The organism is Massilibacteroides sp. (assembly GCF_028705895.1).
GTDB lineage: Bacteria > Bacteroidota > Bacteroidia > Bacteroidales > Tannerellaceae > Massilibacteroides.
Genome location: NZ_JAQWCQ010000032.1, coordinates 1 through 42,888 on the forward strand (window position 1 = coordinate 1; position 42,888 = coordinate 42,888).

General features: G+C 39.0%; 30 protein-coding genes. 17 read left to right on the top strand and 13 right to left on the bottom strand.

Annotation, left to right across the window (positions count from 1 at the left end; genetic code table 11):
- Nucleotides 1-388: 388 nt before the first annotated feature.
- Entirely contained in the window at nt 389-3,880 is a 3,492-nt protein-coding gene (locus PHT93_RS09370; RefSeq protein ID WP_300242137.1) for a family 78 glycoside hydrolase catalytic domain, read from the bottom strand.
- 345 nt (nt 3,881-4,225) lie between these two features.
- Here PHT93_RS09370 and PHT93_RS09375 point away from each other — a divergent pair, with 345 nt between their 5' ends.
- From PHT93_RS09375 to PHT93_RS09390, 4 genes are all read left to right on the top strand, one after another.
- Nucleotides 4,226-6,751, top strand: coding sequence for a DUF5127 domain-containing protein (locus PHT93_RS09375; RefSeq protein ID WP_300242138.1), 2,526 nt, complete (start codon nt 4,226-4,228; stop codon nt 6,749-6,751).
- A 5-nt stretch (nt 6,752-6,756) separates the two neighbouring features.
- Entirely contained in the window at nt 6,757-7,866 is a 1,110-nt protein-coding gene (locus PHT93_RS09380; protein WP_300242139.1) for a glycoside hydrolase family 43 protein, read from the top strand.
- A 61-nt stretch (nt 7,867-7,927) separates the two neighbouring features.
- Nucleotides 7,928-9,739: a sugar-binding domain-containing protein gene (locus PHT93_RS09385; protein WP_300242140.1), complete on the top strand. Its 1,812-nt coding sequence runs from the start codon at nt 7,928-7,930 to the stop codon at nt 9,737-9,739.
- Nucleotides 9,740-9,935: 196 nt separating this feature from the next.
- Nucleotides 9,936-10,829 (top strand): 1,4-dihydroxy-2-naphthoate polyprenyltransferase, encoded by an 894-nt coding sequence (locus PHT93_RS09390; protein ID WP_300242141.1) that lies wholly within the window; start codon nt 9,936-9,938, stop codon nt 10,827-10,829.
- A gap of 66 nt (nt 10,830-10,895) precedes the next feature.
- On the opposite strand, the gene PHT93_RS09395 is transcribed toward PHT93_RS09390, so the two are convergent.
- The 3 genes from PHT93_RS09395 to PHT93_RS09405 form a co-directional block, all read right to left on the bottom strand.
- Nucleotides 10,896-12,407: an NAD(P)H-hydrate dehydratase gene (locus PHT93_RS09395; RefSeq protein ID WP_300242142.1), complete on the bottom strand. Its 1,512-nt coding sequence runs from the start codon at nt 12,405-12,407 to the stop codon at nt 10,896-10,898.
- Between the two features lie 312 nt (nt 12,408-12,719).
- The gene (locus tag PHT93_RS09400; RefSeq protein WP_300242143.1) at nt 12,720-14,183 is read right to left on the bottom strand and encodes a hypothetical protein; all 1,464 of its coding nucleotides are present in this window, start codon (nt 14,181-14,183) and stop codon (nt 12,720-12,722) included.
- Between the two features lie 5 nt (nt 14,184-14,188).
- Nucleotides 14,189-15,970 carry a DUF6057 family protein gene (locus tag PHT93_RS09405; RefSeq protein WP_300242144.1) on the bottom strand — a complete coding sequence of 594 codons (1,782 nt, stop codon included), beginning with the start codon at nt 15,968-15,970 and terminating at the stop codon, nt 14,189-14,191.
- 204 nt (nt 15,971-16,174) lie between these two features.
- On the opposite strand from PHT93_RS09405, the gene PHT93_RS09410 reads away from it, so the two are divergent.
- The 13 genes from PHT93_RS09410 to PHT93_RS09470 all read left to right on the top strand — a co-directional run bounded on the left by PHT93_RS09410 (nt 16,175) and on the right by PHT93_RS09470 (nt 31,236).
- Nucleotides 16,175-16,726: an RNA polymerase sigma-70 factor gene (locus tag PHT93_RS09410; protein WP_300242145.1), complete on the top strand. Its 552-nt coding sequence runs from the start codon at nt 16,175-16,177 to the stop codon at nt 16,724-16,726.
- Nucleotides 16,727-16,815: 89 nt separating this feature from the next.
- The gene (locus PHT93_RS09415) at nt 16,816-17,799 is read left to right on the top strand and encodes a FecR family protein (RefSeq protein WP_300242146.1); all 984 of its coding nucleotides are present in this window, start codon (nt 16,816-16,818) and stop codon (nt 17,797-17,799) included.
- 96 nt (nt 17,800-17,895) lie between these two features.
- A complete protein-coding gene (locus tag PHT93_RS09420) occupies nt 17,896-21,336 on the top strand; it encodes a TonB-dependent receptor (protein ID WP_300242147.1) in 3,441 nt (1,146 codons plus the stop codon).
- 5 nt (nt 21,337-21,341) lie between these two features.
- Nucleotides 21,342-23,174: a RagB/SusD family nutrient uptake outer membrane protein gene (locus PHT93_RS09425; RefSeq protein WP_300242148.1), complete on the top strand. Its 1,833-nt coding sequence runs from the start codon at nt 21,342-21,344 to the stop codon at nt 23,172-23,174.
- 10 nt (nt 23,175-23,184) lie between these two features.
- Nucleotides 23,185-23,865, top strand: coding sequence for a DUF3823 domain-containing protein (locus PHT93_RS09430; RefSeq protein ID WP_300242149.1), 681 nt, complete (start codon nt 23,185-23,187; stop codon nt 23,863-23,865).
- A 147-nt stretch (nt 23,866-24,012) separates the two neighbouring features.
- Nucleotides 24,013-24,603, top strand: a complete 591-nt coding sequence (gene hisH / locus PHT93_RS09435; protein WP_300242150.1) for an imidazole glycerol phosphate synthase subunit HisH — start codon at nt 24,013-24,015, stop codon at nt 24,601-24,603.
- Nucleotides 24,603-25,334 (top strand): 1-(5-phosphoribosyl)-5-[(5-phosphoribosylamino)methylideneamino]imidazole-4-carboxamide isomerase, encoded by a 732-nt coding sequence (gene hisA, locus PHT93_RS09440; protein WP_300242178.1) that lies wholly within the window; start codon nt 24,603-24,605, stop codon nt 25,332-25,334. The genes hisH and hisA overlap by 1 nt, the downstream gene beginning before the upstream one ends.
- 19 nt (nt 25,335-25,353) lie before the next feature.
- Complete coding sequence (gene hisF, locus PHT93_RS09445; protein ID WP_300242152.1) at nt 25,354-26,109, top strand: imidazole glycerol phosphate synthase subunit HisF; 756 nt, start codon at nt 25,354-25,356, stop codon at nt 26,107-26,109.
- A gap of 18 nt (nt 26,110-26,127) precedes the next feature.
- Nucleotides 26,128-26,721 carry a bifunctional phosphoribosyl-AMP cyclohydrolase/phosphoribosyl-ATP diphosphatase HisIE gene (hisIE, locus tag PHT93_RS09450; protein ID WP_300242153.1) on the top strand — a complete coding sequence of 198 codons (594 nt, stop codon included), beginning with the start codon at nt 26,128-26,130 and terminating at the stop codon, nt 26,719-26,721.
- Between the two features lie 28 nt (nt 26,722-26,749).
- A complete protein-coding gene (locus PHT93_RS09455; RefSeq protein ID WP_300242154.1) occupies nt 26,750-27,424 on the top strand; it encodes an ATP-binding cassette domain-containing protein in 675 nt (224 codons plus the stop codon).
- A 66-nt stretch (nt 27,425-27,490) separates the two neighbouring features.
- Nucleotides 27,491-28,807: an aspartate kinase gene (locus PHT93_RS09460; RefSeq protein WP_300242155.1), complete on the top strand. Its 1,317-nt coding sequence runs from the start codon at nt 27,491-27,493 to the stop codon at nt 28,805-28,807.
- Nucleotides 28,808-28,863: 56 nt separating this feature from the next.
- The gene (gene lysA, locus PHT93_RS09465; RefSeq protein ID WP_300242156.1) at nt 28,864-30,021 is read left to right on the top strand and encodes a diaminopimelate decarboxylase; all 1,158 of its coding nucleotides are present in this window, start codon (nt 28,864-28,866) and stop codon (nt 30,019-30,021) included.
- A 39-nt stretch (nt 30,022-30,060) separates the two neighbouring features.
- Nucleotides 30,061-31,236 carry a glycosyltransferase gene (locus PHT93_RS09470; protein ID WP_300242158.1) on the top strand — a complete coding sequence of 392 codons (1,176 nt, stop codon included), beginning with the start codon at nt 30,061-30,063 and terminating at the stop codon, nt 31,234-31,236.
- 15 nt (nt 31,237-31,251) lie between these two features.
- Here PHT93_RS09470 and PHT93_RS09475 read toward each other — a convergent pair whose 3' ends face one another.
- From PHT93_RS09475 to PHT93_RS09515, 9 genes are all read right to left on the bottom strand, one after another.
- Nucleotides 31,252-32,496 carry an ABC transporter permease gene (locus PHT93_RS09475; RefSeq protein WP_300242160.1) on the bottom strand — a complete coding sequence of 415 codons (1,245 nt, stop codon included), beginning with the start codon at nt 32,494-32,496 and terminating at the stop codon, nt 31,252-31,254.
- 11 nt (nt 32,497-32,507) lie between these two features.
- Nucleotides 32,508-33,707 carry a pyridoxal phosphate-dependent aminotransferase gene (locus PHT93_RS09480; protein ID WP_300242163.1) on the bottom strand — a complete coding sequence of 400 codons (1,200 nt, stop codon included), beginning with the start codon at nt 33,705-33,707 and terminating at the stop codon, nt 32,508-32,510.
- Between the two features lie 92 nt (nt 33,708-33,799).
- Nucleotides 33,800-34,681, bottom strand: a complete 882-nt coding sequence (locus PHT93_RS09485) for a YitT family protein (RefSeq protein ID WP_300242165.1) — start codon at nt 34,679-34,681, stop codon at nt 33,800-33,802.
- A 119-nt stretch (nt 34,682-34,800) separates the two neighbouring features.
- On the bottom strand, nt 34,801-35,193 hold the full coding sequence (locus tag PHT93_RS09490; protein WP_300242168.1) for a hypothetical protein: 393 nt from the start codon (nt 35,191-35,193) through the stop codon (nt 34,801-34,803).
- Between the two features lie 244 nt (nt 35,194-35,437).
- Entirely contained in the window at nt 35,438-36,616 is a 1,179-nt protein-coding gene (locus PHT93_RS09495) for an MFS transporter (RefSeq protein WP_300242170.1), read from the bottom strand.
- Nucleotides 36,617-36,638: 22 nt separating this feature from the next.
- Nucleotides 36,639-38,519, bottom strand: coding sequence for an ABC-F family ATP-binding cassette domain-containing protein (locus tag PHT93_RS09500; RefSeq protein WP_300242172.1), 1,881 nt, complete (start codon nt 38,517-38,519; stop codon nt 36,639-36,641).
- A gap of 581 nt (nt 38,520-39,100) precedes the next feature.
- Nucleotides 39,101-40,105, bottom strand: a complete 1,005-nt coding sequence (locus PHT93_RS09505) for a Gfo/Idh/MocA family oxidoreductase (protein ID WP_300242174.1) — start codon at nt 40,103-40,105, stop codon at nt 39,101-39,103.
- Between the two features lie 51 nt (nt 40,106-40,156).
- Nucleotides 40,157-41,233 carry a prolyl oligopeptidase family serine peptidase gene (locus PHT93_RS09510; RefSeq protein WP_300242180.1) on the bottom strand — a complete coding sequence of 359 codons (1,077 nt, stop codon included), beginning with the start codon at nt 41,231-41,233 and terminating at the stop codon, nt 40,157-40,159.
- Nucleotides 41,234-41,378: 145 nt separating this feature from the next.
- The coding region (locus PHT93_RS09515; protein WP_300242176.1) for a RagB/SusD family nutrient uptake outer membrane protein at nt 41,379-42,888 on the bottom strand (1,510 nt) is incomplete at its 5' end.

Consider the following 42,888-nt stretch of genomic DNA (forward strand, 5'->3'; position numbering starts at 1 on the left):
AGATCCTGAACACTTTATCTCCATAGACACTACAAAACGATTTCTGATAAAATCAAACATGAACCATTGCTATTCAACGGGTATTTTATATGTAAAATCAATACGACCGTCAAAGTCGGGAAAAAGACCTCCTATCCTTTTGAGCAAAGATAGGAGGCCGGTATCCTTCAAAGATGTCACATTTGGTACACTTTGGTTTTTTTCTGGAATATATATTTAAAGAGGTCATATTGTAAAATTCAATCCTTACAACATCAACGTTATTACTACCAGCTACGGTGTGTTGAAAAGCCATTTTATTAGTCCAGTAGGCTAATTTAGCACATCCGTTCATGTCGATTATCGGTTTGTTATAATAGATTAGTGTAAGAGCTTTTGAATAAATTGTTTATCTATTGGCTCTGAATTGATATTCTCCGGATTTCAGTTTAAGAATTACTTTTTTGTCTGTCTTTCCGATGACCTCAATAGCAGAGTTGTTCGTAATAGGGGCATTGTTTTCTGATACCTGATCGATCGAACCTGCCGGTAGATAGAGAGTTGCTGTTGTGTTGGCGGGAACTACAAAATGGTAATCATATGTTTCATTTTTTATCGTCCAACTGCTCTCTATCCGTCCATAGGGTGAGTCGTAATAGCCTTTTGCCCAACTCATTTGTTTGCTTAGGTCAGGTTCGGGTTGCAGTATGAAATGTTTGAAGCCCGGATGTTTTTCATCCCGTTCTATTCCGAGCGAATGGTTATACATCCACGAACCAATTGCACCGAATGAATAATGATTGAATGAATTCATAGAATTGTTGCCGCTAAACCCTTGTTCTTTTGTGTAGGAATTAAGACGTTCCCAAATGGTTGTCGCTCCCTGTTCAACGGAATACAGCCAGGAGGGATAGGTCTTTTGTTGTAGGATACGGTAGGCTCTTTCTGAATAACCTAAATCGGTCAGTACCCGGTTAATCCAGGCTGTTCCGATAAATCCCGTCATTAACGAGTAGGGGGGATAGATCTTTTCGCCCACTTTCGTTTCATGGTCAATACAGTAAGTCAGATTTTTGACGGCTTTTTCTTTTGTTTGTTCATCACAGATACCAAATGCCAGAGGGAGCACATATGAAGTTTGTGTTCCGATAATTTCTCCTTTCTTTTCCGGTTGGCGGAATCCGGAATGGATCGTTTGTCCCGTTTCCGGATGGAAATAAGTCCTATTAAAAAAAGCCTTCCGTTCTACGTACAGTCCGGCAAACCGTTTCGCGTCTTCTTCCTTATTCAAAGCTGAGGCAACACGCTGCATAATTTCCAGATCAAAAATAAAATAAGCTTCCCAAAGCAGTGTGTTGTCGTTTTTATCCTGTTCAGGACCAAGCCAATCGCCCAGATTACCTTCGGTAAGCAGACCCGTTTGCGGATCGATATAAGTTAATAAATAATCAATATAAGCTTCCATGGCATCGTAATGTTCAGACAACATCCGGATATCGTTGTATTGCAGGTAACTTTCCCAAGCTACCGTTATGCCGGCACTCCCCCAGAGTATGCCTCCAAAACCACCTCCTACAGGTGCTACATCTGCGAACCGCCCGTCTTCCCGTTGTGTGTCGCGCATAGCTTGCATATGGCGACGAAGGAACTGTGGTATATCGCTTAGATAATTTGCCGTACGGGAGAAGACAGAGATATCGCCGCTCCATCCCATTCGTTCGTTACGTTGAGGACAATCCGTCGGAATGGATAGGAAGTTACCCCGTGTTGACCAGATGATATTGTCCCACAACTTGTTGACTTCTTTATTAGATGTTTGATAGCTCGATGCAAGCCCGTGGATTGAACTCAGTACATCTCCTTTCACAGCTTCCAAAGGTAAGGCATTGCTTATTCCGGTTATTTCGACAAACCTGTAACCGTGAAATGTGAAATGGGGATGGATAATTTCATTGCCACCTTTTGTAATATAGATGTCTTGCGCAAGTGCGCCACGGATATTTTCGAGCATGATCATACCTACATTGTCTGCGAATTCAGGCAGGTCAGGGTATTTCACTTCAGCAAATCGTAGTATGATCTCCTTTCCCGGTTGCTCCCCTGATAAGGCAATACGTGGAATACCAGCCATATTCTGTCCCATATCATAAACGTAAACGCCTGGCCTGACTTCTTCCATCGAGATTGCGGTAAGTTCTTTTACTTTCTTTACTGTTTGCCCGTATTGCCCGACTAACTGCATGTTTGAAAAATCATTCACAGCAGGCATTCGTCCGGCTTCGATGTCTTTGTCGTGTACGATCGCATTTTCCTGATTAACCTCTGTCGCCCGTTTCCAATTAGAGGCATCATACGAAGCTTCTGTCCAGCCTGCTATCTGGTCTTCTTTTTGGGCATCATAGACTTCACCCTGAAAGAAACTGCTGTAAACCACCGGCCCGTCATCAAAATAAGACCAAGTATCTGGTTGGCTGACGATCATTTCTTCTGTTCCGTCTGCATACGTGATCACTAATTTAGCCAGAATAGATTGTCTGTCACCGAACAGATTCCATAGATAGCCCATATACGTAATCGCTCCGCTCCACCAGCCTTCTCCCATTGTTATGCCTATCGCATTCTCTCCGGGATGAACATATTCTGTCACGTCATAGGTCTGATACAGATGATGTTTGTTGTATTGCGTCAATCCGGGATTGAAATAGTCATCACCTATTCTCTTTCCGTTCAGGTATGCCTCATAGATCCCTCGCGCTGTAATATACAGACGAGCCTTAGCAACCTTCGTCTTCTTTGAAGAGAAAACCGAACGAAGCATCGGCATAGATTTTTTCCGGATATCGCTAACGATAAATGAACCGTCGTCTGCTCCATTTACCGGATAAGATTTGTCAGGCATCGTATAGAGGATATTATTCGGTACACGATAATTATGTACGTTAACTGTTGAAAAAGTCGCTTTTTGATTCGGTTTCATAGAAAAACCGATCTCGCAAAGTAGCGGAAAGCAGATATAATCCCAGCTATTCCCAATCGGGTTGATTACAACTTTCCCAATCTTGTTCGCTTCATCTTCTCCTCCGATATAAAATTCCGTAGAGCTATACATCGTTTTGAGATATACCGTATGCGCTTCGTATTTGTTGCTGTTATTAATGATCGAAGCAGGAACAGCCAAACGCTCCAACGGGACATCCTTCTTATCGTTGGGTGCGTAACCTACGCGATAAATACTCAAAAAGGCAGTTTTGCCTGAATTCATCCCCGAAATATCCAGTTCTACTTCGACATACGACTCGTTTTCTTCATTCTGCAAATTGTAAATATTCATATCTCGATCCATCAGACGAGGATCGTTAGCTCCAAAAACAAATCCGGCTTTCGTAGATTCGCTCTCTTTGTCCAACAGAACCGTATAATTGATATTAAAAATAGGCAGATAATCGGGATAGAGAACCAAATCTTCGTCTCCGCCACCGATCCATTTCGCGCCCTCCCAAGCCTCGATCGAAGGATTCATCAGTCCCGTCTCAAACCAGGATTCGGAAGACAGCATCTTGTTATCCTGATTCCAAACCTCCAACTTCCATTGATAACGCGTACAAGGCTGTAGCTTTTCCCCCTCATATTCTATATTCAAAGAGATATCACTGTTGACTTTCCCCGAATCCCAGACCTGCTGTTTTGCTTCGTCAACCACCATAATCCGGTAAGCCGTTTGTGCCTGCCCTCGTTCCGAAGAAACCATCTGCCAACTAAAATGCGGCCTATCTACATCAATACCCAACGGAGCCTCTGCATATTCAACCAATAAAGAAGATAGTTTATTTCCGGAACAAGCGACGAAAAGAAACATGAAAAAAAGTAGCGGTGGTATTCGTTTTAATTTAGTTGCAGACATGGTATCGATAGAATTATAGTTTTTCCAAAATCGGGATAGTATGCAAATTAAAGGAATTTTCTGAATGCTACAAACTCTTATATTTTTTTTGCCTATTGAGGATATGAAAAAACAGACATTGAGAAGTATAACAAAGGACAAAGCCTGCTTTCGAAGGTTTTGAATAGTATCGGATAAACTGTTCTTTAAAATGCCAATTCTTCATTCCTGCAAGAAAGTTTAAACCTTTTGAATGATTATTGAAAGGGAGATTTCCTGAAAAGGGCGTTCTTTGTTTGAGGGTTTGAGCTCTTTTTTGAGTCTAACTTGCATATGACGTGTAACCTTATTATAAATTAATATACCATGAAGAGGATTTTTCAGTTACCTATTATTCTTCTTTTATTACTTGTTACTGCTTGCGGAGCTGATCAAGTGAAATTTCAGTCTGAACGAACCAATTCGTTGCGGGCTCCTGCTTTTCCGTTAGTTACTATTGACCCTTACACTTGTGCCTGGTCGTTTACGGATAAATTGAATGAAGATCCGGTTCGACATTGGACGGGAAAAGAACATCCTTTAATTGGTGCTTTACGGGTGGATGGACAGGTTTTTCGTTTTATGGGCGTTGAAGACTTGCCGATGAAACCGTTGCTGCCGACTGCGGCTATGGAAAAATGGGATGCTGCTTATTCGATGTCTGTTCCTTCTGGAAAATGGACGGACGTTAATTTCAATGATGCTGCTTGGACACAGGGAAAAGCGGCCTTTGGGACGCCTAATATGCCGTATCTGTCAACTTCGTGGGAGACGAAAGATATTTGGGTGCGTCGTTCGTTTGATCTTTCAGAGGATTTAAGTACAAAGGAAATCTGGTTGGAATATTCGCATGATGATATTTTTGAATTATATATAAATGGTATTCAGGTTGTAGCTACTGATTATTCATGGAAAAATCATGTAATGCTTAAATTAAGTGATGAGGTAAAAGCTACCTTGAAGTCCGGAAAGAATGTAATTGCGGCACATTGCTATAATAAGACAGGTGGCGGGTATGTGGATTTTGGATTGTTTGAAAAATTGGCTTTGCCTGATCCATTTGTTCAAAAGGCCGTTCAGAAATCTGTGAATGTATTGCCAACGCAGACATATTATACATTTGAGTGTGGTCCGGTAGAGTTGGATTTGATTTTTACAGCTCCTTTCTTAATGGATGATCTGGAATTAATGAGTACGCCTGTAAACTATATTTCGTATCAGGTACGTTCTACGGATGGTACGGCACATGATGTTCAATTTTATCTTGAGGGAACGCCTCAATGGGCAGTGCATGATGATTCGCAGAAAATAACGGTAGGTAAAGAAGAAAAAAACGGAATAAGTTATCTGAAAGCCGGTACGGAAGAACAACCCGTGTTAGGTCGGAAAGGAGATAATGTACGTATTGACTGGGGATATTTCTATCTGGCGGCTGCGAATAAAGCCAATGAATCAGTTGCCTTTGGTGATTATCATTCTTTGAAAAATGAATTTGCTACGGAAGGTAATCTCAATAAATCAACAACCAATACAAGCTACAGTCATAATATGTATGATAGCATGACGGCTATGGCTTATACACAAGATTTGGGACAGGTGTCGAATGCAGCTTCCGGATTTTTGATGATCGGTTATGATGATCTTTATTCTATTCAATATTTTAAAGATAACCGTCAGGCTTACTGGAAGCGGAATGGGCAGGTCGATATTTATCAGGCTTTTGAAAAGATGAATAAAGAATATCCTGTGATTATGAATAAATGTCGTGCATTGGATAATAAATTGATGGATGATGCCTTAAAAACAGGAAATAAAGAATATGCTGAGCTTTGTGCGCTTGCTTATCGTCAGTCTATCGCTGCACATAAATTGGTTGAGGATAAAGAAGGAAACTTGCTGTTCCTTTCAAAAGAAAACTTTAGCAATGGTTCTATTGGTACGGTAGATGTAACGTATCCTTCTGCCCCTATGTATCTGATTTATAATCCGGACTTATTGAAGGGTATGATGAATCCGATTTTCTATTATAGTGAAAGCGGGCAGTGGAATAAGCCTTTCCCATCGCATGATGTGGGTACTTATCCTTTGGCAAACGGGCAGACTTATCCTGAAGATATGCCGGTGGAGGAAGCTGGAAATATGTTGATCCTGACTACAGCAATTGCTATGCGTGAAGGAAATACAGACTATGCTCGTAAACATTGGGAAGTACTGACTGTCTGGGCTAATTATTTGTTGAAGGAAGGTTTTGATCCGGGTAATCAACTTTGTACGGACGACTTTGCAGGTCATCTTGCTCGTAATGTTAATCTTTCAGTAAAAGCCATTATGGGAATTGCAGGATACGGTAAGCTTGCCGAGATGATGGGAGATAATGAAACTGCATCAAAATATCTTGGCGCTGCAAAAGATATGGCTGCTAAGTGGATTGACATGGCTGCTGATGGAGATCATTTCCGTTTGACGTTTGATCAACCAAACACCTGGAGTCAGAAGTATAATTTAGTTTGGGATAAAGTTTTCGGTACAAATATATTTGCTCCTGAAGTTGCTCAAAAAGAAATTGCGTATTATCTGACGAAGCAAGAAAATTATGGTCTTCCTTTGGATAGCCGTAAAACATATACGAAGTCTGACTGGATTTTGTGGACTGCCTGTCTGACTGATAATACGGAAGAGTTTGCTAACTTAGTTGCTCCTGTATATAAATATGCAAACGAGACAACTACACGAATGCCATTGAGTGATTGGCATGAAACGACGGATGGTAAATCTGTCGGTTTCCGCGCTCGTTCAGTTGTTGGCGGTTACTATATGAAGATGTTGTACGAAATGTCTTTGTTGAAAAAATGATTAATATGAACAATTGTTTTATCCTTGCTCTGATTGCATCTTTGTTTTTCGCCTGTGGAAATAGAAACACAAAGAAAGAAGTTAGCTATACCAATCCGTTGAGTGTTGAGTTTGGTGATCCATATGTCCTGCTTGCTTCTGATGGGCGATATTATATGTATGGAACAGGTGCCGGAGCAGTGGATGGATTTTGTGCCTATTCATCGGATGATCTGGTAAACTGGAAGCCGGAAGGACAGGTCTATCGCGGGAATACTCCGGGCTCTTGGGCTGTGGCTAATTTCTGGGCTCCGGAAGTTTATGAACGAAATGGAAAGTTTTACATGTTTTTCAGTGCCGACTGGAAAAATAATCCAACCAACGAATTAGAGAACTTCAAAATCGGAGTTGCTGTGTCAGACAAGCCAACCGGACCATTCAAAGAGATGAGCGATCGTCCATTGTTCGATCCCGGCTATCCGGCTATCGATGGAAATATTTTTGAGGATGAAGATGGTCGGAATTATTTATATTTCTCTCGTTGCTGCTATAAACATCCTGTAGAAAGTGAGGTGGCTACCTGGGCAAAAGAACAAGGTTTATTTGACGAGATTGAGGAAAGTTGGATTTACGGGGTAGAAATAAAACCTGATTTTACAGAAATAATAGGAGAACCGGTATTAATTCTTCGCCCACCGGTGACGAATGATGATGCGCAAGCAGAGTGGGAGAGTCGCTCCGTAACATCCGGAGAAGTGAACAGACGTTGGACAGAAGGTTCATATACCTTTAAGCAAGACGGTACTTATTATATGATGTATTCCGCGAACTATTTTGGGGGAGAAAACTATGCTGTGGGGTATGCAACAGCGAAAACGCCGTTAGGACCCTATATCAAAAGTGCAGATAACCCTGTGCTTCAGAAAAACACCCCGAAAGGTGGAATTGTAACGGGAACGGGACATAACAGTATCGTAAAATCGCGGGACGGAAATGAAATGTATTGCGTTTATCACGGACGCACCAGCGCAACAGGTAATGAACGAGTTGTCTTTATTGATAAAATGGGCGTTGACAAGCAAGGGAAATTATATGTCGATGGTCCAACAACAACTCCTCAGGTAATCAAACCGTGAGAAGCGAAGGAAATAAGCATTTGTACATAGTTATAATTATACATTACTTAAATTCAAAAACATGAAAAAACAGTTTTTAGTATGTGCTCTTCTTGCGTTAGCAATGACTGCAAGCGCGCAATGGAAACCGGTAGGTGATAAATTGAAAACTCCCTGGACGGAAAAAGTAGATCCGAACAATGTGTTGCCGGAATATCCACGTCCTCAAATGGAACGTACAGCATGGGTCAATCTGAATGGTTTGTGGGATTATGCAATCAAACCTTGCGGAGAAGTTGAACCGGTTGCTTTTGACGGTAATATACTTGTCCCCTTTGCGATAGAATCGTCACTGTCTGGTGTTCAGAAAGAAGTAGGAGAGAAGAATGAGCTCTGGTACAAACGTACGTTTACCGTCCCTTCTGCCTGGAAGAATAAAGATGTGTTATTAAACTTCGGTGCTGTAGATTGGAAGGCTGATGTGTATGTGAATGATATTTTAATAGGTTCTCACAAAGGCGGATTTACTCCTTTTTCTTTCAATATAACTCCGTATCTGGCAGGTAAAAGTACTCATAAGTTGGTGGTACGAGTATGGGATCCAAGCGATAAAGGTTATCAACCGCGCGGAAAACAAACCTCTAAACCGGAAGGTATATGGTACACACCGGTAACTGGTATCTGGCAAACCGTATGGATTGAACCGGTTGCTTCCGTTCATGTTACTTCCATCAAGGCTATACCCAACATCGATAATGGTACATTAGCCGTAACCGTTGGCGCTTCTTGTGCATGTCCTTCTAATATTGTTGAAGTAAAATTATTAGATAAAGGACAAGTCGTAGCTACAGCAAAAGGACTTGCCGGAAAAGAACTTCGTTTAGGTGTGAAGAATCCTACGCTTTGGGATCCAACGAATCCATATTTGTATGATATGAAAGTTTCTATTGCGAAAGACGGTAAGGTACAGGATGAAGTGAAATCTTACACTGCTTTCCGTAAAATATCTAAGAAACGGGATGCAAATGGTATCCTGCGTATGCAATTGAATAATAAAAATCTATTCCATTATGGTCCGTTAGACCAAGGCTGGTGGCCGGATGGATTATATACAGCTCCTACAGATGAAGCTTTGGCTTTTGATGTCGTTAAGACAAAAGAATGGGGATACAATATGATTCGCAAGCACGTAAAAGTAGAACCTGCTCGCTGGTATTATCATTGCGATAAATTAGGTATGTTGGTATGGCAGGATATGCCGAGTGGTGATATGGGTAACCAATGGGCTCCTCATCAATATAATGCCGGTACAGATAAAAAACGTTCCGCTGAATCTATTGCTAACTACGATCAGGAATGGAAAGAGATTATGGATTTATGTGTTTCTAATCCGTCAGTTGTCGTTTGGGTGCCGTTTAACGAAGCTTGGGGGCAGTTTGATACGGAACGTGTAGCAGAATGGACGGCAGCGTATGATCCTTCACGTCTTGTCAACCCTGCCAGTGGAGGAAACCATCGTCCAACAGGCGATATTCTTGACTTGCATAACTATCCTGGTCCTGCCATGTTCTTATTTGATGCAGAACGCGTAAACGTATTAGGCGAATATGGTGGTATCGGACTTGCACTTGAAGATCATCTTTGGTGGAATAAACGTAACTGGGGTTATATACAGTTTAAGAATAGTGATGAAGTAACAGCAGAATACGTGAAGTATGCAAACGAACTGAAATCATTTATTGATCGTGGTTTCTCTGCTGCGGTTTATACGCAGACTACCGATGTAGAAGGAGAAGTAAATGGCGTTATGACATATGACCGTAAAGTTATTAAAATGAACGAAGCTACTCTTCGCAAAACAAATCAGGAAGTGATAAAATCTCTTTCAGAATAAAGAAAAAATATAATAGTGTAAAAAAACCTCGTAGTATGTTGTTAGTAACATGGACTACGAGGTTTTTGCTTTTTTATCTAAGAGCATACTCTTCTCCGGATCAAGCTCTAAAAGTCCTTATCATTATTAAGAGAATATAAAAAAGAATCCTACCTTTTGTATTACTTTTGTGATAATACAATAGAATATCCAGTTAATGAAAAAAAACTCTTTTATGGCTTGGGTGGAGGCCGCGAGGCCGAAAACTTTGCCGGCTTCGATTAGTCCGGTGTTGGTGGCTTGTGCATTGGCGTGGCAGAACGGGATGTTTAAGGCTATTCCTGCTTTTTTATGTTTGATGGTGGCTTTGTTGGCACAGATTGCAAGCAATTTTGCGAATGATTACTTTGATTTTAAGAAAGGTGCAGATACAGAAGAACGCCTTGGCCCGGAACGGGCTGTGGCTTCAGGGTGGATAGAGCCGAAAGCGATGTTGAGGGCTACATTTATTGCTCTTGGGTTGGCTTGCCTCTGTGGGTGTCTATTGTTATTTTTCTCCGGCTGGGAACTGATTCCTGTGGGGATCGCCATTGCTCTTTGTGTGCTTGCTTATTCAGCCGGCCCTTTTCCTTTGGCTTATAATGGACTGGGGGATATATGCGTGCTTTTGTTTTATGGCGTGATTCCGGTTTGTTTTACGTACTATATACAGGCGGGGAACTTTAGTTTGTTGTCATTAATACTTTCACTTGCTATCGGTTTATTGTCCGTTAATATTCTTATTGTCAATAATTACCGTGACTATGAACAAGATAAAAAAGCACGAAAACGAACAACTATTGTTCTGTTTGGTCGTCGTTTCGGGTTGATCAGTTATCTGTTGAATGGCTCTGTTGCTTTTTTCTTAGCCCTGCCTTTAGTTGTTGGAAAAGACAGACTGACATGGCAGATAGCATTACTTGGTTTCTTTTATGTTGTTTTTTATTTTGTCTGGCGGGAAATGACGCGGACAGAAGGGAAAGCATTAAACAATATTCTGGGAAAAACAGGAATGCTTGTTTTCCTCTTTTCCGTCATACTTTCGGCCATTTTAGTTTTTACGCCTCAATAAAAAAAGACTTGAATATTGGCAGAACTGAACTATTTTATCGTAGTTCAATTTTGCCAGTAAATATCACTATTTAATCTGCTTGAAGGCTTTTCCAAGCATATCCGTGATATCGCTTGCGATGAGACTTTCTTCTGTATGAATTACTGCGGCCAGATCTCCGGCTGCGCCATGCAGATAAACGCCAATTGTAGCAGCAACCTCCGGTTCATACCCTTGGGCAAGTAGTCCCAGAATAATTCCAGTCAAGACATCACCACTTCCTGCAGTAGCCATGCCTGGATTGCCTGTACTATTAAAATAGATATGTCGGTTAGGCAGACAAATTGCAGTGTAAGCTCCTTTTAGAACAAGGATGATCTGATATGTGGATGCAAATTCGCGTGCTTTCATTAAGCGTTCGAAAGAAGACGGTGAACTTCCTGCTAAGCGGTCAAATTCTTTCGGATGTGGAGTCAGAATACTTCCCTGAGGTAACTGCTTCAGCATATCCTTATTTGTAGCCAGAGCATTGAGTGCATCAGCATCAATTACAAGCGGTTTTTTCGTTGTTTGAATCAGCCGCTCCAATGCTGTTGCAGTTTCCATATGTTGACCTAATCCGGGCCCGACCCCAATTGCAGAATAAGAAGAACTATCCGGTGTAACGCTGAAATGTTCCGCATGTTGATCTACACTTGCCATAGCTTCTGGAATAGCCGTTTGAAGTGTCTGAAGACCACATTTGGGAATATGTACAGTAACTAATCCGGTCCCACTTCGTAAACACGAACGTGTGCCAAGTACGGCAGCACCCATCTTTCCTTTGCTACCGGCAACTAAGAGCGCATGCCCAAAATCTCCTTTGTGCGCAAATTTTTTCCTCGGATGAAGCACTTCTGTGATGTCTTCTTCATTTACTAAACAGAAAGGCGTTTCCATATCTTCGATAATATCGGGATGTAAGCCAATATCCAAGACCTTCCATTCACCCACATAAGGAAAATTATCGGCTAAAAGAAACGATAACTTAGGAAAGCCAAACGTTAAGGTAAGATCAGCTTTGATTACGGCATTCATATCATTCTGAAGATTATCCTCTCCAAATAATCCCGAAGGAATATCAATTGCAACAATGCTGGCTTCAGATTGATTAATATAATTGACCACAGCAGCAAATCCTCCCGAAAGAGGCCTATTCAGTCCAGATCCGAATAAACCATCAATTACAATATCATTGGCCGAAAGCATAGGGGGCTCAAAGTCCTGAATAACTTCAGTAAATTCAACATGTTCAATTTCGAGCAGTTTCGTTTTATTTATCATACAATCCGGCGATAGATTTGCTGTCGGATTAAAAAGAAAGGTCTCCACGCGGTAAGACTCTTCAACTAAAAGTCTTGCTATAGCCAACGCATCGGCACCATTATTTCCTTGTCCCGCAAAAACGATGATACGATGTTGCTTTGAATAACGACGCGTAAATTCATGAACAAACTGTGTGGAAGCTCTTTCCACCAAATCAATGGAATCGATAGGTTCATTTAATATGGTATAATTGTCAATTTCTTTAACCGTACTGACAGGAAATATTTTTATCATAATAATTATGTTTATGGAGAAACACTACATATCACAAAGATAATCAATACTACTCTAACTTATGCACCTATCCGTATTATGGTTTGCAGGTAAGATAAAAAAATAAATTATTTATATCGATTAAATTATTATATTCCAATTATTTAAATCGGTAGTTATAATATAGTCAAGTTTTGAAGAGCTTCGGCAAACTTTTCAAGGCTCTTCGGCAAACTGAACTAAGAGCTTCGGCAGACTAAACCAAGAGTCTCAGCCGAAAAAATGCTACGGTTTTTTTGCTATGAAATAGTATAGAGTCGGATTTTAAATTAGTTAGTTTACAGAATTTTCTCCAATGAATTTAGTATCTGTTTCTTCTTTTACTTTTTGCATGATATCAACTTGCGAAAAGGTGACTTTATCCGTACAAAATTCGGGGATGTTGAATGATTTCATTAGAAGTGTATAATAAGATGGATCTTTTTGAGGGAGAAGGAATGGCTTTCCTTCCATTCCGTCTTCTGATAAATAAGCAATAAACGGCCTTGTATAAAGTCCATCAATTCTCCTGCTGCTAAAGATAACCCACCGACTGTTTGATGACCATGAATGATAGCTTTCCGTATCATTACTATTAAATGTTTTGAGAAAACGGCCTTGTTTTGTGTTCATGTCAACTAAATATAAATCAGCATCTTTATGCCATATGGGGAACGTACCATATCCTGATACAGTGCATAGTAGATATTTACCGTCAGGAGATACTCTCGGGAAAGAAATGCTTTTATTCTCCTTCTCTGCATTAAATAATGTGTCTATCTGATTTCCGAAAGAACGGCTGTTTATGTCGAAAGAAACACTGCACAGATTGTACTTTAACCGGTTTATTGAGTCGGGAACAGGTTGTGCCTGAGCCGTACAGAAATAAAGTGTTTTACCATCGGGCGAAAATGAAGGGAATGTCTCCATATTATTCTTTGAATCCAAGAAAGGAGTTGATAAACGTTCGTTTCTCTTGATGTCATATACAAAAACATCGGATGAATGATCAAAAACTTCAACTCGTTGAGTCGGATGAAAATCCTGCGTGGTCTTATTCGTCGAAAATGCGATAAACTGACCCGAAGGATGCCAATATGGATAGACAAGAGACGGAATGTTTTTCTTAGCGTCTGGTTGGATAATCTTAATTTCTCCCTCTTGTATCAGTATTGTCCCTGCATGATTTCCACGCATGTGAAAGAGCATTTGGGACGGATCTTGCTGACAAAAAGAATGGCAATTCACACAATTATTTTGTGTCAGTTTATTCTCATATAAAACTGTTTCTTTAAATGAACTCAACTCTCTTTGATAAATACCCATTTCGTTCCAAAGAGAATACCCGGGATCAATTAATCGGTAAGCAATATAAGAATCTATCGGTTCACGGGCAACATTGATTTTGAATGGAGCATATTCCTTTCCTCCTTTATCTGTTTTTACACAAACTGTGACTGAAAACTCATTTCCGGAAGCTACTTGAAGTAACCGTTTCCATTTTTTTAATGGAATATCGAATGTTCCATCGGTAGAATATATCTGAAATGTGAAATCTTTATGTTCAAACTTAACGAGAGCGTCATCATTTTTTTCTTGTAAAGAAAAATTTAATGGAGCAATATTGGGCGGGATAGTCGTGTTAATATAATCAGGGAATAATTCAGGATACGTTTCTGAATGTTCCGTGATGTTAAAATTACCCGAACATGAAAGAAACGAAATGATTAAGAAAAAACAAAAACAGAGATTCTTCATAAGAATTAATTGTCAAAGATTAAATATAACCAATATGTATCACCAAATTGAGCTCTCATCTCTCTCTCAAATGACGGCGTATGTTGTTTTGTTTTGGCCACCTCATTGAATGTCCGGAAATTTTGTTCGACTTTTAAACTGACTCCGTTCTTTACCCAAAATGTAGGATTGTTTCGTTCCAAAGTAACAACAGCCTCTTGATGTAAAGTCGATAATTTAGGCCAAACCGGTGTACCGTAATACAATTCTAATAGATGTCTGAAACTCTTCCTGTCTTTATTTAAAAGACACATAGCTGCAAGATATTGTATAGCAATCTGATTTTCCGGATTATTAATAGCCAATTGCTCCAAGGTATGAACTACTTTGGAAGAGACCGCATAATTCCCGTTTCCTACAAGTGCTTTTCTTTTATTGGCTAAAGTAGTATCTTTTTCCACTTCGTTGTCACTGTATAAGAATCGCTTGAGTTCATTGGCTGAAGATTTATAATAAAAGGTTTTTTCTAAGATTGAAATATATTTTTTAGCTACAGCATAGTTCCCGAAGATAATATTTGTTTCGATTAGTCGTAGAAGCATGTAACCGCTTCCCCCGTTTATTGAAGCCACTGTTGCTTCGAAAGCCATTTTCTGAGAGGAGGCAATATCTCCGATATGATAGTATATTTCGCTTAATAATACAGCATCGTCGATGGTTGAATCCCATTGAGGAAGAAGATCCTGCACACCTTTAGGACGTCTTTCGAAAAGTTTTTCTCCCAATAAACCCTGTTTCGCCAAAGCTAAATTTAGTATGGGGTTTAAGCGGTTTTGCAATGCGAAAGGAGCTGTATAATTAGCTATTACATTTTGCCACTGATGATTCCGTACGAAATAAGATTGTTTCTGAAAATTGTAATATTCTCTGTCTTTAGATAGACGTATAACATAAAAACTCACAAAGAGTAAACAAATCCCCAACGATATAAACCAATAATTCTTTACCGATGACTGTTTTACTTCCCGTTTCCCTTTCAACAAGAACAGACTTGCAACAAAGAGGATAAAAAAAACTATCCAAGGGTAATACATAGATGAGTTGTGAAGCTTGGGATCATAGTAGGTATCCGGTAATAGTAAATTTGTAACACTATCTTTTACTCCTGTTTTTAATAAAAACCAGATAGATATCAACCAGGTTAAAAGAGGAAAGACAATAATCCATGCTTTTTTTTCTCGTTTATGTAACTCATAAGGTATCATCAGGGCGATAAAAAGAGTAACGGTTGCTCCTGCTCCTGCAAAAAGAATAAAGATGAATAGTATTCCGGATAGTATTCGTAAAACAGGTGTTTTGATTCGAGTATAAATAAACAGACATAAAAAGGTTAATAACAAAGCGATTGTTCCTTCTATTTTATAGTTTACATCAAGATGTAATGGAATTAAAAACAAAACAGGAATAAATGAAATGACAAAAAGATTTTTGGAGACGTAGCTTTGTCTCATTGATAAATAGAACAAGACACCGATTGCAGTTAACAATAATGCGGTAAGAGCAGGACCAATAAAAGAGATGATAAAAAACTGAACACAAAACCGGGCAAGATAAGAGGATAAGCCACCATAATCAAATAACAGTTCTTTTACATATTCCTGCGTAAATAAAAATAATTGGTATTGTTCAATATTTAAAAAGTGATATTTCCAGAATAAGTGGAAGAAGAGTAATAGCGATAAGAAGAAGAATACTCCTCCGAAAACTACTATTGAATTGTGGTTGTTTTTGTTATAGGTTTGAGACATGTGTTATGATTTTTGCAAGAATAGAGTTCCGCCAAAGTTATCTTTTTTTCGAAACAGATCTTATGATATCGCGTGATTTTTCTAATTACTCCTTTTTTTTGTCGGGAATTTTCTGAAAAGTTTTTTTGCCTTTGTGAACACAATATCTTATTTTTAACTTTTTTTGTACGAACTTTGTGCTTCTCTCAAAGTCGAATAAAGACTATGGAATATAATTCTGATGACATTCTTTTGTTGAAGTTAATCAAGGAAGGAGACCAAATTGCTTTTAAGCATTTATTCTACCTTTATTCAGATTCCCTTGAGCGTTTTATTCTGTATTATATTAATAATAGAGAGAAAGCTCAAGAGATAGTGCTTGATATATTTACTTACATATGGGAAAATAAAGAACGTTTTGAAATTCGTTTAACATTAAAAGCTTATTTATTTCAATCAGCCAAAAACAAGGCCTTTACCTATATTCGTGATAAGAAACAGCCGGTTTATCTCGACGATGTAGATCTGTCTAATAAAATCCAAGAATATGACACTCAATTAGAGTTAGAAGAATTATCAAACTTAATTCAGGAAGCGATATGTTTGCTTCCCGAGAAATGTCGTACGATTTTTGAAAAAAGCCGGAAGGAACTACTTACAAATAAAGAAATTGCGGCAACGTTAAAAATATCGGAGAAAACTGTGGAGGGACAAATAACTATCGCTTTGAAAAAAATAAGAGCCTTCCTGGGTGATTCTTATTCTTATTTGTGGTGATTTAGATAAGCAAAAACATTTTTTCTTACTTCTGTTTAGGGGATGGTTCTCATTATTGAGTCTTATTTAATATCAATAATAGAACTTAAATGAGAAGAAGAATTCCTTGGGACATCTTATTGCCGGCGTTTAAGCAGGAGATAACGTCTGAACAAGAAGAGCTGTTGAATATTTGGCTTGAGAAAGATGACAACTTTCAAATATACTCTGATCTACACCGACTTTGGTTAAATATAATTCGTGATAATATAGAACATCAATCCGATGTTGAGAAGCAATGGGAAAAATTAGAAAAACGAATAAATAACCAGTCATCTTCACATAAAATATTTATGTGGAAGCGTATAAGCATAGTTTCTGCTGTAGCTTCTTTTCTGATTTTGTGCTTAGGAATATTCGGGTTTTATATAAACGACGAACATTCCCCCAAAGAGCTTGTTATGCACACCTATTCTTCTCTCAATGGCAAATCAAAAGTCTTATTGCCTGACGGTTCGGTTGTTTGGTTGAATACCCAATCTTCTATAACTTATTCAGGTGCATTAAATGATGCAAAAAGACTTGTCTCTTTGCAAGGTGAAGCATACTTTGAAGTTGCGAAAGATAAAACCCGCCCGTTTATAGTTTCTTGTGATGATGCGGAAATAGAGGTGTTCGGAACGTCTTTTAATGTTAATTCCCATGAAAATGTTAAAGTAAGCCTTTTGTCGGGATCTGTGTCTGTCAAATCCGATAGTATAACAAAACAAATACATCCGGGTGAAATTGCTATCTGCGGAACCTCTGTGGATAAGATCATAGTGCAAAATAGTGATGTGACTTTTGATGCAATATGGGCGCGTGAATCAATAAATTTTGAACGAAAATCAATACGCGAACTATCCTCTTACCTTTCTAAATGGTATGGGGTTACTATTCTCTTAGACCCGACTATCCCGGATGATCAGGCTTATACTTTTAAAATAACGATAGAGCCGTTAGAAGAAATACTACGTCTGATGGCTCGAACCAACCCCATAGAATACAGTTTTGACGAAAATAATGTATTGACAATAAGACGAAAAATAACCTAAAATAATTGCCTATGAGAATAAATCTTAAATGAATATTATGAAAAAAAGGTATTAACCTAAACAAAGTTTTTTGAAATTTAATCTTAAAGTAAGTTTATGAAGAAACAAGAAATGTTATTTCTGAACAAAGGGATAGAAAGAATTCTGTTTCTATTTCTTTTCTTATGCTTGCCAATCGGACATTGTTCAAAAGTCCATGCAGAAGAGCAAGTGAAATCAATAACGATGGAATTGAAGGATGTATCGCTTGATTATGCGATAAAGGAGATTGAAAAAACGAGTGGATATTCGTTTTTTTATGATGAGAATACGATTAACCTCTCAGAACGGGTTAGTATTACTGCCCAAAATAAAAGTTTAGAAAAAGTTTTATCGGATGTTCTGAGATCCACAAACATGACGTTTGAGATTTCAAATAATCAGATTGTCTTAATACCGATAGGTAAGGAAAAAGAGACAATGGAAGCTTTTATTATGATTGATAAAGCATCACCTCAACAGCATAAGAAGATTATTAAAGGTGTTGTTCTCGATTCATATAAAGAACCTGTTATTGGTGCCAATATTGTTGAAAAAGGAACAACCAACGGAACGATCACAGACATTAATGGAGCTTTTAGCTTAAGTGTTCCGGATAATGCCTCATTAATGGTCTCTTATATTGGTTATCTGTCTCAGGAGGTTGCGGTAACAGGAGATAATCTTACTATTTCTTTAAAAGAAGATACGCAGACCTTGGAAGAGGTTGTTATAACCGGTTTCGGTCTTTCTCAAAAGAAAGCGACATTAACCGGAGCTATTACTTCGGTGGGTTCAGATGAGATTAGTCGTTCAGTTGCATCAACGGCATCCGGAGCTTTAGTCGGAAAAATTGCGGGTATTAATACACGGCAAACAGATGGTCGCCCGGGAGCATCGACTTCCGTACAAATTCGTAACATGGGTAACCCTCTTTACGTAATCGATGGGGTTCAATCTGATGCAGGTCAATTTAACAATATTGATTTCAACGACATCGAAAGTATCTCTGTCTTGAAAGATGCTTCTGCTTCTATTTACGGGGTACGTGCTGCAAACGGGGTGGTTGTTGTTACTACCAAGAAAGGAAAAAGAAACACAAAAAATACGGTCTCAATTAATAGTTACTACGGTTGGCAGAGTCCGTCAACCTTCCCGAAACCTGCGGATGCAGCGACATATATAACTAATTACATACAGTCAGAAACAGTTCAGGGAAAAACGGATTATACCTATAGTAAAGAAGATTATCAAAAATGGTTGGCAGGGACAGAAAAAGGATATGTTCCGTTTGACTGGTATGATTTTATATGGGAGACCAATCCTCAATATTACCTGAATGCAAATGTATCGGGTGGATCAGATAAGATTAATTATTATTTTTCTGTCGGACACTTGAATCAGCAAGCTATGATTGTTAATTATGGTGGTTTCCAACGTACAAACGTTCAGATGAGTATTGATGCTCAGATCAATGAACGTTTGAAGATCGGTGCTACTATGAACGGTCGAATAGAAGAACGTAAAAATCCGGGTGTTCCTGAAGCGGACGACTATTGGATGCCTCGTTTCGGTACTTATCGAAATCTACCGACTAAACGTCCTTTTGCTAATGACAATCCAAAATATCCGACATTAACGTCTTCTAATGCTGCGACAAATTTTGGTTGGTTAAATTATGAATTGTCCGGAGAATATAAAGAAACATGGCGAGTAGCTCAATTACAGGCTACGGGAGAATATGATATTTTCGATGGATTGAAGGCTAAAGCTTTGGTAGGGTACTATCTGGCTTATCAAAACATGAATAATCAGGAATATACCTACAAGCTTTATGGGTATGACGAAGCTACAGATACTTATCCGGTAATATTCGAAAACACCAATCCCTGGAGGGAAAGAAGAGTTGGTCATAACGAAGAGGTTATGTCGAATATTCAATTGGCATATAATAAAAAGTTCGGAGATCATAATGTATCTGCAATTGCCGGTTTTGAAGCAATAAAACGTGATACTCCTACTTCCTGGCTTCACTCTATTCCAACAGCGAATGCATTGCATCTGATTGATTATGAAACGATGGATACATATACTGACGAAGGTAATGAAACAGAAGCTCGTCTTGGCTGGTTGTTCCGTGGAAATTATGACTATGCGAATAAGTATCTGGTTGAAGTTTCCGGTCGATACGACGGTTCCTGGAAATTTCCACCGAATCAGCGTTGGGGATTCTTCCCTTCTGCTTCTGTTGGTTGGAGAATTTCGGAGGAAGCGTTCTGGAAGGAAGCAAAAATTGCTAACGTATTTAGCGATTTGAAAATACGTGGTTCTTATGGTATGGTAGGAGATGATGATGTTTCAGGATATTCAGCTTTCGACTATATGAGCGGTTATAACTATAAGAATGGTGGTTCTGTAATTGATGGTAAATACACGATCGGTTCCGTACCTCGTGGATTACCAGTGACTACTTTGTCCTGGATTAAAGCTAAGATTTTGGATATTGGTTTTGATGTGGCATTTTTAGATAATCGCCTTTCCGGTCAATTTGACTTTTTCCGTCGTAAACGTACGGGTCTTCCGGCTTCAAGATATGATGTTCTTCTTCCCTCCGAAGTTGGCTTCTCTTTGCCAAAGGAAAACCTGAATTCGGATGTTCATATGGGATATGACGCTGCAGTTCGTTGGAGTGATAAAATTGAAGATTTTACTTACTCAATCGGAGGAAATATTACCTATGCTCGCTTCTATGACTGGGAACAATACAAACCACGTTTCTCAAACTCATGGGATGAATATAGAAATTCAATAAATCATCGTTTTGGATATGTAAACTGGGGATTAGAAGCGATAGGTCAGTTCCAGAGCTGGGAAGAAATTGCCACTTATACAATTGACAATGACCGTCAGGGAAATAAAACATTGCGTCCCGGTGATATCAAATACAAAGACATCAACGGTGATGGCGTGATTAATAGTATGGATGAACGACCAATAGGGTATCGTGAAGGTGCTACGCCTATTCTGAACTTTGGTCTGAACTTTGCTTTTGGATGGAAAGGATTTGATTTGTCATTTGATATTACAGGTGGAGCATTGGCTTCATGGTATCAGGATTGGGAACAACGTAATCCATTCCATGATGGAGGTAACAATCCTCAGTATTATATGGAAGATACTTGGCGTTTGGCAGATATCTGGGATGCAAACAGTGAGTTAATACCGGGGAAATATCCAATGTTGTTAATAGGAAACAGCTCGCATAGTAACTATTGGAATAGTACTTTCTGGAAGAGAAACGTGCGTTATGTCAAGTTACGTAATTTAGAATTAGGTTATACGCTACCTAAGAGTCTCGTAGAAAAAGCCTTGATATCAGAATTACGTTTTTATGTAGCAGGTACTAATTTACTTACATTGACAAATGCGCCAGGTATTGACCCCGAGTCATCGGAGGGAAATGGTCTGGGATATCCGACTACTCGCGTGATAAACATTGGTGTTAATCTTAAATTTTGACAAGTATGAAGATAAAATATATAATTGCAGCAATGGCAACTTGTATGTTGTCTATGACTGCTTGTGATGGTTTTCTGGATCAGGAACCTGATAAGATTATGACAGATGATCAGATTTTTGGAGATGCAGTCATGATTAAGTCTGTTTTAGCTAATTATTATGGTCGTGTAACATGGGGGCAACATGTGGCAGACTGGGGTGCACTGACTGTGTTAGATGAGGCTGCTTATTGTAATGGCGGTCCTGATCATCGATCTACATTCGAAGATGATCGTTGGAGGGTGTATGATTATACATTAATTCGTAATATAAATCAATTTTTATCCGGATTACGTGCTACTACCGTGTTGAAAGACTCAGAAAAAGCTCCATTAGAAGGAGAAGCTCGTTTTTTACGTGCCTGGTGTTATTTCAATATGTGTCGTGGTATGGGAGGAATGCCTATTGTTGGAGATGAAGTCTTCGATTATCAGGCAGGAATGGATATTACGGCTATACAGTATCCTCGTTCGACAGAAGTTGAGCTATATGACTATATCATAAAAGAATGTCAGGAGGTTTATGCTATGTTGCCTGCAGAAAAACAGACAAACTCAGCACGAGTAAATAAATGGGGTGCAAAAATGTTGGAAGCTCGTTCTGCTCTTTATGCGGGTTCGATAGCTAATTACAACAACAAGATGGCAAGCCCTATCAAAACAGATGGTGGTGAAGTAGGCATTCCAGCATCTAAAGCTGAGTCTTATTACAAGATTGCATTAGCTGCTGCTGAAGATGTTATTAAAAACAGTCCTTACTTGTTGCAAGATAAACGGCCGGATGATAAAGGGCTTAACTTTTATGAAGCTGTTTGTGTAAAAGATAATAATACCGAAGTGATCTGGGCACGTGATTATAAATATCCCGGACAGACACATGGTTTTACAACACAAAATGCGCCGAAGTCTCATGCTGAAGATATCGATAATAGCTATTTAGGAGTCGTATTGAATTTAGTAGAAGATTACGAATTGATAAATACTTCTACTCCGGGTCAGAAAAGTCTTATTCAGACTACTGAAAATGGAACGTATAAATTCTATAACTCAGCCGACGAACCATTCAAGGATCGAGATCCGCGTTTGTGGGGAACTGTTATTTATCCGGGTGCTTCTTTCAAAAGTGTTGAGGTTGTTTTACAGGCTGGTCAATTAATCCGTGAAAACGGAAGCTGGGATATTAAAACAGGCGACTTGAATTCTAAAGATGAACAAGGAAACTTGATAACCTCTCAGAATGGTCCTAAAGAATCAAATGAACAATACATTAATAAAACAGGTTTCTACGTTCGTAAATACTTAGATGAAACGCCTTCTTCAGGAACTCGTGGACGTGGTTCTGAAATGTGGATGCCTCGTTTCCGAATGTCAGAAGCTTATATGATTGCTACAGAAGCTGCTTTTGAATTAAATAATGATAAAGCAATTGATTATATAAATGCAGTTCGCGAAAGAGCTGGAGTTCAACCGTTGACTACGCTTGTTTTTGATAATATCGTACATGAAAATAGAGTGGAGTTTGCTTTTGAAGACCACAGGTATTGGGACATGAAGCGCTGGCGTTTAGCAGATAAGATATGGAACGGAAACAACAATGATGAACAAGCCCGTCATAGACGTTTATGGCCGTACAAAGTTGTCGCTCCTGGTGATCCTAATGATGGAAAATGGGTGTTTGTTGAAGATTTCTTGTTTATGTCTCCGAATGCTCGTTATTTTAAGATGCAGAATTATTATAACTTCCTTGATTTGGGATGGATCAACAATAATCCGAAATTAGTTAAGAACCCGTATCAATAATTGAAATGTTATGAAAATTAAAATAATATCTAATATTCTTTTTGTCCTTGCCTTTTTGATTTCGTTGACAGGTTGTGGTAAGGATAATTATGATGAACCTGGATCAACTTTAATAGGTAAAATTACATATAATGGTGAGAGCCTTCATCTGCGTGGGACGGGGGAAGCAATCCGACTTCAGCTTTATCAGGACGGGTATGCAAAACGAGACCCTATTTCTGTGTATGTAGGGCAGGATGGAGATTTCTCTGCTGTCCTTTTCCCGGGAGAATATAAGTTGGTAACCCGTGATGGAAATGGGCCTTGGGTAAATACACGTGATACAGTTGTCGTAAACCTAAAAGGTACGGCTACTGTGGAATTAGAAGTAACACCCTTCTTTACGGTTTCCGGGGAAAATCTTACAGTTTCCTCTACTGCTATGAATGCTTCGTTTACGATTAATCAAATAGTTCCGACGGCTAAAATTCAGAGGGCTATGTTGATTTTAAGTAAAACGCAATTTGCTGATGATGTAAATAATTTATTCCGTAAAGACTTTTCAGATATTTCGGTTGGAACGGTGAGCCTAAGCGCTGATATTAGCGGCAATGCGGATGTAGCCAATGCTGAGGCATTATATGCTCGAGTGGGAGTACAGGCTGTAGGTGCAGATCAGGCTATTTATTCAGAAGTTGTACGTTTGAGATAATAATTATCTTTTTGAGTGAAGCCCCTTTGTTTCCGGAATAACCGGCAAAGGGGCTTTCTTGTTTCTTTATCAATAATATTCCGCTTTGAAGGGGTAGCTACTGATTATTTACTATTTTTGTAATTTAAATTAAAGAGCTGAAGGACGATGAAGGTTGTCATTATAAAGTATAATGCAGGTAATATTTATTCGGTTGATTATGCGTTGAAGCGTTTGGGGGTTGAACCTGTTATTACAGATGATCCGAAGTTGATATGTAGCGCAGACAAAGTGATTTTTCCCGGAGTAGGGGAGGCGCTTTCTACAATGACTTATTTGAAAGAACGAGGATTGGATGCTCTTATCCGCGGATTGAAACAGCCTGTCTTGGGTATCTGTCTCGGGATGCAGCTGATGTGCCGCTTTTCAGAAGAAGGGTCAGCTATTTGTTTGGGAATTTTTGATACTCATGTGAAGCGATTTATTCCTGACCGCCACGAGGATAAAGTTCCTCATATGGGATGGAACACGTTGACCGATGTGAAAAGTTGTTTGTTTACTGCAGAACAGGAAGATAAATTTGCTTATTTTGTTCATAGTTATTATGTGCCTTTGAATGAATATACAATAGCAACGACAGATTATATTCTGCCCTTTAGTGCGGCTTTACATAAAGATAATTTTTATGCTACACAGTTTCATCCGGAAAAAAGCGGAGATGTGGGAGAACAGATATTGACTAACTTTCTTAAATTATGATGTGTAATAATGTAATAGAACTTATTCCTGCCATTGATCTGATAGATGGTAAATGTGTGCGCCTTACGCAGGGGGATTATAGTTCAAAGAAGGTATATAATGAAGATCCGTTAGAAGTCGCTAAGATGTTTGAAGATCATGGTATTACCCGGCTTCATCTGGTTGATTTGGATGGTGCACGCGCAGGTCGTGTAATTAATTATCGTGTATTAGAACGAATTGCAACCCGCACGGCTTTAATTATAGATTTCGGTGGTGGGCTAAAGGCTGAGGATGATCTGGAGATCGTGTTTGAAAGTGGAGCCCAGATGATTACAGGTGGTAGTATTGCTGTAGACAACCCAGCGGAATTTGAATCCTGGCTGAATAAATACGGAAGTGAAAAGATCATTCTTGGAGCTGATGCGAAAAATAAAAAAATAGCCGTCAATGGTTGGGAAGAAACAACAGAGCTTGACTTAATACCGTTCATTCGTGATTATTATAAAAAAGGAATTACCAAGGTTATTTGTACGGATATAAGTAAGGATGGAATGTTGGAAGGTCCTGCGATTGATTTGTATAAGGAAATACGTGAAGAGGTGGAATATGTTCACATAATAGCAAGTGGAGGTGTTTCGTCTATTGATGATATCGAAAAATTAAGAGAAGCGGGAATTCCGTCTGTCATTTTTGGAAAGGCTATTTATGAAGGTCGCATCCAATTGAAAGAATTATTACGCTTTACCTGATCTGAAAAATAGAAAAAGAATGCTGGCTAAAAGAATCATACCTTGTCTGGATGTAAAAGACGGTAAAACAGTAAAAGGAGTGAATTTTGTGAATTTCAGAGATGCGGGAGATCCGGTCGAATTGGGAGCACAATACAGTCGGCAAGGCGCTGATGAATTAGTTTACTTAGACATTACTGCGTCTCATGAAGGACGAAAGACATTTACTGAATTAGTTAAGAAAGTGGCTGCAAATATCAGCATCCCATTTACTGTCGGAGGTGGTATTAATGCTCTGTCAGATGTAGATCGTTTATTGGCTGCCGGAGCAGATAAGGTTTCGATCAATTCATCTGCTTTGAGAAATCCTGATCTGATAGAGGAGATCGCTAAAAATTTTGGAAGTCAGGTTTGCGTTGTTGCAATAGATGCTAATTTAGAGAATGGAAATTGGTTGTGTTACCTCAACGGTGGACGTATTCCGACAGACAAATTTTTGTTTGACTGGGCAAAAGAGGCAGAAAGTCGTGGAGCCGGCGAAATCCTTTTTACGAGTATGACACATGATGGGGTGAAAGAAGGCTATCCGAATGAAGCCCTTGCGTATTTAGCTGATACATTACATATTCCTGTGATCGCTTCCGGCGGAGCAGGTGAGATGAGCCATTTTCGTGACGCCTTTACTCTCGGAAAAGCGGATGCTGCTTTGGCTGCCAGTGTGTTTCATTTCGGTGAGATAGGAATATCAGACTTAAAAAAATACCTTTCTGAAGAAGGGGTAAACGTACGATTATAAACAAGATCATAATATAAAATGAAATTAGATTTCGAAAAAACAGGCGGCTTGATTCCCGCAATCATTCAAGACGAGAATACCTCTAAAGTATTAATGCTTGGTTATATGAATGAAGAATCGTATAAATTAACAAAAGAAACCGGTAAGGTTACATTTTATAGTAGAAGCCGCGAAAAATTATGGGTAAAAGGTGAAACAAGCGGTAACTTCTTAACGGTAGTAAGCATGGTGGCAGATTGCGACAACGATACTATCCTGATCAAGGCGATTCCGGCCGGACCTGTTTGTCATACAGGTGCTGATACTTGTTTCGGTGAAAAAAACGTAGAAGATATTCTTTTCCTGAAATATCTGCAGAATTTTATTGAACAACGTCGCCAGGAAATGCCCGAAGGTTCTTATACAACTTCATTGTTTACCAAAGGCGTAAACCGTATGGCTCAAAAGGTAGGTGAAGAAGCTGTGGAAACAGTAATCGAAGCAACAAACGGTACGGAAGATGGTTTTATATATGAAGCGTCCGATTTGATTTATCATTTGATCGTATTGCTGACAAGTAAGGGGCTTCGCATGGAAGATCTGGTACGTGAATTAAAGAAAAGGCATAAATAAGAATCTTCGGATAAAAAATAGTTCAGATATGGAAGAAACTGTTCTGCTGAAAATGAATAATGTAAGCATTTGCCGCGAAGAAAACGTGATATTGAGAAATGCGTCTTTTGAATTGAAGAACGGCGAATTTGTCTATATAATAGGTAAGGTCGGTTCCGGCAAGAGCAGTTTGTTGAAATCATTTTACTGTGAACTCCCAATAGATAGCGGAGATGCCCATATTCTGGATTATGATTTAAATTCCATCAAACGTAAAGATATTCCTTATCTGCGAAGAAGACTGGGAATTGTTTTTCAGGATTTTCAGTTGTTAACAGACCGTTCCGTAATTAAAAATCTCGAATTTGTACTGAAAGCAACCGGATGGAAGAAGAATGAGATGTCGGAACGGATTGCCAAAGTATTACATCAGGTAGGGATGCAGAATAAAGGATATAAATTACCTCATGAACTCTCCGGAGGTGAACAACAGCGTATTGTTATTGCGCGTGCATTGTTGAATAATCCGTCAATTATTCTGGCCGATGAGCCGACAGGAAATCTCGATCCTGAAACCGGAGGACAGATTGTACAGCTACTACATGATATCTGTAAAGAAGGTACGGCTGTTATTATGACTACACATAATTATACTTTGGTTCAGAATTATCCCGGACGTGTTGTGAAATGTGAGAATGCTTGTCTTACTGATGTTGGAGAATGAATTTTTATGTAACTTTGTTGCGTGTTTGATTAAAACATGAACAATTTAATAATAGATATAGAAAAAATGAAAGTTATAAAGTTTGGCGGTACTTCTGTGGGAACAGCCCAGAGGATGAAAGATGTAGCGAAACTAATCACTGCAGAACAACGGAATATTATTGTTTTGTCTGCTATGTCAGGAACCACCAATTCATTGGTTGAAATATCCGATTACTTATATAAAAAGAATCCGGATGGAGCAAATGAGGTGATCAACAGATTGGCTCAGAAATATTTTGTGCATATCGATGAATTGTATGATACGGCTGATTACAAGAAGAAAGCCAGAGAACTTGTGACGTCTCATTTTGATTATATCCGTTCCTTTACAAAAGATCTGTTTACACTGTTTGAAGAAAAAGTTGTTCTGGCTCAGGGAGAACTTATTTCAACAGGAATGGTAAATCTTTATCTGAATGAACAAGGAGTGAAATCGGTTCTATTGCCAGCGTTAGAGTATATGCGTACGGATAAAAATGCCGAACCGGATCCTGTTTATATTAAAGATAAGCTGACTAAATTGCTTGCGGAACACAAAGAGGCTGATTTATACATCACGCAAGGATATATCTGTCGGAATGCATATGGTGAGATTGACAATCTGCAACGTGGAGGAAGTGATTATACTGCTTCATTGATCGGAGCTGCTTTAGAAGCAGACGAGATTCAGATTTGGACAGACATCGATGGTATGCATAATAATGATCCGCGTATTGTGGAAAAAACCTCACCTGTGCGTAATCTTCATTTTGAAGAAGCTGCTGAATTAGCTTATTTCGGTGCGAAAATTCTTCATCCTACCTGTATCCTTCCAGCTAAGATCCATAATATCCCTGTTCGTTTGTTGAATACGATGCAACCGGATGCACCCGGAACATTAATTTCAAATAAATTGGAAAAAGGCAAAATCAAAGCTGTTGCAGCAAAAGATAATATTGTTTCCATAAAGATAAAGAGCGGCCGCATGTTGCTTGCAACCGGCTTCTTACGTAAAGTCTTTGAAATATTTGAAGATCACAAAACACCGATTGATATGGTGACTACCTCTGAGGTTGGTGTGTCTGTGACAATCGATAATCGCAAACATTTGGAAGAGATTGTCGATGATCTGAAGAAATACGGAACGGTGACAGTCGATAATGATTTAGTCATTATTTGTGTTGTCGGTGATTTGGAATGGGATAATGTCGGTTTTGAAGCACGTATCGTTTATGCTTTGAAAGATATACCTGTACGAATGATTTCGTATGGCGGAAGTAATTATAATGTGTCATTATTGGTGAAGGCTTCTGATAAGCAGAGGGCACTTCAGGCATTAAGCACTCATTTATTTAATAACTAAAAAAAAGAGGACAGCTTATTTAAACTGTCCTCTTTTTTTTAATAAAAATATTCACAATGATTAAAGGTATATTCCCGGTTGAGAAGTTTAAAGGTATTCAAACTCCCTTTTATTATTACGATATAGAATTATTGAAGAAAACATTGGATATCGTTCAGGCAGAATCCGGTAAATATGGATATCACGTTCACTATGCGGTTAAGGCAAATGCAAATCCGCGTTTACTCTCTATAATTGCTTCGTACGGCTTTGGTGCAGATTGTGTTAGTGGTGGAGAAGTTCAAGCATCATTAGACGCTGGTTTCCCTGCAGATCGAGTCGTTTTTGCAGGGGTGGGGAAGGCCGACTGGGAAATCAATCTGGGGCTTGACAATGATATTTTCTGCTTTAATGTGGAATCTGCCGTTGAGTTGGATGTTATAAACGAGTTGGCTGCAGCAAAAGGGAAAGTTGCCTCAGTTGCTTTGCGCATAAATCCGGAAGTAGATGCACATACGCATGCCAAGATCACTACCGGCATGAAAGAAAACAAATTTGGTATAAATCTAAGTTTGCTTAACGGGGTGCTGGATAAGTTTTCTGCTCTGAAAAACGTTAAATTGATCGGTGTGCATTTCCATATTGGTTCGCAGATAACGGATATGACATCGTTTCAGGATCTGGCAATTCGTCTGAATGACATACAAGACAAATTAGAAGTACGCGGACTAACTGTGAAAAATCTCAACTTCGGTGGTGGTTTGGGAATTGACTACTATCATCCGAATCATTTAGCTATCCCTGCTTTTGAAAATTACTTTGCCGTATTCCACAGACTTCTCAAACTTCGTCCGGGTCAGCAGGTTCATTTTGAACCGGGGCGTTCTATTGTAGGTCAGTGTGGTTCGCTGATTTCTAAAGTATTATATGTAAAGGAAGGTGAAACGAAGAAGTTTGCCGTAATGGATGCCGGTTTTACAGAACTGATTCGCCCGGCTATGTATGACGCTTATCATCGGATGGAAAATATAACAAGTGATGAAGAGCCCGAACTTTATGATGTGGTAGGTCCTATCTGCGAATCATCAGACGTCTTTGGCAAGGAGGTCGAGCTGAATAAAGCACATAGAGGAGACTTAGTTGCGTTTCGTTCTGCCGGAGCGTACGGCGAAGTTATGGCATCGCAATACAATTGTCGTCAGTTGCCTAAGGCATATTTCTCTGATTCTCTGTAATAGTTTTTGTACATTTGCAGATTAATGTCTGTGTGAGAAATGGAAAATCTATTCACTTTTTCAGAAATTGAGCTTTATATAGCCGGAATATTAGCCGGATTGTTCCTGATTCAACTACTATTTTTGTTGATAGTTTATTTACGCCCTTACAGGATGTCCCGAAAGGAAGCAGTAAAAGGACAACAGGAGAATCTGTCTCAGCCTCCTGTTACAGTTATTGTTTATGCTAAAAATGAATCAGAAAACCTGAGAGCTAACCTGCCTTCTCTACTTACTCAGGATTATCCCGAATATCAGGTTGTGGTGATAAATGATAGTTCTACTGATGAGAGTGAAGAAGTGCTTAAACGATTGGAAGCAGAATATAATCATCTGTATCATTCGTATATCCCTGAGGAAGCCAAATATCTTAGCCGAAGGAAATTGGCGTTGACTGTCGGTATAAAGGCTGCTAAGTACGATGTACTGTTGTTTACCGAAGCAAACTGTCATCCGCTATCGACTGACTGGATAAAAAAGATGGCTTCCCGATTTACGGAAACAAAGAGTATTGTATTAGGATATTGTTCTTATGGTTCCCATAAAGGGTTTCTTCATAAACTAATTGCGTACGACAATTTGATAACCGGCCTTCAATATCTTTCTTCCGCTTTGGCAGGAGCTCCTTATACAGGTAACGGTCGTAATCTGGCTTACCGGAAAGAAGAATTTTTTAAGCATAAAGGATATTATCAATCATTAAGCCTTCATGCGGGAGACGATGATTTATTTGTCAATGAAGTAGCCACTAAGAAGAATACGGGAGTGGAATATACGCCGGAAAGTATAACACAAATGGCTAAAGTCGAGCGGTTTTCCGTTTGGAAAGAAATGAAAGTTTCGCGTGCTGCTACCCGCCGTTATTATCGCGGATGGGCTTTGCGCAGATATAGATTTGATGCAATTATGTTTTTCTTGTTTTTTATTGTCTTTGGTTTGTCTGTGTTTTTCGGAGTAATTGGTAATCCTTTATTGGCTGCGTTTGGCGGATTACTTTATATACTCTTGCTCCTTGCAAAAGAAATCGTATTTTTTAAATCAGCGAAGATGCTACAACAGAAACCCATCCTCTTTTTGCTACCTCTATTAGAAATAGTCTCCCCTCTTTTCAACCTGTATGTACGTATCTTCCGTTTCTTTCGAGGGAAAAAAGACTATACGTTTAATCTCCAATAAAATTACTTGAAGGGATCATTCAAACCGTATGCTTCGGGCAGGTTCTATTTTGGTTATTACATATGATGGAGCCAACATCATGAGCATGGCGGCCGTTAATGTACCTATATTAAGAAGGATAAAAGAAACAAGACTCAGATGGATGGGTACTGCATCCATATAATAAACCGTCGGATCCAGTTTTATCAGTTTGAATTGATATTGAATAAAACAAATCGCTAATCCGATTGCATTCCCCCAAAGCATTCCTTTGCCAATCAGGAAGAAAGAAATGTAAAGAAATATCTTTCGTATGCTGGTGTCGTTCTGTCCCAAAGCCTTGAGAATACCGATCATGTTTGTACGCTCCAATATAAGAATGATCAATCCCGAGATCATTGCAAATCCGGCTACAGCCATCATAAGAATCAGGATAACGACCACATTGGTGTCTAACACACTCAGCCAACTAAATATCATCGGGTTTAATTCCTTAATGGTACGTGTGTAAAATGTATTTCCTTTTCGGTCATGTAGTTCCGCAACGGTGAAATAGAGATTTTCTGCAACGACATCAAGCTTTTCATAATCATCTACTAAAATCTCTAAACCACTAACCTCATCTTTATCCCAACCATTCAATCTGCGTATTTGTCGGATATCAGCAATAACAAATAATTTATCGTATTCCTGAAATCCTGTTTCGTAAATACCTGTGATTGTGAAGCGTCGGGCGCGAACATCCTCTTGCATAAAATAGGTTAGAAACGTGTCGCCGAGTTTAAGATTCAGCAGATTACAAAGATAACGGGAGATGATAACATCGGTTCCTGTTTTTGCGGAATCAAGATTGAATGTTGTTCCTTCTTTTAGATTTTTATTAAAAAAAGACCAGTCAAAGTCAGAGTCAATTCCTTTTAGAATAATTCCCTGAAAATCCGTGTCCGTTTTTAATATTCCCCATTTAGTGGCAAAAGGTTCTACATGCTTAACTCCCGGGTAATTACGTAATCCGGTAAGCAAAGAATCACTTACAACTATCGGTTGCATCTCATACGAGTTATTTGAATCAAAATTCGTAATCTGTATATGGGAACCAAAACCAATAACCTTATTACGCACTTCTTGTTTGAACCCGACTATGATGGCGATAGATAACATCATAACGGCCAGACCAAGAGCTATACCTATCATAGCGATCCGGACAGCAGGAGGTGTGGATTGTTTGCCGTTCTCCTTGTTGAAATGTATCTTTCTCGCTATGAATAGTTCCAGATTCATCTACTGTACTTTCAAATTACACGTCCGGGATAGACTTCCAAGGCCTTTGCTAATACCTCAAGAGCTTTCCCTAATTCTTCTTTCTGAAGCACATAGGCAATTCGTACCTCATTCTTGCCTAATCCGGGAGTAGTATAAAATCCCGAAGCAGGAGCCATCATCAATGTTTGTCCGTTGTATTCAAACTCACTTAAACACCAGGCACAAAATTTGTCTGCATCGTCCACCGGTAGTTTGGCAACAGTATAGAATGCCCCCATAGGAATAGGAGAATAACAACCCGGAATGCGATTAATCCCGTCTATCAAGAATTTACGACGTTCTACATATTCGTTGTAAACATCCAACATATACTCTTCCGGGGTGTCTAATGACGCCTCTGCCATAATCTGTCCGATCAAAGGAGGACTTAGTCGTGCCTGACACCACTTCATGACGTTTTCTTTCACCTGTTGGTTTTTCGTTATCAAAGCCCCGATACGAATACCACATTCGCTGTATCTTTTAGATACCGAGTCAACTAATACGACGTTATTCTCAATACCTTCTAAATGGAAGGCGGAAATATAAGGAGCACCTGTATAGCAAAATTCACGATAAACCTCATCGGAAAATAAGAAAAGGTCGTATTTCTTGACAATATCCCGAATCTGATTCATTTCTTTTTGCGTATAAAGATAACCTGTAGGATTATTCGGATTACAGATCAATATCGCTTTTGTTTTAGGAGTGATCAGCTCCTCGAATCGTTCAAGTGAAGGCAATGCAAAGCCTTCTTCGATTGTTGAGGGAACTGTTTTGATAACAGCACCGGCAGAAATAGCAAAAGCCATGTAATTGGCATAGGCTGGTTCTGGAACGATGATTTCATCTCCCGGATCGAGGCACGCCATGAAAGAAAAGAATACAGCCTCAGAACCACCGGTGGTTATGATTATATCCTCAACTGTTACATTGATATTGAATTTTGCGTAATACTTTACTAATTTCTCACGGAAACTGAGATTTCCTTCACTCGGGGAGTATTCCAATATCTTGCGGTCCACCGCTCGCATCGCCTCCAACGCTACTGCCGGAGTTGGAAGATCCGGCTGACCGATATTGAGGTGATACACTTTAAGGCCTTTAGCCTTAGCTCTATTAGCCAATGGAACAAGTTTTCGGATTGGGGATGCAGGCATATCCAATCCCCGTTGTGAAATGTTAGGCATTCTCTATTATTTAGTAAATATAAATATCTGTTCTGTTTAAAAATGATGTAAAAGTAGCGTAAGAAACGAAAAGTTGCAAATATAACCTGTTTTTATATTCCTGTAGTCGGAGAATCTTTGCTGGCGTGCATTGTCGATAGAAAAGCATTTGAGTCAATAGCCTTTACTTCGTCTTTCAGTTTAGGAATGTCTTTTCGTTCGGCAATCATGAAGATGATGTCTTTTTCTTTTCCCTCATACATTCCTCTTCCGTGTAGGAAGGTACCTCTCATGTTCATTTTATCAACGATCAACTCTTTTATCTCCTGAGTTTTCTTGGATACGATAAAAACGGCACGACTGGGATTTTCAACTTGAAACATTTCCACAATCTTACCAAAAACGAAGATAGTGAACCAGGAATATAGAGGAACCGCCCAATCCTGAAATACAATGAGTCCAAGTACCACAATACAGGAGTCCACAATGATGATCATATTACTAACCTTCATATTTGTATTGTTCGCTATCACGCGCGCCAAAACATCAGAACCTGCACTGGTGCTTTCAGCCCGGAATACACATGTCACGCCTAATCCTAAAATCGCTCCGCCATAAAAACAAGCGATAAAACGATCATTCTCTACCAAGGGCTCACTTCCCACAAGATATGAAAGCGTATCCGTAAAAACAGAAATAAGAAGAAACGTAACGATTGTTTTCGGGCCGGAGGATAGCCCTAACTTCTTCATGGCTAAGATTAATAACGGTATATTAAAACAAAGCGCCGTTGCTCCCATTGGTAAACCATCCGGAAAAAGCGGAAATACCCCTTCTGTTACATGGTGAATAACAATGGAAATACCATATACTCCACCGGGTACAATCTTGTAAGGTGATAAAAAAATTACATAGCTTAATGCTTGTAAAAAAGCGCCGATAACAATAAGAGTATAGGCGCCCGTGTTCTTTTTTAGAGTAGCGTTGAGTGTCATGTGTTGTTTTGCGTATATAGCTGAATAATGGCGCAAATATAGACAAAAAAAAAGGAGACTACACAGGCATTTGCCCTGTAATCTCTTCTTGCTATGTTACTTTCTAAAAAGTAGTTGTCTTACTTATTGTCAGCCAGATATACGTCCGGAATTGCATTAATACCCATCAGACGGTTGTTGTTGTTGGTTATGTTCAGCAAAACAACATATTTGCGGTATTGTTCCGGTGTAAGAGCTTTTTTCATCAGTTTCAGGTTTCCGTAAACTGCTTGATGCATTTTCTTTCCCTGAAGTTTACTACTTGCTCTAAGACTTTCACTTTGTTTCTCAATGAAATATGCATTTATTTCTGCCACTTCATTGGCTTGTCCCGGCGTTAATTGAAGATAAGAACTCAATTTTTCTGCGTTCACAGCAAAAGGTTCTTTACTCAATCTAACTTCACTACTCTGTGCAAACCCTACGGATGCACTCATTAATACGGCAGCAACTGCCAAACCTAAACGTTTCATAATACCTAATTTTTAAATAAACCTAAACTAAAAACCTAAATAATCGGGGAGATAACCTGTTCCCCATCTGTAAATCTTTTCTACTACAAATATAACAACATGTTTTATAACATTGTTCTTTGGCAAGTATAAAAAATGCTAACAAATGTGATATTGGTCGAATTTTAGCTTATTTGAAATCTTTTTGTAGCGCTTTTGTAATATTTAAAGTCTAAATAATAGTTAGTTTGTTCAGTTTCTGATGTTAGTTTGCGTCAATTTTATCTCTGTCGTAAGCGGGTTTAGCGAAAAATATGTAAACAAATAGGGAAAGGAAACAAGAAAACGCTCCAAAGAGATAGGCCATACCCAGATTATAATGAGAAGAAATGAATCCGGCGCTCAACATACCTATACCAACGCCTAAATCGAATGATGTAAGATAGGTGGATGTTGCCGTGCCCCGCCTGTTATGTGAGGCAACATTTACAAATAGCATCTGAAAGGCAGGTACACTGACTCCGAAACTTATGCCGATAGCTAAGGCACAAGCGAAAAAAGCCGTTTCGGTATGTAATAGTCCGAATACCGTGAATGAAAGGATAAGTGATAAAATAGCTGTGACAGACACGATATGTATTTTGCCACGATCAACTAATTTCCCCGAAATTAAGCGTGCCGCGCCAACTCCAATTGCCATAAAAATAAAGAAATATCCCGGATTTTCAATGTCAATCTCTTTTCCGTAAAGAACAACAAAAGAGATAATCATACCATAGGGTATGGCGCTGAGCATATAGGCTAATCCTGCCCATAATGCTTTTACGAGAATAAAGCGGTCTAACGAAAACGGAGGACGACTGATTGTCTGGCATTTCGGATAGCGTATCATGGCTACTGACCCTACTCCGATAAAGGCAATGCATAATCCGGTTACGACAACCGGGTGAAATCCGGAACTATTATATATGGCAACGGCAACCAAAGGTGATAACGACATCGCCATATTGATTGTCAATCCATAAAAACCCATTCCTTCACCTCGTCGTTGCGAAGGGATAACATCAACGGCAATTGTATTTCCTGATACGGAGGTAAGCCCCATAAAACCACCCTGGATGAAACGAACAAGCATAATAGCCAAAACGGATGTCACAAACAGATAGCCTCCGAACATCGTTGCAAAAGATAGGAAAGCGAAAAAGTATAATGGCTTACGGGAAAGACAATCAACCAAATAGCCGGAAAAAGGTCTCACAAGCATAAGGCCTAACGTATAACTGGATAAAACCATTCCTACTTGAGCCGGTTCAATACCCAATTCTTCTACCAAATAAACAGGTATGGTAGGCATCAGCATATAGAATGCAAAGTTCATCAGGAAGTAAGATGTACAACACTGAATGAAATTCCGATTCCACAATATCGGTTTAGCAGTACTCATATATATTAATAATGTGCGCGCGTTAGGCCAGTTCGCTAAGTTCTAACCAACGCATTGTCTTTTCGTCTAATTCATCAATAACCGTTGTTATCCGTTCGGATTTTGTCAGAAGTTCTTCATTGCTTAACTGTCCGCTGCTCATTTCTGTTTCGAGCGTTGATTTTTCCTCTTCTAATTGAGCTATTTCTGTTTCTAAACGTTCAAATTCACGTCGTTCATTGAACGTCAGTTTTTTCTTTTTGTCATTATTTTCACGTCTTGGCTTTTCTGCCTGAGGTTCCACTTTTACCTGACGAGCTTCTTCCTCCTTCTTCTGTTGCTCTTCCACTTCTGCCCATGCGCGGTACTGTGTATAATTACCCGGAAAGTCTTTGATGTCGGCATTGCCACGGAATACCAACAGATGGTCAACCACTTTATCCATAAAGTAGCGGTCGTGCGAAATGATAATTGCACATCCGTTAAAATTCTTGAGATATTCTTCCAAGACGTTCAGGGTTACTATGTCCAGATCGTTTGTCGGTTCATCTAATACAAGAAAATTCGGGTTTCGCATCAAAACCGTACATAAGTACAACCTGCGTTTTTCACCACCACTTAATTTATATACATAACTATGCTGCTTCTCCGGTTCAAACATGAAATGGTTAAGAAACTGACTGACTCCCAGCTTTGTCCCATCGCCCAAATCTACAAATTCGGCAATGTCTTGTACTATATCAATGACTTTCATTTGTTCATCAAACTGCAATCCATCCTGACTATAATAGCCAAAACGAACCGTTTCGCCGATATCGAAACTTCCGCTGTCCGGAGCTACCTCGCCCAGTAACATCTTAATGAAAGTTGATTTCCCCGTACCGTTATTCCCTACAATCCCCATTTTCTCATAACGGGCAAAAGTGTAATTGAAATCTTCAACGATTTTCAGATCGCCGAATCGTTTGTATACATGAGACGCCTCAAATATTTTGGAACCAATATAAGCCGCTTTGACTTTAAGATTTACATTACCCTCTTCACGCTGCTGTTTGGCTTTTTTCTCTAATTCATAAAAAGCATCAATCCGATATTTCGCTTTAGTCCCTCGCGCCTGAGGCTGACGGCGCATCCAGTCCAATTCTTTCCTTAATAAATTTGCTGCACGGTCTGTTTCTGTTGCCAGTGTAGCCATTCGTTCTTCCCTTTTCTCTAAATAGTAATTGTAATTTCCTTTATATTGATAAATTTGTTTTCTGTCTATTTCAATAATATCATTGCAAACGCGATCCAGAAAATAACGATCGTGAGTAACCATCAGTAAACTAATCGACTGTCTGCTAAGATAATCCTCCAACCATTCCGTCATATCCAAATCAAGATGGTTGGTCGGTTCATCTAAAATAATAAGTTCCGGTTCAGTAATCAGTACATTAGCCAATGCGACACGTTTGAGTTGCCCTCCTGAGAGCTGGCTTACCGGTTGGTTGAAATCAGTTATCTTTAATTGAGAAAGAATCTGTTTAGCCTTCCTCTCATAATCCCAAGCTTTTTCATTCTCCATTCGCTGAAGTATATCCTCTAAGTTCGAATGATCCCCACTGCTCATTGCTTCCTCATATTCCGCAATCAAGCGAACCGTTTCATTTCCGGAATGAAAACAAGCTTGCAACACGTTGATATTGTCCGGAAACACAGGTGTCTGCTCAAGATAACCTACGCGCAGATCATTACGAAAAACCACATTTCCCCCATCATACCCTTCCTTACCCGCGATGATATTCAGTAAAGTAGTTTTTCCGGCACCATTTTTGGCAATTAACCCCGTTTTTTGTCCTTGAACAATTCCAAAAGAGATATTCTCAAAAAGAACAAGATCACCAAAACTCTTCGTAAGACCTTCAATTTGCAAATAACTTACCATGTCGCTTTCCTTTTTCCGGCAAAGGTACGCATTAAAAATAGTATAGGCGTTCCGGAAAACTCAGATTGATAAATCATTTCAACTCTTAGAGCCTGTTTTAATTTTTATAGGATATTTCTTGAGGGCTTGTTTCGGTCTTCTTTCGTCTTCTTTTTTGCTTATCTGCATCTCCGCATTCAATCACATAGCCCGCTATGCTCATTCATGCGGATATACAACTAAACAAAAAATAAATCGAAATAAGCCACGAATAAAAATTAAAACAGGCTCTAAATAGACTAAAAAATGGACGAATGAAGAAGCGTTTTGTTTTATCCTAATTGTGTCTTATTGTTTTGGGTTGATAAAGCTAAAATTTTATCAATAGTATGAATAAAAAAATATAAAGGATATTTTTGCAAAAATATCCTTTATATTTGGAAAAATAACCTTTATATTTTTACGCTCATTTTTCGATTGATTTTCAACAAGTGTAAAACGGGCTATTTTTTAGACATTCAAACACTGTTTTTATTCACTTCTAACCTCTTTTTCTCGCCCTGATAGTACCTCAAGGACTTTCCACGAGATTCGGTTTTCTGTTACTTTCCGCTGATTAAAACTTTCGCTTGTTTTAACGAAGTCTCATAAACCGACTCCATTGAAATTGCTTTGCCTCCCTGTTGTTTACTCACATTAGATGCTTCCATAAATGTAAATATTTCCAACGTCTCTTTTTCACTTACAGGAGGATTTTTCGTTTTAAAGAACGTCACAATTTCCTTTAACAGGTGCCCATACCCATCATAACCACCAATCTCGACATTCTCCTTTTCGCAGAAAGCCGTACCCCCATAACCTTGTTTGCCGGCACGAATACCGCGAAAAGAACCGATCCTTCCATCTTCCCATAAGCCAACAACTACGTCAGTCCCTTCTGAAGAAACCCGGCTAACCCCCTTACAACCTGTCCCCATTACCGTAAATAACGTTTCAACCCCATGTATTCCATACCAGGAAAAGTCGGGGTGCGAAGGCTCTCCCGGAGCAGGAGAGTAAGCATCAGCACCCAATACCTTACCCAAAGCACCATTCCTTAACTCTTGATTCTTTGGAACGTAACGAAGAGCGGACGAAGAAAAGATAGGAGTTTTATATTTCTTAGCCAATTCAAAAATAGCAATAGCATCAGTTAACGTCGCAGCAATCGGTTTATCAATAAACATCGGTTTGCCGGTTTTCAACACTTCAATCGCCTGTTCAAGATGCAGATTACCATCATTCGTTTCCAGCATTACACAATCGACCTGTTTTAACAATTCAGCAATCGATTCAACAATCTTAACATCATACTTTTTTACCTCCTCAATATAGCCCGGAATCCTCTTAGCACTACTCTCAATGCGCGTAGAACCATACGGATAAGCAGCAACAATCTTGAATCCGGCATAAACCGGATCATCGCTCTCACCATTTAATATTTTCACAAAAGCCGGAGAATGCGACGTGTCTAAGCCAATAATCCCAACTCGGACAACATTTTGCGCAAACATTGGAACAACGATTGCACAAACAAATAATACACAAAATAATTTCCTTAGATTCATAATATTTCTTTTTTCAATTCAACGATACTGATGCTTTGGAAAGGTAATAATTTAAAACTTTAAAAAATACTCAAAAAATAAATACATCTGCTCATTTGACTCAACCGTACCTCCGTGAGTTTCTCTGTTCGTCATGGCAACACGATTTTTATAACCTAAAAGCTCATTTACGGCAATGCTGTGATTGAGTGGAATCCATCGCTCAGGTGGATCAGAAGAACCCCCTGATACAAGAAACGGTCTGGGTGCCATCAGCGCATGTAGCTCATGCAAATCAAGACTGTCTTTTCTTAATTGAGAATATATACCCTGAGAACCATCACTTGTTTTATTCCATGTATTTTCCCATGGAGGCGGATAATAACCAAGATACCAAGGTTCCCAGTAGTTGACACCAGAACCTTTTGTTTCATCAAACACAATACCTGGATCAGACCAGGCAGCACATGCAAATTTGTCATATAAACAAGAAGCAAACATAGCCCATTTACCTCCATAAGAATGTCCTACGATTCCAATACGAGTAGAGTCCACATCATCTGCTTTTGCTAAAACTTCCCATGCGTTTGCTGCTGCGTAAGCTAACGTGGATAACGGTTGCATAGTCGCATTATCAATTGAAGGATAGTAAATAGAATATGTTTTGTTTTTTGAAGTTTCGCTTGTTCCTAAAGACAGCGTTACAAAGCCTCTCTTTGCTAATTGAAAGGCAAAATCCCGTAAAGGCTTTCCTTGTCCGATGGCTGTTTCCGGTTCGTAAAAAACCGATATTACTGCTGGTTTTTTCCCCTTTTTATGTGGAACCAATAAGTAACCTTCTGTCTTCTCAGTAGGTGTCCAGTTAAAACTAACCTTATATTGATCATAAAGTTCGTTCGTACTATCTTTCACAATCTTCATAACTTGATCTGTCATGATAGGTGGCCATTTACCCATCCGAGACATCCAATCTACGCGGATTTCTTGTCTTCGCTTAAACCACTCTTCTTTGGTTTTTACCTTTTGCCCGTTCTTAAAAAGCAGGGGTGATCTGTAGTCACCGTAGATATTAGCAAATTGAGCTTCCGGAGAAAAGAAAGGAACGATCTTATTCCAGATTTCCGTTTTTTCTTCACTTTCTTTTGTCATACAAGAGACACAAAAGAAAAAAGACAATAACAAATAAACAAACCCCGTTTTATATTTCATTCTTTTTTGTAATAATAGACTATTTAATAATAGAGATTAATAAGAGATTGTCAAAGAAATTTCTTGACAATCTCTTACTTGTATTTTAAAAACTATAATGTGGGTTTTGTTCTAAGGCTTTATTCTTAGCCCATGCATCTGTTGGTATCGGGAATAAAATAGGTTTTGTGTGTAACCAAGGTTTTTTATCGACTTCCAATTCATCATAATCCGGTCGATTCTTTTTTATAAAGTCAAGGAATCTACCTCTACGGTTTAGATCACTAAATGCTCCCGGATTCTCCCAAATAAACTCGAACCTCCTTTCATAGAAGACAGCATCTAAAACTTCTTCTTTAGATAAAGTAAGTGGTTTAGGATCTAATTTTGCCCTTATTCTGACTTGATTGACAAATTCCATCGCTTTTGAGGACTCTCCTTTTTCATTTAATGCTTCCGCATAGTTTAGAAGAACTTCAGAATAACGTAACATTGGATAGTTTATGCCACTGTTTTGAACTGGAGGCATATACCAATATTTAGATACAATATATCCGGTCTTAGTCATTGTTACAGGTGCTTCAACCGGTAATTGATATCCATTTTCAGGATGTGTTTCGCCTGGCCCTAAAATTACACTATATCTATCATCTTTAATTGTTTTGTCAGCATTAATCTCAAAGTCGGCTACCCAATGCTCATAAGGTACGTAATTACTCCAGGCAGATGGACCGGTATATTTTGAAGGAGCCCCACGGGGAGCCGTGCGTGCAACCAGATTATTTTGTTCTCCTGTCAAGGTGCTGAACTGGATAGAGAATATCATCTCTACATTATTCTCATTTTCTTCTCTGAAAACGTCTCTGAATCCGGTCTGTATCAGAGCATGTTTCCCCGAATTGATGACTTTTTCACTACTGCTTATTGCTTCATCCCATTTTTCTTGCCACATATAGGTCTTAGCTAAAAATCCCCAAGCAGCGGTTTTTGTAGCTCTGCCTTTATCTGCATCTATCGACCATGATTCAGGGAGATTTGATGCTGCATCTGAAAAATCCTTTTCAACCTGAGCCCAGACTTCGTCTTTAGAACTTCTTGGTATTTGTAAATTATCAGAAGCCGATAGTGCTTTTACTACTAAAGGAACACCTCCAAAATATTGTACGAGGTTATAGTAATATAAACCTCTGATAAATTGAGCTTGACCTAATATTTCTTTTTTTATAGTTTTGTCAATTGTCATATCTGTAACTTTGTCTATGACTACGTTTGCTCTGCTTATCCCTTGATAACACATATTATAAACGTCTAATAAATTAGTGTTATTGGCCGGAAATTGCAAGGTATGCAATTCGATTCTCTTTGTGCTTCTATCCATCTCATACATATCTCCTGTTATAGCCCATTCAATATCTGCCGCATTACGCATAAATGCAGCTTCATTTTGTAGAGAAGCATATACTCCTATTAACGCCGATTGAGCATCATTCTCGGTTGCAAAAAAACCGGATTCTGTCACTGTGTCTTTTGATGTCAACGATAGAAAATCGTCTCCGCATGCATTCAGAATAAAAAGTGCTGAAAAGCAAATAAAAACTTTAAATATTGTTTTCATA

Coding starts and splice junctions, on each gene's coding strand:
- PHT93_RS09475 (WP_300242160.1), bottom strand. CDS start 32,496: ATGAATCTGGAACTATTCATAGCGAGAAAGATACATTTCAACAAGGAG.
- PHT93_RS09420 (WP_300242147.1), top strand. CDS start 17,896: ATGAAGAAACAAGAAATGTTATTTCTGAACAAAGGGATAGAAAGAATT.
- PHT93_RS09400 (WP_300242143.1), bottom strand. CDS start 14,183: ATGAAGAATCTCTGTTTTTGTTTTTTCTTAATCATTTCGTTTCTTTCA.
- PHT93_RS09500 (WP_300242172.1), bottom strand. CDS start 38,519: ATGGTAAGTTATTTGCAAATTGAAGGTCTTACGAAGAGTTTTGGTGAT.
- PHT93_RS09410 (WP_300242145.1), top strand. CDS start 16,175: ATGGAATATAATTCTGATGACATTCTTTTGTTGAAGTTAATCAAGGAA.
- hisF (WP_300242152.1), top strand. CDS start 25,354: ATGCTGGCTAAAAGAATCATACCTTGTCTGGATGTAAAAGACGGTAAA.
- PHT93_RS09385 (WP_300242140.1), top strand. CDS start 7,928: ATGAAAAAACAGTTTTTAGTATGTGCTCTTCTTGCGTTAGCAATGACT.
- PHT93_RS09390 (WP_300242141.1), top strand. CDS start 9,936: ATGAAAAAAAACTCTTTTATGGCTTGGGTGGAGGCCGCGAGGCCGAAA.
- PHT93_RS09490 (WP_300242168.1), bottom strand. CDS start 35,193: ATGAAACGTTTAGGTTTGGCAGTTGCTGCCGTATTAATGAGTGCATCC.
- lysA (WP_300242156.1), top strand. CDS start 28,864: ATGATTAAAGGTATATTCCCGGTTGAGAAGTTTAAAGGTATTCAAACT.
- PHT93_RS09370 (WP_300242137.1), bottom strand. CDS start 3,880: ATGTCTGCAACTAAATTAAAACGAATACCACCGCTACTTTTTTTCATG.
- PHT93_RS09380 (WP_300242139.1), top strand. CDS start 6,757: ATGAACAATTGTTTTATCCTTGCTCTGATTGCATCTTTGTTTTTCGCC.
- PHT93_RS09415 (WP_300242146.1), top strand. CDS start 16,816: ATGAGAAGAAGAATTCCTTGGGACATCTTATTGCCGGCGTTTAAGCAG.
- PHT93_RS09470 (WP_300242158.1), top strand. CDS start 30,061: ATGGAAAATCTATTCACTTTTTCAGAAATTGAGCTTTATATAGCCGGA.
- PHT93_RS09505 (WP_300242174.1), bottom strand. CDS start 40,105: ATGAATCTAAGGAAATTATTTTGTGTATTATTTGTTTGTGCAATCGTT.
- hisIE (WP_300242153.1), top strand. CDS start 26,128: ATGAAATTAGATTTCGAAAAAACAGGCGGCTTGATTCCCGCAATCATT.
- PHT93_RS09510 (WP_300242180.1), bottom strand. CDS start 41,233: ATGACAAAAGAAAGTGAAGAAAAAACGGAAATCTGGAATAAGATCGTT.
- PHT93_RS09455 (WP_300242154.1), top strand. CDS start 26,750: ATGGAAGAAACTGTTCTGCTGAAAATGAATAATGTAAGCATTTGCCGC.
- hisA (WP_300242178.1), top strand. CDS start 24,603: ATGTGTAATAATGTAATAGAACTTATTCCTGCCATTGATCTGATAGAT.
- PHT93_RS09485 (WP_300242165.1), bottom strand. CDS start 34,681: ATGACACTCAACGCTACTCTAAAAAAGAACACGGGCGCCTATACTCTT.
- PHT93_RS09495 (WP_300242170.1), bottom strand. CDS start 36,616: ATGAGTACTGCTAAACCGATATTGTGGAATCGGAATTTCATTCAGTGT.
- hisH (WP_300242150.1), top strand. CDS start 24,013: ATGAAGGTTGTCATTATAAAGTATAATGCAGGTAATATTTATTCGGTT.
- PHT93_RS09425 (WP_300242148.1), top strand. CDS start 21,342: ATGAAGATAAAATATATAATTGCAGCAATGGCAACTTGTATGTTGTCT.
- PHT93_RS09375 (WP_300242138.1), top strand. CDS start 4,226: ATGAAGAGGATTTTTCAGTTACCTATTATTCTTCTTTTATTACTTGTT.
- PHT93_RS09480 (WP_300242163.1), bottom strand. CDS start 33,707: ATGCCTAACATTTCACAACGGGGATTGGATATGCCTGCATCCCCAATC.
- PHT93_RS09405 (WP_300242144.1), bottom strand. CDS start 15,970: ATGTCTCAAACCTATAACAAAAACAACCACAATTCAATAGTAGTTTTC.
- PHT93_RS09395 (WP_300242142.1), bottom strand. CDS start 12,407: ATGATAAAAATATTTCCTGTCAGTACGGTTAAAGAAATTGACAATTAT.
- PHT93_RS09460 (WP_300242155.1), top strand. CDS start 27,491: ATGAAAGTTATAAAGTTTGGCGGTACTTCTGTGGGAACAGCCCAGAGG.
- PHT93_RS09430 (WP_300242149.1), top strand. CDS start 23,185: ATGAAAATTAAAATAATATCTAATATTCTTTTTGTCCTTGCCTTTTTG.